The sequence below is a fragment of the Leptothoe sp. LEGE 181152 genome, from assembly GCF_032906605.1.
Taxonomy (GTDB): domain Bacteria; phylum Cyanobacteriota; class Cyanobacteriia; order Phormidesmidales; family Phormidesmidaceae; genus Leptothoe; species Leptothoe turfae.
Genome location: NZ_JASATU010000028.1, coordinates 57672 through 115342, shown reverse-complemented (window position 1 = coordinate 115342; position 57671 = coordinate 57672). Strand labels below are relative to the sequence as shown.

At 47.6% G+C, this 57671-nt stretch carries 49 protein-coding genes and 2 pseudogenes (2 of these 51 cut by a window edge); 24 read left to right on the top strand and 27 right to left on the bottom strand.

Annotated features, from left to right (window positions below; all coding sequences use genetic code 11):
- Together QGP82_RS16305 and ilvC are read left to right on the top strand one after the other, a co-directional pair.
- Positions 1–1632: pseudogene (locus tag QGP82_RS16305) on the top strand (hypothetical protein) (its annotated part extends 258 nt beyond the left edge of the window); the annotation flags it as partial.
- A gap of 252 nt (positions 1633–1884) precedes the next feature.
- Positions 1885–2880 (top strand): ketol-acid reductoisomerase, encoded by a 996-nt coding sequence (ilvC, locus tag QGP82_RS16300; RefSeq protein WP_006514726.1) that lies wholly within the window; start codon positions 1885–1887, stop codon positions 2878–2880.
- 169 nt (positions 2881–3049) lie between these two features.
- On the opposite strand, the gene QGP82_RS16295 is transcribed toward ilvC, so the two are convergent.
- Positions 3050–3220: a hypothetical protein gene (locus tag QGP82_RS16295; RefSeq protein WP_163668758.1), complete on the bottom strand. Its 171-nt coding sequence runs from the start codon at positions 3218–3220 to the stop codon at positions 3050–3052.
- Between the two features lie 181 nt (positions 3221–3401).
- Positions 3402–4244 (bottom strand): Npun_F0296 family exosortase-dependent surface protein, encoded by an 843-nt coding sequence (locus QGP82_RS16290; RefSeq protein WP_499060275.1) that lies wholly within the window; start codon positions 4242–4244, stop codon positions 3402–3404.
- A gap of 661 nt (positions 4245–4905) precedes the next feature.
- On the opposite strand from QGP82_RS16290, the gene QGP82_RS16285 reads away from it, so the two are divergent.
- From QGP82_RS16285 to QGP82_RS16275, 3 genes are all read left to right on the top strand, one after another.
- On the top strand, positions 4906–6276 hold the full coding sequence (locus QGP82_RS16285; protein WP_499060273.1) for a hypothetical protein: 1371 nt from the start codon (positions 4906–4908) through the stop codon (positions 6274–6276).
- 31 nt (positions 6277–6307) lie between these two features.
- A complete protein-coding gene (locus QGP82_RS16280; protein ID WP_163668752.1) occupies positions 6308–6838 on the top strand; it encodes a hypothetical protein in 531 nt (176 codons plus the stop codon).
- Positions 6839–6906: 68 nt separating this feature from the next.
- Positions 6907–7554, top strand: a complete 648-nt coding sequence (locus tag QGP82_RS16275; RefSeq protein ID WP_499060271.1) for a hypothetical protein — start codon at positions 6907–6909, stop codon at positions 7552–7554.
- Between the two features lie 189 nt (positions 7555–7743).
- Here QGP82_RS16275 and QGP82_RS16270 read toward each other — a convergent pair whose 3' ends face one another.
- The 3 genes from QGP82_RS16270 to hisH form a co-directional block, all read right to left on the bottom strand.
- Positions 7744–7947 carry a hypothetical protein gene (locus QGP82_RS16270; RefSeq protein ID WP_163668748.1) on the bottom strand — a complete coding sequence of 68 codons (204 nt, stop codon included), beginning with the start codon at positions 7945–7947 and terminating at the stop codon, positions 7744–7746.
- 98 nt (positions 7948–8045) lie between these two features.
- Positions 8046–8765: a M15 family metallopeptidase gene (locus tag QGP82_RS16265; RefSeq protein WP_499060269.1), complete on the bottom strand. Its 720-nt coding sequence runs from the start codon at positions 8763–8765 to the stop codon at positions 8046–8048.
- Positions 8766–8770: 5 nt separating this feature from the next.
- On the bottom strand, positions 8771–9409 hold the full coding sequence (gene hisH / locus QGP82_RS16260) for an imidazole glycerol phosphate synthase subunit HisH (RefSeq protein WP_499060267.1): 639 nt from the start codon (positions 9407–9409) through the stop codon (positions 8771–8773).
- A gap of 130 nt (positions 9410–9539) precedes the next feature.
- Here hisH and QGP82_RS16255 point away from each other — a divergent pair, with 130 nt between their 5' ends.
- The 4 genes from QGP82_RS16255 (at position 9540) to QGP82_RS16240 (ending at position 14600) form a co-directional block, all read left to right on the top strand.
- Positions 9540–10043 carry a pyroglutamyl-peptidase I family protein gene (locus QGP82_RS16255; RefSeq protein WP_163668742.1) on the top strand — a complete coding sequence of 168 codons (504 nt, stop codon included), beginning with the start codon at positions 9540–9542 and terminating at the stop codon, positions 10041–10043.
- Positions 10044–10132: 89 nt separating this feature from the next.
- The gene (locus tag QGP82_RS16250; RefSeq protein WP_499060266.1) at positions 10133–11464 is read left to right on the top strand and encodes a DUF3370 domain-containing protein; all 1332 of its coding nucleotides are present in this window, start codon (positions 10133–10135) and stop codon (positions 11462–11464) included.
- 319 nt (positions 11465–11783) lie between these two features.
- The gene (locus QGP82_RS16245) at positions 11784–13100 is read left to right on the top strand and encodes a response regulator (protein ID WP_499060264.1); all 1317 of its coding nucleotides are present in this window, start codon (positions 11784–11786) and stop codon (positions 13098–13100) included.
- 120 nt (positions 13101–13220) lie between these two features.
- Positions 13221–14600 carry an Hpt domain-containing protein gene (locus tag QGP82_RS16240; protein ID WP_163668736.1) on the top strand — a complete coding sequence of 460 codons (1380 nt, stop codon included), beginning with the start codon at positions 13221–13223 and terminating at the stop codon, positions 14598–14600.
- A 184-nt stretch (positions 14601–14784) separates the two neighbouring features.
- Here the strand turns inward: QGP82_RS16240 and QGP82_RS16235 are convergent, their stop codons facing one another.
- The 4 genes from QGP82_RS16235 to QGP82_RS16220 all read right to left on the bottom strand — a co-directional run bounded on the left by QGP82_RS16235 (position 14785) and on the right by QGP82_RS16220 (position 19400).
- On the bottom strand, positions 14785–15420 hold the full coding sequence (locus QGP82_RS16235; protein WP_163668734.1) for a DUF938 domain-containing protein: 636 nt from the start codon (positions 15418–15420) through the stop codon (positions 14785–14787).
- Between the two features lie 129 nt (positions 15421–15549).
- Entirely contained in the window at positions 15550–17550 is a 2001-nt protein-coding gene (locus tag QGP82_RS16230) for a dynamin family protein (protein ID WP_163668732.1), read from the bottom strand.
- Between the two features lie 175 nt (positions 17551–17725).
- Positions 17726–19234: a GMC oxidoreductase gene (locus QGP82_RS16225; RefSeq protein ID WP_163668730.1), complete on the bottom strand. Its 1509-nt coding sequence runs from the start codon at positions 19232–19234 to the stop codon at positions 17726–17728.
- A 28-nt stretch (positions 19235–19262) separates the two neighbouring features.
- Positions 19263–19400, bottom strand: coding sequence for a hypothetical protein (locus QGP82_RS16220; protein ID WP_006514708.1), 138 nt, complete (start codon positions 19398–19400; stop codon positions 19263–19265).
- Between the two features lie 478 nt (positions 19401–19878).
- On the opposite strand from QGP82_RS16220, the gene QGP82_RS16215 reads away from it, so the two are divergent.
- Positions 19879–20664: a superoxide dismutase gene (locus QGP82_RS16215; RefSeq protein WP_163668728.1), complete on the top strand. Its 786-nt coding sequence runs from the start codon at positions 19879–19881 to the stop codon at positions 20662–20664.
- Between the two features lie 101 nt (positions 20665–20765).
- Here QGP82_RS16215 and QGP82_RS16210 read toward each other — a convergent pair whose 3' ends face one another.
- Complete coding sequence (locus QGP82_RS16210) at positions 20766–22289, bottom strand: phosphomannomutase/phosphoglucomutase (RefSeq protein WP_499060261.1); 1524 nt, start codon at positions 22287–22289, stop codon at positions 20766–20768.
- 268 nt (positions 22290–22557) lie between these two features.
- On the opposite strand from QGP82_RS16210, the gene QGP82_RS16205 reads away from it, so the two are divergent.
- From QGP82_RS16205 to QGP82_RS16195, 3 genes are all read left to right on the top strand, one after another.
- Positions 22558–23133 carry a TetR/AcrR family transcriptional regulator gene (locus tag QGP82_RS16205; RefSeq protein WP_163668724.1) on the top strand — a complete coding sequence of 192 codons (576 nt, stop codon included), beginning with the start codon at positions 22558–22560 and terminating at the stop codon, positions 23131–23133.
- Between the two features lie 67 nt (positions 23134–23200).
- A complete protein-coding gene (locus QGP82_RS16200) occupies positions 23201–23983 on the top strand; it encodes an SDR family NAD(P)-dependent oxidoreductase (RefSeq protein WP_499060259.1) in 783 nt (260 codons plus the stop codon).
- 118 nt (positions 23984–24101) lie between these two features.
- On the top strand, positions 24102–24755 hold the full coding sequence (locus QGP82_RS16195) for a cupin domain-containing protein (RefSeq protein ID WP_499060257.1): 654 nt from the start codon (positions 24102–24104) through the stop codon (positions 24753–24755).
- A 57-nt stretch (positions 24756–24812) separates the two neighbouring features.
- On the opposite strand, the gene QGP82_RS16190 is transcribed toward QGP82_RS16195, so the two are convergent.
- The 4 genes and pseudogenes from QGP82_RS16190 to QGP82_RS16175 form a co-directional block, all read right to left on the bottom strand.
- A complete protein-coding gene (locus tag QGP82_RS16190) occupies positions 24813–25394 on the bottom strand; it encodes an antibiotic biosynthesis monooxygenase (protein WP_499060255.1) in 582 nt (193 codons plus the stop codon).
- Positions 25395–25538: 144 nt separating this feature from the next.
- Positions 25539–25826 (bottom strand): CDGSH iron-sulfur domain-containing protein, encoded by a 288-nt coding sequence (locus tag QGP82_RS16185; protein WP_499060253.1) that lies wholly within the window; start codon positions 25824–25826, stop codon positions 25539–25541.
- A gap of 146 nt (positions 25827–25972) precedes the next feature.
- Positions 25973–26119: pseudogene (locus QGP82_RS16180) on the bottom strand (ArsR family transcriptional regulator); the annotation flags it as partial.
- Between the two features lie 144 nt (positions 26120–26263).
- Positions 26264–26818, bottom strand: a complete 555-nt coding sequence (locus QGP82_RS16175) for an NUDIX hydrolase (protein ID WP_499060252.1) — start codon at positions 26816–26818, stop codon at positions 26264–26266.
- Between the two features lie 96 nt (positions 26819–26914).
- Here QGP82_RS16175 and QGP82_RS16170 point away from each other — a divergent pair, with 96 nt between their 5' ends.
- The 4 genes from QGP82_RS16170 (at position 26915) to QGP82_RS16155 (ending at position 28721) form a co-directional block, all read left to right on the top strand.
- Positions 26915–27331 (top strand): YeeE/YedE family protein, encoded by a 417-nt coding sequence (locus QGP82_RS16170; protein ID WP_163697622.1) that lies wholly within the window; start codon positions 26915–26917, stop codon positions 27329–27331.
- A 5-nt stretch (positions 27332–27336) separates the two neighbouring features.
- Positions 27337–27783 (top strand): DUF6691 family protein, encoded by a 447-nt coding sequence (locus QGP82_RS16165; protein ID WP_250565118.1) that lies wholly within the window; start codon positions 27337–27339, stop codon positions 27781–27783.
- Positions 27784–28042: 259 nt separating this feature from the next.
- Positions 28043–28459, top strand: a complete 417-nt coding sequence (locus tag QGP82_RS16160; RefSeq protein ID WP_163668712.1) for a DUF302 domain-containing protein — start codon at positions 28043–28045, stop codon at positions 28457–28459.
- A gap of 43 nt (positions 28460–28502) precedes the next feature.
- Positions 28503–28721, top strand: coding sequence for a YgaP family membrane protein (locus QGP82_RS16155; protein ID WP_163668710.1), 219 nt, complete (start codon positions 28503–28505; stop codon positions 28719–28721).
- A 347-nt stretch (positions 28722–29068) separates the two neighbouring features.
- Here QGP82_RS16155 and QGP82_RS16150 read toward each other — a convergent pair whose 3' ends face one another.
- The 5 genes from QGP82_RS16150 to QGP82_RS16130 all read right to left on the bottom strand — a co-directional run bounded on the left by QGP82_RS16150 (position 29069) and on the right by QGP82_RS16130 (position 32215).
- Positions 29069–29353, bottom strand: a complete 285-nt coding sequence (locus QGP82_RS16150; RefSeq protein WP_499060250.1) for a hypothetical protein — start codon at positions 29351–29353, stop codon at positions 29069–29071.
- Positions 29354–29355: 2 nt separating this feature from the next.
- Positions 29356–30048 carry a hypothetical protein gene (locus QGP82_RS16145; protein WP_163697627.1) on the bottom strand — a complete coding sequence of 231 codons (693 nt, stop codon included), beginning with the start codon at positions 30046–30048 and terminating at the stop codon, positions 29356–29358.
- Between the two features lie 52 nt (positions 30049–30100).
- On the bottom strand, positions 30101–30601 hold the full coding sequence (locus QGP82_RS16140) for a hypothetical protein (RefSeq protein WP_499060248.1): 501 nt from the start codon (positions 30599–30601) through the stop codon (positions 30101–30103).
- The gene (locus tag QGP82_RS16135) at positions 30564–30905 is read right to left on the bottom strand and encodes an IS66 family transposase (RefSeq protein ID WP_163697632.1); all 342 of its coding nucleotides are present in this window, start codon (positions 30903–30905) and stop codon (positions 30564–30566) included. The genes QGP82_RS16140 and QGP82_RS16135 overlap by 38 nt, the downstream gene beginning before the upstream one ends.
- A 101-nt stretch (positions 30906–31006) precedes the next feature.
- Positions 31007–32215 carry a pentapeptide repeat-containing protein gene (locus QGP82_RS16130; RefSeq protein ID WP_163697633.1) on the bottom strand — a complete coding sequence of 403 codons (1209 nt, stop codon included), beginning with the start codon at positions 32213–32215 and terminating at the stop codon, positions 31007–31009.
- Between the two features lie 177 nt (positions 32216–32392).
- Between QGP82_RS16130 and QGP82_RS16125 the strand changes: the two genes are divergently transcribed.
- The 4 genes from QGP82_RS16125 (at position 32393) to QGP82_RS16110 (ending at position 37762) form a co-directional block, all read left to right on the top strand.
- Positions 32393–34066, top strand: coding sequence for a tetratricopeptide repeat protein (locus QGP82_RS16125; protein ID WP_499060246.1), 1674 nt, complete (start codon positions 32393–32395; stop codon positions 34064–34066).
- Positions 34067–34376: 310 nt separating this feature from the next.
- Positions 34377–36644, top strand: coding sequence for an eCIS core domain-containing protein (locus tag QGP82_RS16120; RefSeq protein ID WP_499060244.1), 2268 nt, complete (start codon positions 34377–34379; stop codon positions 36642–36644).
- A 106-nt stretch (positions 36645–36750) separates the two neighbouring features.
- Positions 36751–37242 carry a hypothetical protein gene (locus QGP82_RS16115; protein WP_163668699.1) on the top strand — a complete coding sequence of 164 codons (492 nt, stop codon included), beginning with the start codon at positions 36751–36753 and terminating at the stop codon, positions 37240–37242.
- 19 nt (positions 37243–37261) lie between these two features.
- The gene (locus tag QGP82_RS16110; RefSeq protein WP_499060241.1) at positions 37262–37762 is read left to right on the top strand and encodes a hypothetical protein; all 501 of its coding nucleotides are present in this window, start codon (positions 37262–37264) and stop codon (positions 37760–37762) included.
- Between the two features lie 151 nt (positions 37763–37913).
- Here QGP82_RS16110 and QGP82_RS16105 read toward each other — a convergent pair whose 3' ends face one another.
- Positions 37914–39698, bottom strand: a complete 1785-nt coding sequence (locus tag QGP82_RS16105) for an eCIS core domain-containing protein (RefSeq protein WP_163668695.1) — start codon at positions 39696–39698, stop codon at positions 37914–37916.
- A gap of 301 nt (positions 39699–39999) precedes the next feature.
- Here QGP82_RS16105 and QGP82_RS16100 point away from each other — a divergent pair, with 301 nt between their 5' ends.
- Positions 40000–42288 carry a substrate-binding domain-containing protein gene (locus QGP82_RS16100; RefSeq protein WP_499060239.1) on the top strand — a complete coding sequence of 763 codons (2289 nt, stop codon included), beginning with the start codon at positions 40000–40002 and terminating at the stop codon, positions 42286–42288.
- Between the two features lie 91 nt (positions 42289–42379).
- Here the strand turns inward: QGP82_RS16100 and QGP82_RS16095 are convergent, their stop codons facing one another.
- Positions 42380–44167 carry a hydantoinase B/oxoprolinase family protein gene (locus QGP82_RS16095; RefSeq protein WP_499060237.1) on the bottom strand — a complete coding sequence of 596 codons (1788 nt, stop codon included), beginning with the start codon at positions 44165–44167 and terminating at the stop codon, positions 42380–42382.
- Between the two features lie 77 nt (positions 44168–44244).
- Positions 44245–46365, bottom strand: a complete 2121-nt coding sequence (locus QGP82_RS16090) for a hydantoinase/oxoprolinase family protein (protein ID WP_499060235.1) — start codon at positions 46363–46365, stop codon at positions 44245–44247.
- Positions 46366–46544: 179 nt separating this feature from the next.
- Between QGP82_RS16090 and QGP82_RS16085 the strand changes: the two genes are divergently transcribed.
- Positions 46545–47804 carry a Zn-dependent hydrolase gene (locus QGP82_RS16085; protein WP_499060232.1) on the top strand — a complete coding sequence of 420 codons (1260 nt, stop codon included), beginning with the start codon at positions 46545–46547 and terminating at the stop codon, positions 47802–47804.
- A 190-nt stretch (positions 47805–47994) separates the two neighbouring features.
- On the top strand, positions 47995–50163 hold the full coding sequence (locus tag QGP82_RS16080; RefSeq protein WP_499060230.1) for a response regulator: 2169 nt from the start codon (positions 47995–47997) through the stop codon (positions 50161–50163).
- 51 nt (positions 50164–50214) lie between these two features.
- Here the strand turns inward: QGP82_RS16080 and QGP82_RS16075 are convergent, their stop codons facing one another.
- The 5 genes from QGP82_RS16075 to QGP82_RS16055 all read right to left on the bottom strand — a co-directional run.
- The gene (locus tag QGP82_RS16075; RefSeq protein WP_499060228.1) at positions 50215–51000 is read right to left on the bottom strand and encodes a PEP-CTERM sorting domain-containing protein; all 786 of its coding nucleotides are present in this window, start codon (positions 50998–51000) and stop codon (positions 50215–50217) included.
- A gap of 317 nt (positions 51001–51317) precedes the next feature.
- The gene (locus tag QGP82_RS16070; RefSeq protein WP_499060226.1) at positions 51318–52286 is read right to left on the bottom strand and encodes a lysylphosphatidylglycerol synthase transmembrane domain-containing protein; all 969 of its coding nucleotides are present in this window, start codon (positions 52284–52286) and stop codon (positions 51318–51320) included.
- 152 nt (positions 52287–52438) lie between these two features.
- On the bottom strand, positions 52439–55765 hold the full coding sequence (locus QGP82_RS16065) for an ArnT family glycosyltransferase (protein WP_499060224.1): 3327 nt from the start codon (positions 55763–55765) through the stop codon (positions 52439–52441).
- Positions 55758–57377, bottom strand: a complete 1620-nt coding sequence (locus tag QGP82_RS16060) for a tetratricopeptide repeat protein (protein WP_163668669.1) — start codon at positions 57375–57377, stop codon at positions 55758–55760. The genes QGP82_RS16065 and QGP82_RS16060 overlap by 8 nt, the downstream gene beginning before the upstream one ends.
- Positions 57374–57671: the 3' end of a permuted SH3 domain-containing protein gene (locus QGP82_RS16055; protein WP_163668667.1), read on the bottom strand. Its footprint extends 1046 nt past the window's final position; 298 of the gene's 1344 nt are visible here — the last part of the coding sequence; its start codon lies off the right edge, out of view; it ends in the stop codon at positions 57374–57376. The genes QGP82_RS16060 and QGP82_RS16055 overlap by 4 nt, the downstream gene beginning before the upstream one ends.

Below are 57671 nucleotides of genomic sequence, written 5' to 3'. Positions count from 1 at the left end.
GCGCTCAGAGAACTGGTGAAACAACTGCCACCGGAGCTACTGCCCGAAGTGCTGGAGGTGACCCGTTCGATACAAGATGAGTTCAACCGTGCTTCTGCGCTCAACGAATTGGCCGAGCACCTACCGGAGCTACTGGCCGAAGCGCTAGAGGTGACCCGCTCGATACAAGATGAATTCAACCGTGCCGATGCGCTCAACGAACTGGCCAAGCATCTGCCACTGGAGTTACTACCCGAAGCATTAGAGGTGGCTCGTTCGATACAAGATGAGTCTTGGCGTACCTATGCGCTTAGTGAACTGGCTAAGTACCTGCCACCGGAGCTACTACCCGAAGCACTAGAGGTGACCCGTTCAATACAATCAGAGTCCTCCCGTGCTTCTGCGCTTAGCGAACTGGTCGAGCACCTGCCGGAGCTATTGCCCGAAGCATTAGAGGTGACCCGCTCGATACAATCAGAGTCCTCCCGTGCTTTTGCGCTTAGAAAACTAGCTAAGTACATGCCGGAGCTACTGCCCGAAGTACTGGAGGTGACCCGTTCAATACAATCAGAGTTCAACCGCGCTTCTGCGCTCAGCGAACTGACCGAGCACCTACCGGAGCTACTGCCCGAAGCGCTAGAGGTGACCCGCTCGATACAAAATGAGTTCAACCGTGCTTCCGCACTCAGATCATTGGCCAAACAATTGCCACCGGAGCTACTGCCCGAAGCATTGGAGGTGACCTGTTCGATACAAGATGAGTCTTGGCGTACCTATGCGCTCAGAGAACTGGCCAAGCACCTGCCACCGGAGTTGCTGCTCGAAGCGCTGGAGGTGACCCGTTCAATACAATCAGAGTCCTCCCGTGTCAATGTGCTCAGAGAATTGGTTAAGCACCTGCCGGAGCTACTGCCCGAAGCGCTGCAAGTGACGCGTTCGATACAATCAGAGCCTGACCGTGCTTCAGCGCTCAGCGCACTGGTGAAACAATTGCCACCGGAGCTACTGTCCGAAGCACTGGAGGTGACGCGTTCGATACAAGATGAGTCTTGGCGTACCTATGCGCTTAGCGAACTAGCCAAGCACCTGCCGGAACTACTGCCTGAAGCGCTGGAAGTGACCCGTTCGATACAAAATGACCTCAACCGTGCCAATGCGCTCAGAGAACTGGCCAAGCACCTGCCAGAGCTACTGCCCGAAGCATTGGAAGTGACCCGTTCGATACGATCAGAGTTTCACCGTGCCGATACGCTCAGAAAACTGGTTAAACAATTGCCACCGAAGTTACTGTCTAAGGCACTGGAGATGACGCGTTCGATACAATCAGAGCCCTTCCGTGCTTATGCCCTCGGCGAACTAGCCAAGCAAACGTCGAATATTGGACATGATCATTTGCGTGCTGCCATCACTGAGATCAGTAACGAATACTATCGTTCAAGCGCCCTTAGTGCATTGATCAAAGAAATGGAGCCATCAAACTTTACCCTTGAACTCTGGCAAAGTACTCTGCAAACCTTTGCATCCCAGGCTCGGAGTCAATTTTTATCATTTTACCTGCTTCACATCGCAAATATGACCTTAGCAATAGGTGGCAAAGATGCTATTGCTGCTGTGGCTAAAGCTATTCGAGACATATCCAACCAATGGCCATAAGGGGGCGTTATACGAAATCCGGGTGTCTGCCAACGATATCGTAGGGCAGGCACGAGGCACCGCCTCACCTTCTTTCCTATTGCCCATTAACTGGTGGGCCGTGCCCACCCTACATTTTTGTGCAGATCTCTAGATGCTTACATCGGCATATGGTTTGGTAGGATGAAAGGCTGCACTACTGATTCAGAATGCCGGCGCTGAATTGGGATCTTAAGTTTGGTTACCCGCCGCAAATCAAGGAGAGCTTTCACAATGGCCCAGATGTACTACGACAGCGACGCAAATTTAGATTTACTCAACGGAAAAACCGTTGCCATTATTGGTTACGGCTCCCAGGGTCATGCCCATGCCCTGAACCTTAAAGACAGCGGCGTCAACGTCGTTGTGGGTCTTTACGAAGGCAGTCGCTCTAAGGCCAAAGCAGAATCCGCAGGTCTGACGGTTAAGTCCGTAGCGGATGCCGCTGCCGCTGCCGACATGATCATGATTCTGCTCCCCGACGAAGTTCAAAAGACTGTCTACAAAGAGAGCATTGCGCCTAATCTTTCAGCAGGTAACGTGCTGGCCTTTGCCCACGGGTTTAACATCAACTTCGCTCAGATCGTTCCCCCCGAAGATGTGGACGTCGTCATGATTGCGCCCAAGGGACCTGGCCACCTCGTACGCCGCACCTATGAGCAAGGCCAAGGTGTACCTGCCCTGTTCGCTGTTTTTCAAGATGCTTCTGGTAAAGGTCGCGACATGGCCATGGCCTATGCCAAGGGCATCGGCGGTACTCGCGCTGGCATTCTAGAGACCACATTCCGTGAAGAAACTGAAACTGACCTCTTTGGTGAGCAGGTTGTTCTATGTGGTGGCCTTAGCGAATTGATTAAAGCTGGTTTTGAAACCTTGATCGAAGCCGGTTACCAACCAGAGTTGGCTTACTTTGAGTGTCTCCACGAAGTAAAACTCATCGTTGACCTGGTGGTTGAAGGTGGTTTGGCCAACATGCGCTACAGCATTTCCAACACGGCTGAATATGGTGACTACACTCGCGGACCCCGCATCATCACCGAAGAAACTAAGAAGGAAATGAAGCAGATCCTCAAAGAGATCCAAACCGGTCAGTTTGCCCGTGAGTTTGTCCTTGAGAGTCAGGCAGGTAACCCTGGGTTTAATGCTATTCGTCGCCGCGAAGCTGAGCACCCCATCGAAGAAGTGGGCAAAGATCTGCGAGCTATGTTTAGCTGGCTGAAAAAAGTCTAAAAACGACTGATCACAGCGGGACGTTTTCCCGAGGGTAGAAGTCAGGAGTCGGGGGGCAAAATATAGGGTCTCACGGACTTCTGACTTCCGATTCACCACCCAGCTGCGCTTTCCCGGTTTAAGTGGATGCCCCATTATTTTTTAATATCGGACGGCATCTTCTGTCCGATTAATATCGAGCGGCATCTTCTGTCCGATTCTGAAACTCTGATGATGTTTGAGTATCTTCCCAAACATCGATTAGCTTTGTGATTAACAAGACCAAACAGGCTAAAGACACACCTAACTTTAGCCAGGTGAACAAACTTGAAAGAATCTCACCATGGTTAAACACTGGCATGGGGTTACTCCTGTGAATAAGAGGCAAAACACTTAATGGCAACGCTGTTGCCTATCGCAGCCATTGAGTGCCAATGAATGAGATGAACCTGTTGGTTAGAAGATAAATAATCTCCTAACAGCTCTTCGAAACGGTTTATCTTTTGTTGATAATGATTTTATTTTTCGGCTGGTCAGGCTAATTAAGCACGGGAAAATCTACACCGTACTATAAACGCCCCAACCACTGCTAAACCTACTACAGTACTAGATTCAGGAACAGTTTCAGGCGTTTGAGGATTGTCGATGTCAGTAACATTGTTGCTCATTCGGAAGGAATGATTATCCGTTTCAAAGCCACTTAGTTGGGTTTGAGAAATAACAATTTGGTTAAAGGTGCTTCCTGTTGTATCGGTATAGAAGTGGACATAGCCATTGCCCTGATTCAATTGGTGGCCAGCTTTTATGGGCAGGATAGGCTCAATGTCACTGGCAGTGAAGGTGCTAATTTTTGTGCCATTATTGAAGAATGATAGCTGGTTGCCATCACTTAAAGATCCCCAATTCATGCCAAAGTAATTGAGTTCTTTGGCAAGGTCGATCGTCACTGAGTTACCTTGGAAAACCGCTAGATAATCCGATACGTTTTTTTCGCCATTGGCACCGGTGGGAGCCCAGCGGTCATTGTAAGTGCCACTATTGTAAATTCCTGTACGGTCACCTGACGTGGTGCTAAGGCTGCTTTCAAATGTGTAGGTAATCAAGTCGCTACCAAAGCTGTAGCTATTGTCTCCTACTTGTGTGGCAGCTGAATTGAAATCGATCGTTGTTGTATTGTCGTCATAAAAATCTGAGAATGCGCCTAATTTACCAGCGCTATCACCAGGGTTTATCCCTTGGGTAGTTTTGGCAGTAATGTCGCCAATGGTGGTCTCACCAAAGATTAAGAGAGCGTCATCGTCAAAATCATTGGCAAGTGCAATATTGCCAGGAGCAACGGATGCTAAAGTCGCAAATGTGCCCAGCGCGAAAGCCTTATAAATCATTTAGATTCTTTATGTGAAAAGCCAAATGCTGAAGATCTGCACCCGTCTCGGCCAGGCTAATCAATATTGAGTTGCTTAATTATGCAAACCTGAGTACTGAAAAGCCAAATGCTGAAGATCTGCACCCGTTTAGCTTATCGATACCCTGTTCAACCTAATCAGGGACAGCACAACGTTGGTTGAATCATAGCCATTAACGTTTTGATTTAGTTAAGGGAATGTAGCCAGTTTTTGATTTCAGTCTTGGCGCTACCACAATCATGATTTTGGTTGCTATAATCTTGAACTTTTCGACAAAAATCATAAAACCATCGAACAATGTGAACTTCTGTAGAGATACATGGCTCTAGAGCACATTAGTCAGCTGAGCTATACCTGGCATAGAAAATGACCCTGGCCGACTTAAATAATTAGCTTCATCTCTAACAATAGGCACCATCGTTCTAGCCATCGCTTTATGGGCGTAGGAAAGAACATTTCTCTCTTCCGCTGGTGTTTTTTAGTAAAGCATCCGGTTTTATTCACAAAGGATTATTGAGAACTATCCCGACCTTCCAGGCCTTTGTCTGAAAATTTCAAAGAAAATACGTCTGATTCAACGATTGGGTGTCTACTGCCATGCTTTGAACATTACACATATATTTGCTCGAGAACTAAAATTGTGTCCAAGCCCCAAAGTAAAGCCCTGCTCAGCTGTTTAACGCTACTTACAACCTATTCTTCAGCGAATTTAGGTTATGGTAAGGCCGCAGAAATCAATGTTGATGCCGATAATAGGTCCGGTGACGATGTACCGGATTTAACCGTTACTCAGCAATCAGATTCTGAGGATGTTTCTGGTGCAACCCTCCATGCCCAAAGCATTCAGCCTGATCATGAAGTACAGCCAGCATTTGCCTCTCAATCAGTTGCCATCACAGGCAATGAAGATATTTCAGCACATGCAACAATAGAAGATAGCAGAGCCGCTAGATTACAGCACCTGGTGGATACAACCACCCGTGATTTACCTTCTGACAACTCTCTGTTGTCAGAAGACATATTAGAGGACATTTCAGAAGATACAGCATCAGCGTTAGCACATAGTGAGGGTGCTATAGAAATCGCTGTTGCAACGGTTCCTGCGGAACAAACGCCTGTAGAGGTACCCACGATTGATGTATTCAATACTGACGCCGTTGATCGTAGTGGAGTCGAAGATACGGTTGTTTCGGCTGAAAATGTAGAGTCTGACTTAGATAGCTCCCTTGAAATTGCCCAATTGCCGCTTGAACCTCCCATTGTGACGCCAAGGTCCCAGGAGCAGAAAGTCATTGAGCAATTACTTGAAGGGGCTCCATCCAGTGCAGATATCCCTACTCCGTATCGTAGTTCTCCAGCGATTACAATTTCTAACCCCTCCGGTTTTGGTGCGGATAACTTTACAGGGTTTATTGGCGTTGGCTATCAAGAAAGAACTCGTTTTGCTAACCAAGACGACGGGGGATTAGTCGTCGGCGTTGGTTTGGGTGATGCCCGTGAAAACATCGGTGTGCAGCTATCCTATACCGTGGCTAGTTTTGGTGGCAGTCGAGATTTTGGCACGGGTGGTTTTAATGCCAAGCTCCATAAGCGATTAGCCGATGATTGGTCAGTGGCGCTAGGCTGGGAAGGTTTTGCCACCACTGGATTCGTTGACTTTGAAGACTCAATTTATGGCTCTGTTTCCCACCTGATTCGTACCCGTGAAAGCATTACCCAGCCGTTTAGTCGCATCGCCTTAACGGCTGGTGTCGGCAACGGTCGTTTTCGCACAGAAGACGACGTTTTTGACGATCGCGATAGTGTTGGTGTCTTTGGTAGCGCAGCTGTGCGCGTGGCAGAACCCGTCAGTGCCATTGTGGAATGGACCGGACAAGATTTAGCTGTGGGACTGTCCATTACACCCTTTAAAGATATTCCAATTGTCCTTCTACCGGCTGTTCGAGACATTGCCGGAGCGGGGGATGGTGGCCGATTTGTCATGGGTGCTGGCTTGTCATTTCAACTTTAAATAAAGAGAACTATAGAGGCACGAAATCAACATGCTATTTCTAAAACAGTCAACATCAACGAGTTCCCTTTGGCAGCTTTTGTCAGCTGGTGTGGCAGCAAGCGCAATTATCTGTAGTCCCTCAGTTGGATTAGCCCAGAATCAATCAGATGTGACTGGCCCCAATTTGTCGGATATGACGGGTCCTAATTTATCGGATACCACCGGCACTAACCAGTCGGATACTACAGCTGTTGGTGGAGAACAAATTTTTAGAAATGCCAATGGAGAGTTTGTTAGCCTGGCTGAATTATTTGAAGATTTTTTTGACACCTATGGTGAAGAGCTGGGCATTGATAAAGATGCTAGTTTGTCTGACAAATTAAGGCAGGCCGTTCAAAGCTGTTCTGCTCAAGTGAACAGCGGCACTCGGCGGTTTGCCCGTGATCCAGGCTCTAGTATCCAGCCAGTTTCCCTAGCCTGTGAGGAGTTTAGTCGCTTAGTTCAATCCGCTCAACAGTCTTTAAACCAATACAAACAAGCTCGCCCACAATCCAACACAGTGGATCAACGATTGTGGTGAGTGGTAGTGAGGCTACAACGATTACCCAAATAAGATGCATATAAACTTCTCAGAAGGATACTCCAAAGATGGGCAATTTTTTTGATTTTCTGGCTCAATATGGACGTCATGTAGCTGTGGGTTTGCTAACAACAGTGGCTACATTGGGGGTGTCGTCGACCGCTACGCAAGCTCAGGAAAGCTTTGGCAATCAAGGCATCCGGCTAGACGTAGACACTATTGTTGAATTTGAGTTTTTAGAATCCAACGGTAGTTATCAATCTACGTTTGGCATTATCAATTTACAAACGGGTGAAAAGTTTCCCATCTACAGTGAAGTTAAAGGGTCCGATGTGCCACAACCTGTAAATAAACCCTCGGATTACCAAGATGATGCCGGTGTGAACAACCGAGATGATTTCCAGGGAACTCCTGGTGTGACCGTGCCTCAACCTTTAGAAGAGTTTCGATTAACAGCAAATACTGAGTATAGCTTTTACTTAGAGTCTTCATTTAATGGGCAACCTGCCGGCATTTTATATTCAACCACCCGTCAAAATGCTGGCAATCGTCAGTATGCTCGATTTGATGGCCCCATAGGAGATGTGATCGATGGGGGGCTGTTGCTGCGCTGGGAGGATTCGGGTTCACTCCTGGTTGGGGCGGAAAATGCCGATTATGACTACGATGATTTTATTGTTCGTATTGGTGGGTATTTGCAATGGGATCAGCCCTAAGGTGATGCAGAACCCCTCCCTGACGGTTCCCCTTACCAAGGGGAACCCTAAGCAGACTATTTGAAACTACTGAACCTTCAGGTTTTTGGCCATTCTCTCTGACTTATGTATACACCGTAGCCAGCATTGGGGGGTGCTCTAATCAAAAGATATTTCTATGATTAAGCAACTGTACTCAGGACTTAGGACTTAAGGCTTTTCTTCAATGATTGGAAAGGCATTGTAAACTTTATGAATGCCTTCCCAGCCGTCTTTTTTTCCGGCGTTTTGTCTAGCAATGTTTTCAGCTGCTTTAACACTGGTGGCGTGAACTGAAACGAGGGTTTTGGTGCCCCATTCGGAAACTACGACATAGTAACAAGAGGTGGGATTGGAAATAGATTGAGACAGCATCAGTGGTAGCCCATGCAACTATATATTCCTCTGTCTCTTGCCAGGGAGGTTATGCATATTCGTTGGCATCCGTAACGAAAGTTTAGCAATACTAAAGCCTATTCAGCGCGGCCATAGTAGGCAAACGCCTTAGAATTATTAGGGGTTTCGTCAACCGTCATCCCTAACCAGGCCCATAGCTGGTCGCCCAGGGAAAAGTGCCACCACTCGTTGGGGTGTTGACGAAACCCAGCCGCCTGCATTGCCTGGGCTAATACGGTGCGATGGTGATGAAATGTTTGGCCATCGAGTTTATCCGCAAAATAGTTGGGATAGGACCGTGCAGAGATTTCGTCGATGTCAGACCCCATATCCACCACCTGCCGCTGGGCATCTACCAGGGTGATGTCGATGGCTGCTCCGGTACTATGGGGCGGTGGCGTTGCCATGTCATGGCTAGGAGCCGCCCAAAACTGATATACCTGGGCCATCAGTTCTTCCCTAGGTGCGTCGTCAGTTCCCCCCAGTTGCTTACTTTGCCACACCTGCAACAACTGTTCGTAGGTGTAGTTCACCATAAACTGCTGCACAGGAATGGGACGGTAGGCATCAAAGATTTGAATCCGCCAGCCAGGATACCGCTGCTGTAGGTGCACTTGAGCCTGCACTAAAGCCCGTAATACCCCTTCCCGCACATAGTAAGGAGATCGTTCTCCATAGGGAGCCCCCAACATCGCATAGGGATGAGGGTCAACAACTGCAAACTGTTCTAACGGAATTGGTACTAAAGATTCGCCGCATTCTTGAATGGGAATACGTTGATAGGGCTTAGGGGCCATAAAACCTACCCAACCGCCACCGGCTGTTTCACCCTCTCAACAAAGTTCGCCAACAACTGTAGACCTGTCTTAGCAGACTTCTCAGGGTGAAACTGTACAGCCATCAGATTGTCCTTAGCAACAGCGGCTGTCACCGTTTGACTACCGTGGGTAACAGTGGCTGCAACAATGGAGGGATCGGTTGTCTCGGCATAGTAAGAGTGGACAAAGTAAACCCACTCGTTGGATGAAATTGTGGACCAGAGGGGGTGATCTGGCTGGGTTAGCTGTAGCTGGTTCCAACCCATGTGGGGAATGGTGATGCCGGGCTCGGGCTTAAATTTACGCAGGGTGCCCTTGAGTACACCAATGCCAGGCTCAACACCTTCTTCAGAAGCTTCAAATAAGAGCTGTAGCCCCACACAAATACCCAGGAAGGGTTTACCGCTGGCGATGACATCGCGGATTGGTTGGGCTAAGTTGCGATCGCATAAATGCCGCATGGCCGGGTCAAAGGCACCCACACCGGGTAGCACCACACCATCAGCCCGATGAATCACCTCTGGCTGATCAGTCACTATCGGCGTAGCCCCAGCAAACTCTAGCCCTTTACAGGCCGAGTGCAGATTACCCATGTCGTAATCAATCACAGCGATGGTTGGCATAGTCCCTCTGGTAGGCGATTACTGCTCTATAGTATCGGCTTGACTGAAGGATGGGTAGTTGGGGGGAGGGCAAAAGGGCAGGTATGTTTAAGAACAGCCCCCATTCCCCATTCCCTACTCCCCTAGACCAATGTCCGCGCCTATTTTGATCACCAGCTTCCGACCCTGGAAAGCGCATCAAGGCCTCAATACCAGCGATGTCTTACTAGAACGTGTGGCGGCAAAATTACCGCAGAATGCTATTTTTTTGCGCTGGCTGCCGGTTAATTTTGACCTGGCACCGATGCAGGTGATTAATCACATTGTTCAGTATCGGCCCAAGGCCGTTATCTGCTGCGGCATGGCGGAAATGCGTCAGACATTAACCGTAGAACAGTGGGGCACCCATGGGGACAATCGCCTGGCAACGCCCATTGATCTCAAGACCTTGATCAAGAATACAATTCACACCCACATCAGCAACGATGCTGGCAATTTTGTGTGCAATCGCCTTTACTACCGGGTGCTCAGACATCTTAAGCAACAGTCCGCTGCCGCCCTATTTGTCCATGTGCCGTTGATTACTCCAGCTAACCATACCGTCATTGAGTTTGATTTCCTAAAAATCGTTGACCATTTAAATTCAGCCTGTTGATAATCTTGTATAGTCCCCACCATCAATAGCTCCCAGACAGGTTAGGGGACGGAAAATGTACCTTCTATTTTGCCCCCACTGTTTGTCCAATGTTCTTCCCCCTCATTGCCCAAGCTCCTTCACCGCCGCAAATCGTCCGCCCCCAAGAAGTCAGACCCCTACCGGCTCAGCTAGATACGCTCCCTGTCTTTAATAGCAACAGTCCTGAGCTGATTGGCGAGCCAGGGATTTTACTCTCCACATTTCCACCCGAGGGCATGGAGCACCCAGAAGCCCATCTGGACTTTGCTTTTGAGGGACGATTTGATGTGTTTGCTCACCATGTCTATCGGGCAGATGATCCTGAGGATCTCAGACCAATGTATGTGGCCATTTTGGTGCACAATCCTGGTGTGGAAACAGTGACGGTGAATGTGCTGGCTGGCGCTAGCTACTTAAGTCAACCAGATGCACCGTTTATCACATTGCCGAGTGCAATCCGCTTTTCGCCTCGTAATCCGGTGTTTGCTGGCCCCGGTAGTCGAGTGATGGGAGATTTGATCCAGGGGCGTCGTCAAGATCTAATCCCGTCTCAATTAGTTGTTCCCCCTGGGGCCAATGCTCTGCTTTTAAACGCGCCCATTCCGGTGGCCGAGTTTGACCCACCCATTAATGGTCGCTCCACTTTAATTGAATTGGATAGCAGTGGCCCTGTTTATCTGGCGAGCCTGTCAGAAACCGCTAATGTGGACGGCAATGACCATGAGACTGCCCCCACATTGGCCCAGTGGGCATCCATAGTAAAGAATTCAGGGTTGGCTGGACCTCGCGATCGCACCCCCACCCCCATCACCGACAATTCAGGTCAGGTGATTTATGGCCGTGTGGCAGGGGTCGCCCAAGGATCTAGCTGGACCGCCACCGTTACTGATGATGGCGCTGACGTGCTGACTATTCCAGCATCAAATACAGCCATTTCCTATGGCCTCAGTACCCTGCATGCAGGGCAAATGGGTACCAACCAAAACCAAAGTGCTCCCATGTTGGTGCGTTATGGAGACACCGCCTACCAAGCCCATGGTAATTATGGTGTGGAATACACCCTGGCATTTCCCTTACAAAACAGCACCGATAGTCATCAAACCGTCACCATTGCCCTGGAAACCCCCATTAAAGAAGACACCCTGTCAACAGCAGGGTTACAGTTTTTCGAAACCCCACCAAACCGCACCTTTTTCCGAGGCCCCGTCCAAGTCAGATATCGCGACGACGACAACCTCCCTCGTATACGCAATTTCCATCTAGTACAACTGCGCGGGCAACAGGCTGAACCCCTAACAACATTAACCCTAGCCCCTCAGGAAAAACGTCGAGTAGACATCATCTTGCGCTATCCCCCCGATGCCACCCCACCCCAAGTTATTACTATCCAAACAGAATAAATAGACCCAACACTTAATCTATGGTGATGATGCGCCATTTGTATTAAACCATGCTTTTATTGCATGGTTTAATGAGAAAATCACATAAACGTCCTTGAGATGTAACGGAACTTACAATCTGTGTCTTCTGAAATAAGGAAGATAACTTGAACTAGCATAACTTGCGGGTTATGCTCGTAATAGAAGACACAGGTGTATGCAATTCCAATACCCTATTGGTGAGTACATTGCTGAACTAGTAGAGGTTTGGGCCGATTTTAAAGAGGCTTTTATCGCAGTCTGTATTCAGCCCTTCTTCATGTAGGGGTAGAGCACAAGCATGTCAAATGTATTCATTATTGGTGAGTTAAATCACAAAATCCAGAGAGCTAAAGAGAGTCTGTTTACCGGAGTACTTGCAATAGGGACCCATAACGAGGTCGAATGGTTCCTATATTTTCTCGTTGGTCAAATTGTTTGGGCGAATACCCGCACCCATTCAAAACGCCGTTGGCATCGCCAATGCCTCAAATACTCTCCGGATTTAAGCAAGAAAGCAATTCATGACATTGCCCATCAACCTGAAAACTATAAAGTGATGGCGCAATTAGTTATGCAACAAAAGTTTAGTCGGGAGCAATTTTCTCAAGTCGTCATAGGCTGCATTTCTGAAATTCTGTTCGATATCATCTACCAGGCGACACTAGAGCTCAAAACCTCGCAAAAACTAATTTATAAAGTTAGCTCCCGCAACGGGGCTAACTTTCCTTGTATCGGCCTTCATCGAGAACCTATCTGGCAGCAGGTTCAACAAGATTGGCATGCCTGGCAACAGGCAAATCTAACTGATTACAATCCTAATCTAGCACCGAAGATTATCAGAGCTGATATTCTTCGGGAGCGCACATCAGAGGCAACATTTCGCGAGTTGGAAAAATTAGCTGATGGTCGGTTAACCCTGCGAGATTTAGCCGTGAAAACAGGCCAACCCCTGATTTTACTAACACAGTCATTGATTCCCCACATCCGTCGGGATCTGATGAAGTTGGTCAACGTGAAAGATTTATCATCTGCCCCCTATATCAAGCCAAGGACCCCAACATCTTTTGTACCGTCTTCTGGTAGTCATCATTCCGTAGCTAAAAAGAGAGCAGCCGTTACCTCTAGCATGAAGGCTAACCCGGTCAAGCGCCAAAGACCTTGTACCTGCAGTCAAGCAAACAATGATAAGGGTAAAGCTGTCGTCGCCTATGTTGACGACAACCTGGCAGATAGCCAGGCAATGGCCGATATTTTCAAAGAATCAGACTATCGCTATGTCAATATTTCTGATTCTTTACAGGCTCTCACCAAGCTGTTGGAGCTTAAACCTCAGCTAATTTTTCTCGATCTGGTTATGCCTGTGGTCAATGGTTATGAACTCTGTGCTCAGATTCGAAGAATCTCGGTACTTAAAGACGTTCCAGTCATCATCATGACTAATAACAACAGTATTCCTGATCGAGTACGGGCCAAAGTGGTGGGTTCCAATGGTTTTTTGGGTAAACCCATTAAACCCAAGCGAGTTTTGAAAGTGGTGCTCAAGCATTTACAAACTGAGCCAGTGACATCAACCAGTCCAGCGCAGTTTAGCAGGCTATCACCATCGTCTGTCTAACCGAGACACGGGGCAACACCGGAGACGGAAACAACTACAAAACAATAAATTTAGCTTAACAGAATAGATATCATCTATCCTTCTGTTAGGACACCATAGCGTTATATTCCTTAAGTCATCATGAGTTCTAATCAGGTCATCTTACAACCACCGCCAACCTATTTTCAACAGGAGGCTTCTCAATTACTTCAGCAAATAGGGGATGAGCTTCAATCTCTAAGTCAAAACTTTAGTATCCAGAAAGCGCATACATTGATGCGTTTAGCTCATACCCTGAAAGGGGCCGCAGCAACCGTGGGGTTAGATGTTATCAAAACCATCACCCAGGCATTAGAAAATGCATTTAAGGCATTGTGTACTCCAGATGCCAACCTAACTCCCACAGTAGAAGACTTAATTTTTGAAGGGTACAACTGCTTGGAACTGATGGTCTCAGTACGGTTAGCCAAAGAACCCATTGATGAGTCCAATATTTTGGCCCGGATAGCGACCATCGTCTCACAGCTACAGGAAAACCTAGGCGATCGGTTTGGTCAAGATAGCTATTTACCCACGTCCATTGAGCTTGGGGTTGATGTCACTCAGGCGATCTTTGAAAGTGGCGTCACCGACTACTTAAATGAATTAAGCTACGCTCTCAAAACGCCTGACCCTGAATCTTTAAAAGCCCTACTCCATATTCACGCTGATGTCTTCATTGGGTTAGCCGAATCACTTCAATTGCCAGGGTTTGGGGCAATTGCCAAAGCGACGTTAGCGGCCCTCAAACAGCATCCTGCCCAAACTGTTCACATTGCTCAAATTGCATTGGCCGACTATCGTGCTGGCCAGACAAAAGTACTACAGGGCGATCGCAACCAGGGGGGTGCCCCGAGTTCAGCTCTCCTACAGCTGGGCACCCAGGTACCCCAACGAACAAATCGATTGAAGGGCCTATGGCAATGGTTAAACCAACCGATAACAATGCCTCACAAAGCACTCCAAATTCAAGTCACTCAGCCATCAAGCCCTCCGCCAACACTCCCCACAAAACCCATCCCTGTTGTCAAGAAACAGCCCCTCAGTCAGGTATTCCTAAACTGTCAGGAGGACTTGAGTGATTTAACCAGACAGCATGATAAACCTGTTCTGGTGGAAATTCGAGAGAATGAAGTTCTCATTGACCAAGCCATCGCTCAGCGGCTATATGATCCGCTACTACAGCTGGTACACTATGCCTTCAAACAAGATCTTGAGATGCCTACCGTTCGACAGCAGCAAGGGAAATCAGCTCTGGGTAGAATTCAACTGGCGGCCAAGCAAGCAGAGCAGCATCTAGTGATGTGTGTTTGGGACGATGGATACGGCCTCAATCCAGAAACGCCCTGTCAGCAAGTGCGTCCTCAGATCGCCTCCTTACAGGGCACAGTGACTGCGGCCTATTCCCCTGGCAAGGGCACCTGTTTCACCCTGCGCATTCCCCTTAGCACCTGCCGTGTACACACAAGTGTTGGAAACTAGCGCGTTCGCGGTTGCCTCACCCCCTCTAGCTCCCCTGCCTCACCCCCTCTAGCTCCCCCTTACCAAGGGGGAGAACCGGAGTTTCCCCCCTTACCAAGGGGGGATTAAGGGGGGTAATGCAAGATTGTGAACGCCCTTTCGAGATGTGTGTACACGGTAGCCCTTCTAAGGCTTTGAGTAACGACTAAGGTTGTTTATGAAACACTAACGAAAGATTATTAGCAGGCATTTCCACCACCTCCTGCAGAGCTAGCTGATGTGCCTTAGCCGTCTCTTCAACAGTTTCTAAATCCCGCACGCCCCAATCAGGATTCTGTTCTTTCAGCCAGCCATCAAATATGGCATTACTAGGCGCTGTATGCTCACCATTACGCTTAAAGGGACCATATAAGTAAAGAACACCCTTTTCAGGCAGTACACGCCCAGCCCCAGCCATCAAAAAATCACACGCTTTCCACGGAGCAATGTGGATCATATTAATGGTGACAACTGCATCAATCGACCGCTTTTCATCTGCCTCCACAGGCCATGGGGCATGGCAAACATCGAGTTCTATGGGGGGGAGTAGATAGCGAGCATTGGTGGCCTGCTGCCAGGCGGCAATACTCTTCAGCATGGGCTCACTGATATCGCTGGGCCACCAACGTCGGGGTGCAAGTTTAGGGGCGAAAAAACTAGCATGCTCACCCGTACCGCTAGCAATTTCCAACACGGTGCCTGGATTGGGTAGAACGCGCTCTAGCACTGCGAGAATGAACTCACGATTACGCTCAGTGGCAGGGGCATAGAGACGACCGTCATTGGGTTTGAAATCAGGCATGGGAGGGGGGACTTATTGGTGATTAGTTTTGAGTGTAGCAGGGCTGGCACAAGGCGCAGCCTCTACAAGACATCCATCAGGCCCCAAGAACCAAGAACTAAAAACTAGAAACTAAGAACTAAAAACCCCCTAAACCTGACCATAAAGCTGTTGAATCACCTGATCTGCCTGCTGTAGTTGATTTAAAGCCGTCTGCAATTGGTCCAATTCATGTTGTCCCTGGTGTTCTTGGTTTTGCTTTTGGGTTAGTAAGGTTTCTAAATCAGCCTTGCGAGCTTTGATGTCGGCATCCAGGCGACTGATGACGGATTGCTCATAGTCGCGAAAGTACTGAATAATGGCTGAATGGATAGGTTGCTGCTGTTCAGCGGCAATGCGGGGTAGGTGGGTTCTGAGTTCCTGGCGCGCCGCTGCGACTAAGGCACGACGGGTTTGGTCAATTTGGAAGGCCCCGATGCCCAGGCTGGCAATCCCTAGGGTAATGGGTCCGGCGATGGTGCTGATCAGACTGGAAGCTAAAAGGCTGGCACCGATGGCAGCGACTACATTAATCAGAATGCTCTGCAGATCGATGCTGGCCAGAACTGCTTTAATTTCAGGGGTATCTGCCGGTTGGTTGAGGGCATCAATGGCCCATGCTGCCCAGCTGGGTTGGCTGTTGTCGAGGGGAAGCTCCACGAACTGACCGCTGAGGGTATTTAGAATTTGCTGGGTGATTTGGTTGTAGGAGGTACCGTAGTGGGCGGCCCGCTTAGACAGAGCTTGAAAAGCACTGCGTAAGGTGGGTTCCAGGGTGCGACTCCAGTGTAAAAGTCGATCGTTGAGATAGCGTTGAAAGGCCGTCTCTAGGGATTGGTTAAACTGTTGCCGACCGGCAGGGCTGACAAGATCTAACAGGGAGAGATCGGGTTGGTAAGGGGCAAAGTCTTTTTCAAAGGTGGTTTCCAGGCTAAGGATAAAGTCCTTAAAGGAGGAGGTGGTGGCTGTGGCATTGCGATCGCAACTCGTCCGAATCTCCTGCTGAAACTGATCGCGAATCACCACCAGCTGTTCAAACACCGGAGCCAGCTGCAAAATAGTTTGCTTCAGCTCAGCCACACTTTGCGCCAATAGAGTCTGACGCAGCTGCACCTTTTCCGTAAGTTCTGTCAGCGTACGCCGAGATAAGGCCACTACTGGTTGAAACTCAGCCTGGGTCCGCTCATGGGTAAGAAACTGATCCAGGGTGAGCAAAAACCGCGAAAATCCTGGATCGCGAATGGGCTCATCTGGAGTCTTAATCCGCTGACGTAGCACCTCCAGGGCAGAAATGGGAAATACCCGCTGGTCGTAGCGATCGCAATAGTCTTTAAGGGTACTGTGAAACACCTGATGCAGGCGGGATTCTGCCTGGGCCAATTCATCTGGATCATCGGGATCTAGCAAACTATCCTTAATGTGGTCCCAGGCATTCAGCAAGAAAAACAGCGACAGCCCTTTATGTTGCAAGTAGTTATTGAGATAGCGACGCTCAGCCAGGGTGCAAGGCTGTGTAGCCCGCAGCATAAACAAAATTGCATGACAGCTTTGGATATAGCCAAGGGAAAGTTTATTTAGAGCTTCAGTATCGTTGAGACCCGGACTATCAACAATTTCAACACCGTTTTCTAACAGCGATAGCGGATAGTGAATCACCGCATGGCTCACATGGGCAAAAGGTGGGGTACTGCCATTTTGACGCATATCAGCTGGATCGATGGTGTACCGCTGGGTAAATGTCTCCATGTCTAACTGCTCAGGCGGTCGGTCATCGTTGAAGTAAATCGTTGCTTCAGGGGTAGGACCATAGCGAAGCACCGTCAGTAGGGCCGTGCAAGGATTCACATTGCTGGGCAATAAGGGTTCTCCCAGTAGCGCATTGAGAAACGTACTCTTCCCCCGTTTCATATCCCCTAGCACCATGAGGCGAAAGACTCCCTGGCGCAGACCTTGACTAGCAGCCGAGAGATCGATGAGGGGCTGGGTGAGATCAAACGTTTCTTGCAACGGCTGAAGCGTACTGATCATCGTCTCAAGCTGAACAGCAAGGGCTTGACGCAGATTAGAAACTTGGGAGAGATGGGGTAACAGGGACATAGGGAGACGATTCATAATATTCTCAAACGGCTTGACTCATGGTCAGTTGGCCACTTGAGAGTATTTCTATTGTAGGCAATGGTAGAGCAGACAGCTCCGATGCTTCTACAAACGCTGAGGAATGAGGGTTTATGATTTCTCGGTGTGGGAGCGTTCCATGGTTGATGTAGGGGCGTTCCATGGAACGCCCCTACATCAACCGCTCAATTAAATGGTCTCCTACCCGTAAGGCGTTGGCAATCACCGTCAGCGCCGGACTTACGCTGGCATTAGACGGAAAGAAACTGCTGTCCACCACATAAAGATTATCCACGTCATGGGTGCGGCAGTTAGGATTCAAAACCGACGTAGTCCGGTCATTCCCAAATCGGCAGGTACCGCATTGGTTAGCCATCACCTGAATAGGCACCTCACCACGGGGATGGGTACCGCGCTGAAACCCACCTAAGTCTTTTTCAAGGGTCTTTAGCACCTCTATCCAACGATAAACCAGGCGATCATGGGCCTCTAAATTATTGGGAGTATAGTCAATGTAGAGTTTGTTATGGTCGATGCGCACACGGTTGTTGAGGTCAGGTAAGTCTTCAGTTTGAATCCACCAGCCAATGGAGCGCGTGGCCAACTGTTTGAGGCCAAAATCAGGCATATATTTGGCCAGAATTGAGAGCAGTGGGGGAGCCTCAGCAAAAATAATGTCGCTGAGCAGGCCACCTGTATTGTAGATATGGCCCATCGGGTAGGGAAAATCGGTATCTCCCCAGTAAAAATCGTTAATGTAGACAGTTTTAGGAAAATCTCCTGAGTTAGTTTTATTCGTGAGCTGTACCACGGCTGTCAGTAAGCTTTTCATCAGATTGCGACCCACCAGGTCAGAACTGTTGGCTAGACCACAGGGGTGTTGCTCATTGGCCGACTGAAGTAATAGAGCAGCTGAATTAACAGCACCACAGGATAGGACAACAATATAGGCAAAGAATAAGTAGGTTTGGTTGCCAATTTGGGTTTCCACCGCTTTGACCATCTGACCGGAGGGGTCAGTGTGGAGAGCGACCACCCTAGCTTCGGTTTTGAGGGTGACGTTGGAGTGGGTGAGGGCCGGGGCAATGCCGCTGACTTCAGAGTCGTTGGTGGGGTCATCGTCCTGGCGAGTAAGGCCCAAGGGTAGACAAGCGGGGTGGAGGTTCTGGGTTGCGATCGCAACCATTATTTCTTCAATCTCTTGCTCTTGGTTAATCGCTTCATAGGGATACTCTCGACTATGCCCAGGCTCCGTTGGATCGCCACCGAGGGTGCCATGCACCTTATACAGCCGCTCAGCTTCAGTGTAGTAAGGCTCAAAATCAGCGTACTTTAAACACCATTCCAGGGAAACACCTGTTTGATGTTCTACCCGCTCAAAGTCTCGTTCTCGCATTCTTAGCAAGGCAGCCCCGTAGATTTTAGTATTGCCACCTACGGCATAGTTCATCTGAGGGGAGAAGGGCTCGCCAGCAGTGTCGTACCATTGCTCGGGAGCATGGTAACGTTCTCGTTTAAAGACATCGACGTCACTGCGATTTTGTTCTTCGAGGGGCATAAAGTCTCCCCGCTCTAGGATCAGAATCTTTTTACCGGTGGGTGCCAGTTTACAGGCTAGGGTACCGCCCCCTGCACCAGTACCGACAATAATTACGTCATACTGCTGGTCATCAATAATCACAAAGTACCCCTTGCCACCAGATCATTTACTAAAACAGGGCACACAGGCCCGACACAGCCAATTCAGCCTGAACTTTAGTTATCAAAGCTGCAAAGATAATTATATTTAAGACAATTAACATTAAGAGCGCATGTACTTGCTCTTCACCGATTCCATCTAAATTCATAGTTGTCCTCCCATCTCAAGGCACGGTTAGCTATTGCATGGTCAAAACCATGGTACAAACATCGACTGATTCTGCAACTGCTATGGGGCTATGTCAAACGACGATTAGTCAAAGATTATGGAACAAATAAAACATTAATTAAAGAGATAATATCAATCCGAGTATTGCCCTGAAGCAATCCTTTTGCAGTGTAGCTACAAATACTTTTGAGGCAGATATTTGTCAGTAATTCTTAAAGCTTATACGGATATCTGCAAGTATCTTTTTTCATAGAGTTCCTTATTGTCTAGGAAAATCAGCGGCAATCTAAGTAAACGATCTTCAATCTGATAGATTTCCTGTCCAGAAGTTCCTGATAAGGTTTCAGTAAAGATTAAAAATTATTTTTTCATCAAGGTTCATTGTTCGTAACTCCAGTAATCATGGTGGGACCCTTGGCAGCGTGAATGAGCAGATGTGATTTCGCAGGGTATTCCCCATGAAACTTAAACGCTTATTTGTGTGGCTTTTTCCCGTTGCATTGGTAATGACTTTGCTATGGGGTAGCGCGCAGCCAGTGGCAGTTGTTGCGGCTACTAATGAAACAACAGGACAGATCCTGCCTCCTCTCAACAGGATTGCTGATCAAACCGCAACGAAGGAATTTACCCTTCCTCCGCTGCCCTATGCCTATGATGCACTGAATGACTATATTGATACCGAGACCATGACGGTGCACCATGACCGGCACCATGCTGGGTATGTCAGAAAATTGAACGGTGCGATCGCAAACTATCCCGAGCTACAGTCAAAATCTATAGAAGAGTTACTTAGTAACATAAATGACCTTCCCTTAAATATCCGTGCAACTGTGCGCAAGAACGGTGGCGGCCATGCCAACCACACCATGTTTTGGGAAATCATGACCCCCGACGGTCAGGGACGACCCACTGGAGCCATTGCCGCAGCTATCAATCAAGCATTTGGAGACTTTGAAACCTTCAAACAAACCTTTAATAGTGCCGGTAAAACTCGGTTTGGCAGCGGTTGGGTATGGCTAGTTTTAGACAGAAATGGTCGACTTACCGTGATGAACACTCCCAACCAGGACAGTCCTTTAATGGATGGCTACTACCCCATCATGGGCAACGATGTCTGGGAACATGCCTATTATCTAAAGTATCAAAATCGTCGAGGAGATTACCTCAACGCCTGGTGGAACGTCGTCAACTGGGATGAAGTCAATAATCGTCTGGAACGAGGCAAAGCCTATCTAGCAGGTTAAAAGGATTTATTCCCCCGATCTGTAGGCGATCTCCCCATAGCCCCAACGGGATGTACAGCAGTGCATCCCTACAGGTCTTTAAAATTGTTTAACCTACATTTTTAAGAAAAGGCCGATAGATCCAAAGACTCAATACCATTGAAGAATATCAGCAGTTGTTCAGTAATTTGGGCAACCCCGTCTTCTACATTAGACTCAATATTTAAGGGCAATACAGGGTCATGCAGAGAAAGGCGTAGTAAAAACCACCCGTCTTCTTCTGGAGAGGAACAGGCCACGCGGACACCTTCATAGTTATTCGGGACTAATGACCAATCATCCTGTTGTTCAACAAAGGTTTTAAGCTGACCAATGACACTCTCACCATAGGACTTAAACTCATTTACACCAATCTTGATACGAATCTCTCGACTTTCTCTTGGTTCTTTAAGAGTCGCGATCAAATCTGTCAGTGAGCGCCCAGCCTGTTTCACTTTAGCCAGCTCAATCAACAACTTACTCACCAGATACGCTCCATCATCAAGAAAGTAGTTCTCCCGCATGGCACCGTGGCCGGAGGTTTCAATCGCCAGCCAAGATTCTTCTCCAGTTTGGTTTAAGCGCACAGCTTCGGTAATGACATTTTTATAGCCACGCTTAAAGCGATGGTGTTTACCCCGTAAATCTTGTTCAATGAACTGAGCAAGCCCATCGGAGGTAATGGAGTCAGTCACGATGGTAGACTCTGGGTGTTCCTGCAGCACAATGGCAGATATCAGGGCAATCAGGCGGTTACGGTTCAGTTCCTGGCCTTGATGATCCACAGCAGCAGAACGGTCCACATCCGTATCAAAGATAATACCGAAGTCTGCTTCATTGGCTAATACTGCCTGGCAAATGGAAGCCATGGCATCGTGATTTTCAGGGTTAGGAATGTGGTTAGGAAACATGCCATCAGGCTCTAGGAACTGACTCCCGCTTGTGTCAGCACCCAGGGGTTCGAGCACTTTGCTGGCATAGAAACCACCGGCACCATTACCAGCATCGACAATAATTTTTAAGCCCTGTAAGGGTTGCTCAAAATGTTGAGGATGGTTAACGGCATTGCGAATTTTCTGAACCAGCTGATCGGCATAGACAGCAATAAAGTCACGGGTTTCAATAGTTCCAGCTCTGTCTACTAGTGAGAAGTCGTTTTGTTCAGCTAATGTCAGGATTTCAGTAATATCTGCCTTCGCAAGACCACCCTGGGCAGTAAAAAATTTCAGGCCATTGCGGTTAAAGGGCAGGTGACTGGCGGTCATCATAATGGCCCCATCACAGTCAAAGCCGGGGGTGACGGTGCTCATAAACATGGCGGGCGTAGAGGCCATGCTGACGTCATACACATTTGCACCAAGGCTAGCCATGCCATCCATCACACTTTGCATGAGAGTAGGCCCAGAGACACGGCTATCACGACCGACAGCAAGCTGCAGATCTGTCGCTGGCTTACTAAGTTTTGTGGCGAGCCAGGTGGTAAAGGCTTGCCCTAGCCGCTGAGCGATTTCTGGGGTGAGGTTAACGGGTTCGTTAGGAACACCGTCGATTGCAACACCACGGATGTCCGAGCCATTTTGAAGCTTTTTCCAGTTGAAATCTTGCATGGGAATGGGGGATCACTCAGGTTTGCATTGGGTCACCTTGAGTATGGCGGTTGGGATCGAAAATATGGAAAATTCACTGATTTTGTTAACTCGCGTAAGCTAAGTTGAAGAGACTCCCAAAAATCTCTTCCTACCATCTACAGCCCCAACCTGGGTTCTTATTTTTGTGCAGTCCCCGAATGATTAGGACTTGGCTCAACCTGGGTTGACCGCTTCATCCATAGCTTTATGGTTGACATCTATCTACTAGATGGTAGATACTTAAGCCATGGAAAAAAACACGGCTAAACGCATATTGGATGTTGCTCAAGATATGGTGCGTAATCGAGGCTATAGTGCCTTTAGTTATGCTGATATCGCACAGCAGGTTGGTATTCGCAAAGCTAGTATTCACTACCACTTTCCCTCTAAGGATGAGTTGGTGAAAGAGTTAGTCAAACGATATCGAGAGGAAATGGGAAAGGCGTGCGATCGCATTACCCAGTCCACGGCCAGCCTTGATCAGCAAATTGTCCAATTTGCCAATCTCTACCGCAATGGTCTAGAGGAGCACCAGATCTGTCTATGCGCCATGTTAGCAGCAGATTTCGAAGTTTTACCCCAACCTATTCGGGAGGAGATTCAAACCTTCTTTAGCCACACTGAGAACTGGGTCATAAACTTGCTCCAGCAGGGATGTGACAACGGACATTGGGACTGTCATCCCTCAGTTGAACAGGAGGCAAAGGGTTTGATTGCGATGCTCCAAGGGGCACAGCTACTGGCTCGTTCATCAGCGGACAGTGTGGTTACCTTTGAGCAGGTTGTTTATCCACTGCTTACAGCAAAATTTGCCAAAGCCTAAATTTTTTGTCCTGTCATCTACCTTCTGATAGGTAGATTATTCACTATTTCCCCACAAGGAGCTCAACATGTTGCAGTCATTTGCAGATCAAAAACTCATTGTTATCGGTGGCACCAGTGGTATGGGTAAAGCCGTTGCCCGCATTGTTCTTGAAAATGGTGGTTCAGTTGTTTTAGTTGGTCGTCGTGCAGAAAAGTTGCAGGTCGCCGTTGACGAGCTGAAGGCCTATGGTCCTGTTATGGGAGAGCGTGCTGACATTTCGCAACCTGAGAAACTTCAGGCTTTAATTGCAAAAATTAATCAGGCCCATGTAGACGCTACATTGTTAGTTAATGCAGCTGGAGCCTTTCTCCCCAAACCATTCCTGGACTATGAAGCCGCTGACTATGATCTCTATCTAGATCTGAATAAGGCCACCTTCTTTATTACCCAGGCAGTGGCTCGAAACATGATTAAGCAAAACAACAAAGGTGCCATTGTGAACATTGGCTCTATGTGGGCTAAGCAGGCCATCCAGGCAACGCCATCTTCGGCGTATTCTATGGCTAAAGCGGGTTTGCATTCCTTGACTCAACATCTCGCGATGGAGTTAGCTGAGCACAATATTCGGGTGAATGCAGTCTCTCCTGCTGTGGTGGCAACACCTATTTATGAGGGCTTTATTCCCAAAGAGGATGTGCATGATGCCCTGCAAGGCTTTAACGGATTCCATCCCATTGGCCGCATTGGCACCCCTGAAGATGTAGCTGAAGCCATTGCTTTTTTATTATCTGATAAGGCTGCTTGGGTAACCGGTGCTGTGTGGGATGTGGATGGCGGTGTGCTGGCTGGGCGTAATCAATACAACTAAGGGTGCTGTAAGGGAGCACTAACCCGACGTGGGTTTGAGCCTCACCTGCCATCTTGGGACAAGCATATGTTCAAGGAACATGCGTTAAATAGCTTCTAGAAATCCACAGAGACCTATCATGAAAATCCATGCCGATTTAACAGAACGAGCCGTGGTCAATACCGAAAACCTACCCTGGATTGACTCTCCCATGGCAGGTGTCCAACGACGTATGATCGAACGCGATGGGGCAGAAGTTGCCCGGGCAACTTCTCTTGTTCGCTATGCTCCCGGCAGCTACTTCTCAGCCCACACCCACGGTGGTGGTGAAGAGTTTTTTGTTTTAGAGGGGGTGTTCTCAGACGAACACGGAGACTTTGGCCCAGGCACCTATGTGCGCAACCCCGTAGGTTCTAGCCATACTCCCCACAGTAAGGACGGTGCAACAATCCTGGTTAAACTGCGACAAATGGATCCAAACGATCAACAGCAAGTGACCATCGACACGAACAAGGCAGGATGGTCTCCTGGTTTAGTGACTGGTTTACACGTGCTGCCTCTACACAGCTACGGCACTGAACAGGTAGCGCTAGTAAAATGGGCACCCGGCACAACGTTTCAACAACATCGCCATTGGGGGGGTGAAGAAATCTTTGTCTTAGAAGGCACATTTACCGATGAGCAGGGAGTGTATCCTCAGGGTACCTGGCTGCGAAATCCACCCGACAGTGTGCATATGCCCTTTAGCGAAGAAGGCTGTCTCATTTATGTCAAAACCGGCCACCTTCAATGATTCTCTAAATACGCAATATTTTCTGTCATGACCTGATATAAAATATTTGACGCCACACTAGTTAACAACCAACCAACCCTTAAACCATCGAGTCAGTCGGGGCATGATCACATAGGACAGAAGAGCCACTGTAATTGCTACATTGACAGATACCTTAAGCAACCAGGGTAAGAAACTTAGCAATGGTGCCACCAGCGGACTCACCCCCAGGGACACAATCATCACCCCAACCCAGATTAAAATAGCCTGTTTGTAACGCCTTGGAGCTTTAGGTCCCGGCTGTTTGGGCAATTGAAACCAGGATTCTAACCCTGACAAAACCTGGATGGTTTCCTGGGCTTGAATCAGGGGGTTTACCCATTCAATCCAAGTATGGCGAGTATCTGAGTTGAGCCAGGCTGTTAGATGACTACAGGCATCAAACTGAAGCACAATGACATAGTCTGGTGGTGTATCAGGCTGAGGTCGGAGAATACTCACCCCCAGATGCCCTTCAAATTCACGGGCTGCTGCTGAGATTCCTCTAATCCATTCTTCGTACCCCTCTTGCCGCCCAACTTTGACCCGATGGGTAATAACGGCTGTAACATGTTGATCGATGGCGTTGTCAGGGTCAATATCACTAACAGATGTATTCATTAATATTGTTCTTGGGAGTTTCTTGACACACTAGCTGACAAACTCTCTAAAAATCTGGACAAGATATTGCATCCGCCCCCATCGTTTTCTTTTTCTTGTAGGGGCGTTACAGACAATGCCCCTATAAGAAGAATTTAATTTTTATTAGTCCCCAGGTGCTCGGTCTGTTGCCTCAAATCCAGCTTTGCCATGGGCCCCATCGCAAAAGGGTTTGTTACTCGATGCACCACAACGACAAAGGGCAACTTGTTCCTGCTTAGGATAGGGCTGTTTATCCCCGTCGGTCACAGAAAATTCCCCTTTGACGATCAGTGGGCCATTATCTAAAACAAAAATCTCGGTATCCGCCATGGTTTTATCCTTTACACAATCTAACAGGTCAATCCCAAACCTATGGTTTAGAAATAGAAGCTTGGCATTGATGACTTTCATTGTGAATTGACTTCCCAAAAAAGACAATATACTTTTCAGGAAACCGATTGTCCTTCAAAAAGAGACAATTTTTAAACAATTAACCGGCAGCACAAAAGTATCGCCCTTATCGAAGTCACACCATGACATCCCTAAAAACGATATCCTTAGCGAGCTTGTCCCATAGCACCTAATGCTTCAAACTGTTGTGACTGCTGCTCAATATAACGGCTAACCACTCCTGCTTGGGTAAGCATCTTGAGATGCTTAGAAACATTCGCCTGACCCAACCTGGTAATCTCAATAATCTCCGTGTAACCGGCATAAAATGCAATCGGGTTTCTAGGAACCGTCATTTAGCTGCAATTAATGTAATTAATATAGTGCGACCTATAGACAATTCACTATATTGTCATAGAGTATTATAGTGAATTGCCTTCGCTTTTTCATATCACTGCCTAAACTGCACATTCCCTGGCTCTAGCTGCCCACCACTCTATCAATAGACATCTACATTGCAGACAATTTAGCCTTGCCAATAGCGCTTGGATGCCTGGTTCGGTAGTCGGATAAGTTGCTCCCAGTTTTTCAGACAATAGGGGAGCATCGTCACTGAGCTCAGCTACAAAACCATAGAGACGTTGATTTGAAAAGGAGCTGTTGATGGACCAGCCAGTTTGATTTAACGGTTTCAAGTGATGCAGGGCCGAGTCAGCAATACCCAGCTCCCGCTGAAGAATTGTTTTTGCCGCATTATGGGGTCTTTGCCCATCAGGGCATCGCCCACCCGGAAAATCCCAAGTGGATTCGCCCACACCCGGACGATACATTGGCGGTGGTAACAGCAAATGCTGTTGGTACAGAGGTAAAACAATGACCGAGTCTGCTTTTTCAACACGCCAATAGTTCAGGGATTGGCCCTCGGGTGTCTCAAGTGTTTCGCCAATCAGCGTTAGCCAACGGTTTTTCAGGGCCAGAATCCGTTCTTTGCATTGCCAGATTTGCTCGCTCATTTGTTTATCAAAGGCAGATACAGTTTATCAAAGTCATGATATAGTATTACCATTTGGTTATATGATGTTTCAATCTCGTTTTGATGGACCCTTGCCATGGTGGAATTAAGTTGGGGAACAGCATTATTAGGTGGGGTATTGATTGGTTTGAGTGCAACAATTTTGCTGGCATTTAATGGTCGGATTGCTGGCATTAGTGGCATTGTTAACGGTGGCATTCAGGGGAATGAACCCTGGCGCTGGCTCTTTTTGGCGGGAATGCTCCTGGGTGGAATACTTTATGAATATGGCCTGGCACCTGAGCCTACTCCCACGCCATCCCTGACAGCAGGGACCATGATCTTAGGCGGTTTTCTGGTGGGGTTTGGCACTCGTCTGGGCAATGGCTGTACCAGCGGTCATGGAGTGTGCGGCTTGGGGCGGTTGTCGTTGCGATCGCTAGTTGCGGTGCTCACCTTTCTCACTACAGCCATGCTAACTGTCTGGCTTACTCGACATGGCATAACTGGATAAGCACTATGGAAAAAGTATCAATACAGCAAACACTAACGCTGAAGCAGAATTTGGTTGCCCTCTCATCTGGCCTCTTATTTGGCCTAGGGTTAGGTCTATCCCAAATGATTGACCGAGAACGGATACTGGGCTTTTTAGATATCACTGGCAATTGGGATCCCGCATTGTTATTTGTCCTGGGTGGGGCTGTGGGCGTCACTGTCATCGCATTCCGATTTGTTTTACGGTTACCCTATCCAATTTTTGCTACTGCCTTTAGATTGCCAACCTATAAAGAGGTTGACCTCCCTCTGGTGTTGGGGGCCGCTATTTTTGGTATTGGGTGGGGCATTGCAGGCTATTGTCCAGGACCTGCAATTGTTGCGTTGATCTTAAAATCATGGAGCCCCATGATTTTTCTGGCTGCTTTTGTTGCTGGTTCTCTCACCAGTCAGCTGATCAACCGTAAATAGGACCCGTTTTTAAGAAAGTTGAGCCAGTCTAGCCAAGCTGCCAGGGCATGGTCATTGGTCAACTTTACTGTAGAGGCCATACTTGCTTCATTGGTTAGCTCTACATAAAGCTCTGGCAAAAGCTTTAGGAAAAGAGACTTTAATATAAATTCAGAAAAATGGTTGATTAAATCACTATTTAGTTATATAGTAAATAAAGAGTCTAGACTTCACATTAGTCCGATACATTTCTCACAAATCAAGCCAACACACATCAGCCATGTATCATTTTAGTAAGACAATTAAAGCTTCCTTTGATGAAGCTATAGCCCAGGTCACTGAAGCACTTAAGGCTGAAGGAATGGGGATTTTAACCGAAATTGATGTGCAAGCGGCTTTTAAGAAAAAGCTAGGCGCTGATTTCCGTAACTATAAGATTCTCGGAGCCTGTCATCCGCAGGTGGCCTATAGCATGCTACAAACCGATGACAAAGCTGGGGTGCTCTATCCCTGTAATGTTGTTGTTCAAGAGCATGAGAATGGGCAGGTAGAAGTCTCAGCTGTGGATCCACTGATTATGTTTTTGATGATCCATAGTCCTCAGGCTAAAGAGATTGCCTTAGATGCCAGTCAAAAGATGCAAGCGGTCATGGATCGCTTGCCCGCAACGATGCCAGTTGCTGCCGGAGTTGTATAGAACAGATCACGTATTACATAGAAAATCAGGAGGGTTAATTCCCATGTTTAACAATGTTGGTACTATAGATCGTCTGTTGCGGACGCTCGCAGCAATCGTATTGCTATATTTCGGCTTGCTCATCTATGCCGACTCAACCTTAGGCATTGTATTGGATGTTGCCGGTGGTATTGCTTTATTCACAGGGGTCTTTGGTTCCTGTGCCCTCTATGGCTTGTTGGGCATTAATACCCGTAAATCTAACCAGGATTCTCCCACATAGATAGTTCCGATTCAATACTTTCCTCTCTTTCTTAAAGCAAACGCCCGTCTGGAGTTTCTATCAATACTCCAGCACGGGCTTTTTTAGTTGTTCTTATCGTCCACCGATTGGCGTAATTTACTCAGCATCCATGTGGTCTACTTAGCTGATTGGAAAGCTAGTTTGGTGTTGGTTTTGAAGAGTGCGATCTCATTCCCAAACCCAAATTCAGCTGTAACCCTACTTAAAAAAGGACACCCTGGTAGAGATTTTCTTACCAGGGTGTCCTTCGATATCGGACGCAGCTAGCCAGATTCTCTTATCAAACAGCAGGATAAGCTCGATGAATCACGCATCCTACCTGGCTATTATTCAATTGTTTCAAGACAATCACGAATTTTCATAATGACTTTACAAGTTTCACTATAATGCTCATCCAGTAACCGAGCATACTGAATAATTTCTAGCTCATTGCTATAATTGTGAAGTCTTTGAAATATTACTCTTTCAACATCTTCTAATAAAGAACCATAGGTTTCCAAGGACTGCTGTAGTTCTGCGACGGAAATTTCCTTATTTTCAAACCTTTTACAGTCTCTAAGAATGTTGGATTGAAGAGTATAGTTTCGGCCACTATTGTTATGCAATTTCATCGCTATGTTTGAGTGATACCATATACAAGGTATTCTTCCTTTCGTTCATAGCCAAACAAATAAATCACATTACCAAGAAATAGCTGATAATACTCTTCCAAAGTTTCCTTAGGATCACCAGAGAGGTCAAGTCTAATTTGCTTAGAAGCTTTTTCCTGAATAAAAAACTTTCTACCCTCAGCTATTTGCATTAAAAAAATTGGTTCTGATGTTGTTTCACACAGGCCAGGAGTTTCGTCTTCCAGTAGCCAATAAGGTTGCCCTCCCACAATGTCATCTTGAATTGATTTTTTTTCAGAATCAATCAATTCCAGCGGTCTATAGATTACTCTCTCTTTGTATGAACTTAAAGGCGTAGATTCCGCACTGTTAAATACTAAAAAACGAAAATTTCTCTGATATCTCTTCAGAAATGAGCTTGGAACATTAATCTGATGAAGTCTCCCTGGTAGCATTTCAGGTATCAAGTAATTTTCATTTGCACATGACATACACGCAAAAATTGAGAGAATTAGTTCAGACCAAGGGTGCTCTTTTGGAAATTGAACTTGTAAAATGAAAGCCTGCGTCTGATTGCATAATTCACAATGTGGAGTGGTAAGTCCTCTAGGCATATGGGGCTTGCCACCTGAAAACGACTTATTGGAACCAATTTGAGATGTTTTAGTGTTCCCGTAGTAAATTTTCCAAGACATTACTCATGCTCGCAGTTATAGGTTAGGGAAGTTGCGTATAGTTGTTTCTCCGTCAGCAGTAACTATCTATCTTTTTTGACTCAAGATATATTCCTTTAAGACTATCGATAAATTTGCGACAGTTTCCAACTGTAACAACAGATTCTCCACCAAAATATTCAGTCAATGGGGTATTTGTCATATTGCCGACATTCACTAAACATCTAACAGTAAAAGCATCTTCTTCATTAACTGAAGTTGAATTACCTGAAGTATTTGAATTACAAACCCCAGTTCCTAGCAAGGCCTGAATTTTATACGCACAATCGTATCCCATAAAAACAGGTAATTCATGCTTTAATTCATTGTTAAGATGCTTTTCTAGATACAGAAAAAGCTTTTTAATGTCTTCCAAAAAAATAGTCTTTGCTTTTGATCGAAAAGAATCGGTTGTAATCTTTTGGTTCGGAACAAGATGGGTGATAATTCCCAAGCGCTCTTTGCTCTTATCTAGAGAAGATAAGTACATTCTGAATTCATAGCCAGACGTGACTAATACAGCAATACTTTTCATAAGTCTTACTAATTCTTCGGCATACCGTACTCATCCGAATGGCTGGCTCACTAGAATTATTGGTAGGCGGGACAGTACCATCGTCTAAGAAGACAAACAAATGATCCTGAATCTCGTCATACCGGTTCCGTAATCGAATCCCATCCGCTTGGTCAGGCTGGAGTTTCAAATGCTGTCGTAATCGTCGTTTAATCTCTAATTCATTTAAACGCTGACGTAACCATTGCATTTCTTCCCATAGCATTCGTATCAGAGTATCTTTCGCCTCTGGACTTAACTGGCTTAGGTCAGGAAGGTCTTGCATACCCATACATTACGCATAAGCATCCAGGAAGACAATCCCCCGGAGGGGGAGTTGAGCAATTACCTGCCCACCACGATGATTGGCAGTCCTTGGTAAGCTGGCTAATTACAACTACGTTCGCTACCGTCTGGCATAATGGCACCGCAGAGATTGGTGCGAATATCAAACTTAATCCCTTCTAATGTAGCTTGCTGAAAATTCGCCTCAGCAAGATTCGCCCCAGAAAAATCCGTAAAGCTTAGATCGGCTCCTTGGAAATTAACCCCCCGCAGGTTGCTATTAATAAAATTCACCTGCCGCAGATTACTACCACTGAGATCAGTACCCCGCAAATCCAGATTGCTCAGATCTGAACCTGCTAAATCAGCATTAATCAGTCGAATGCCAGCAGGAATCACATCTCTCAGTTGGGATGCCGCAAATTGTGTATCAGTAAAGTCGGCTCCTTGAAGATTGGCTCTGGTGAGATCAATGCCGTCTAATGTGGCTTCGCGAAAGTCAGCAACGAGAAGATTAGCCCTACTCAGTTGCGCATTGGTTAGATCGGCTTGGGTCAACAACGCTCCAGTTAAATCGGCTCTGGTGAGATCAGCTTCAATGAGCGTGGCACTATCCAGGTAGGTCAATGCCAGATCAGCTCGGTTTAAATGAGCTCTAGAGAGATTCACTAGACGAGCATCTGCAGCCCGCAAACTACCATTTTGAAGCTGGCTCTCTGATAGATCTGCTGCTTGTAAATTGGCAATAAAAAAGCTAGTCTCGTCTAGCTGAGCCTGGTTGAAGAGACTGCCACTTAAAAATGTGCCTTCAAAGGTGGTGCCGGTGAGAATGGCCCCGGTCAAATCAGCACCCCGTAAATCAGCACCATCTAAGTTGGCCCCCTGCAAATCTATGCCACGCAGGTCATGCTCACCTAAACCATGGGTGACCAAATCCCAAACCAATCGCCAGCGGTCATCCATGATTGTACGTTCATCCACATGGGCATTGGCTAACTGTGCGCCTTCTAACCGAGCACCGAACAGGTTTACATTGCTGAGGTTGGCGTTACGCAGATCTGTGTCACGGAGATTAGCCTGAAAGAGAAAGGCTCCCTTTAAATCAACACCATTAAGATCAGCTCCTGCGAGGTTAGCTCGTCGCAAATTGGCTTGCTGTAGAAACATGCCTCGCAAATCGGCACCGCGCAGATCGCAGCGAGGGCACTGGCGGGTTTCTTGAAGCTGTGTGAGATCTTTTTTGCTAAAGGTGTAACCGGGTAGGCCCATCAGCGATAGAAGCATCGCTAAACCAATAAATAAGGGTTTCATAACAAGAAATCTCTATCTAACCTAAGGTGCCCGGTCATAATCCCGGATTCTCAACTTTGTCCTGCTTAAATCGCTGAATTCTAAATCTTGGCCAACTTTTCGTACATGGGCTTCCCTTGAGAATCCGGGGATTTAGCAGGGCACTCTAGCTGCACAGACAAAGATTGATATATTGTCATGCTGCTTCCATGGTTCAATCGCCTGATCCCCGGTCTTGTCGTCAGCACATTGCTCGTGACCATCACACCTGTGTTGGCTCAACCGGCATCCTTTGATGCCTTAGAAGATATTACGTATTGGACCGATCTGTGCCGTCTGCAAGCTACAGCAGAAGAGTATGAAAAAGCATTGGCAGCCTGTGAACAAGCGATTGCTCTAGAACCAGAGAATCCTGACATTTGGGCGCAGCATAGCGGTATTTTGATCAAGCTAAAAGCATTTGCGGATGCGATCGCATCCGCAAATCGTGCCTTCACCTTTGATCCCGAAAATTCCCTGGCCATTGCCTACCAATGTGTGGCCTACACAGCCCTAGGAGAAAATGAAACTGCCCTGGATAAATGTAACAACGCCTTAAGAGTTAACGGCAATTGGGGGAGCGAAAACCCCACACTAGCTTGGTTCTATCGCGGTGAGATTTTATCCCAGGCTAAACAGTATGAGTTAGCGCTGGTGGCCTATGAACGTACCCTGTTGCAAGATCCCGAAAACTCCCTGGTTTTAACTCGCCAGTGCGAAGCCTATGTGGCCCTCGAACGTCCTCAAAGTGCTTTAGAGGTCTGTGGGTCAGCCCTGTCTATCGATAAAAATTGGGGAGATATTGGACCTGCCCTGGCCTGGACCTATCAAGGGCAGGCCCATAGCCAGCTGAATCAATACAACCAGGCCATTTTTGCCTACGACCAGGCCATTGGCCTTGACCCCAAAAACGCCCTGACCTGGGCGGCCCAGGGACAGTTACTAGAGACACTGCGCCGCGATCAAGAAGCGCTGGTTTCTTACAATCAGGCGGTTGCCCTCAAGGCAGATTACACCCTGGCGCTGTTGGGGCAGTGTACCTTACTCAATCGGCTGGGCAGCTATGAACCCGCTTTGGCTGCCTGTGATGCTGCCATTGGGGGGGATGGGGATTGGGGTCACCAAACCCTGGCTAAAGGATGGAATCAACGTAGTATTGCCCTGACCGGTGCACAACACTATGAAGAAGCCCTGGCCTCGATCAATCGAGCAGTGGGAATTCAGCCGGACTATGTGGCCGCCCACAATCACCGCAGTACAATTCTTTGGTATTTGGGACGTTATGCAGAAGCCCTTGCGGCTAATCAACAGGCGATCAACCTTGACAAAACCTATGCTCCAGCCTGGTTTGCCCGAGGAGTAATTTTTCGGGCAACAGAACAATATTCCCATGCGCTGGCGGCCTACAATCAGGCCCTGGCATTAAATCCCTTTAACGATTGGGGTTGGACAAATCGCAGTCTTGTTCTCTGGGAATTAGAACAATACACAGAAGCTCTGCACTCTGCGGAACGGGCAATTGCACTGAATTCAGAATCGGTTCAGGCTTGGTACAACAAGGGTGTGACCCTGGCAGCCATGGGAGAATATAGGGGAGCGATCGCCACCTATGACCAGGTGCTTGCCCTCGATGCCACCCACGCCAATGCCCTGACGGGACGTGGCATTGCCTGGTTTAATCTTAATGATTATGTTGCCGCTACCGCTGACTTAAAGGCGGCTCTCGCCCTCAATCCCGACAATGTGCTTGCCCAGAATACCTTAAAGGCATTGACAGCAACCCAATCTACTGAAACTTTATCAACACCAATACCACCGCCACCACCATCTTAATAGTTTGTAGACTTTACCCTCACCCAGGAATAATAGCTATGTGATACAGGCTGTGAGTTCAAGCTATTTTCAGTGAACACTATCTTAGCGATACGACAGTTGCCATGGCCGATCTCCAGGTAACTCTAGCGCTTAATGCCGATCTCCAGGCAACTCTAGCGCTTAATCCTGAAAACACCCTGACCCAATATACCTTAACTGCATTGACACCCAGCACCGACTAACGGTCATCTCTTTTTTTGTTTCTTTTTGTTTCTTTTTGTTTCGTATTTGTCTTCATAGAAAAGTCTATTTTTTATTGGAAATCATTATGGGCCGCCAGCGTAATCGCCAATCTTATCAGCCTTCTAAACAGGAAAAAAAAGAGACGATAACAGGACTTCAACCTCGACCCTTTCGGTCGGCGATCGCCCAACGTACGACTGAGACAACAGACCATGAATCAGCAATGGTCGAACCGAAATCCTCGGCGCAAGCAGGCTTTAATTTTGGTCAACTGCAACTCTTTTCGGAGGGGGATGCATCAGTCGATAGGCAGGCGTTCCCAATTCAGACCAAACTGACCTTAGGGAGCCCCAACGACAAGTATGAACAAGAAGCGGATCAAGTGGCAGCAGATGTGGTGCAGCGCATTAATGCACCTCAGGAACAACAACCAGATCCGATTCAGCAAGCATCAGCTGTCTCATCGCTCCAGCAGATGAAGGAGCCAGAAGAAGAAGGGGTCAGGAGGACGTCTTTAATACAGTGTCGCAGCGATCAGACAGACGCTGTATCAAATAATTTGGAAACAGCCATTAATTCGGCACGGGGTCGTGGTCAAAGCTTATCTCCAGATATACAGACACGGATGGGGCAAGCCATGGGGGCAGATTTTAGCGGCGTGCGTGTGCACACAGATGCCCAGGCCGATAGCCTGAACCGCTCCATTCAAGCAAAAGCATTTACAACAGGACGTGATGTGTTCTTCCGACAGGGAGAATATCAACCTGGGAATCGAGCTGGACAGGAGTTAATTGCCCACGAGCTAACCCACACCATTCAGCAGGGGCAGTCCCCCACTGTTCAAGCAAAACTGCATAATGGCTCAACGGTGGTGCAACGAGATGTCACCACTGGCTTTCAGGAGGATACTCCCGATGACATTGTCGGTGATGTAGATCTGTCCGGTTTCACCGATCAGTCTACGAAAACACATCTGGGTGGCAAACAAGAGCTATTAGACGATCCAGAAACAACAACAACGACAAAGGTGGGCGACGGCACCGTCACAACCACAGAAACAAGTAAAAAGGGCTTTTCTGGTGTTGCGGCAGCAGCTCAAAAGATTTCTGAATCCGATGATACCAGTGTTAAGGAAGCCTTTCAGGCTCTAGCCCGAGCTGGGGCATTTGGCGAAGCCGCTGCCAAAAAAGTCAAAGAAACCTCTTCTGGTACCAAGATGGAGGTAGAAGGTAAGTCCAGCGGTTTTGTGGGCGGTGAAAGTGAAGTGGTCAGCACTAAAGTTGTTGATGTCATTGATGGGTTGACCATTATGGCACGGGCCACCACCAAAGCTGGTTTAGGCTTTGACTTAGAAGGGTTAGCTCAAATCTCTAAAGAAGTCGGTGGCATGGAACTATCGGCTCAATTAAAGAGTAAATTAAGCGGCTTTGCCGGAGTTATGGCTGAAGCCAAAGGCAAACTCAATATTACAGCTTTTGGTATTGCAGCATCAGGTTCGGCTAAAGTCATGGCCGGTGTCAAGAGCGAAGGAGAGGTCACCGTTAATATTAAAGCGGGTGAACTAGGGGGTGAAGCACAGGGCAAATTTGAGGCCCTTGCAGGGGTCGAAGCTGGAGTTGAAGGACAAATTTCTGTAAGTCTGCTGGGTATTTCAGCCTCTGGTAAAGCGGAAGCATTTGCTGGTTCAAAAGTAAAAACCAGTGGCTCTGCAGCCGTGAAATATCAAGGACGCATTCTATTCAAGATTTCGGGAGAGGTAGAAGCCTCGGCAGGTGTAGGAGCGTCTATTGAGGGCACCTTCTCGTTCGAAAATGGAAAATTGGTCATTGGTGGTAAGCTCGCAGGGGCACTGGGCCTTGGCGGTGGCGGTGGTGTAACCTTGACGGTGGACTTCAAGGAAATTGGCCTAGTCATCAAGGAAAAACTCAAGAATGCTCTGACTCGGAAGGCTTTGGATAACACCAGCATTTCGGACCAAGATCGGAAGTCTACAGATGACTTAACACCTGAGCAAGAGGAAAATATGAAGTCTGAGTTGTTCGAGGCGGCCCATCCTCACTTGCTAGCTTATGCGAAGAAGAAGGAAACCCGTAAATCAAAAGGTAAAGCCAAAAATCTTGTCAAACGGGAGAATATCCAAGAAATCCTCGACAAAAAAGTGCGTAAGAACAGCAAGGTATCCAAGTATTTAGAGTATAAGTTCTCCGATGGAATTCTGGAGCAGGCCTGTCGTGCCGCATTTGGTGATCAGTTAGTTGACCCTGACGGCATTATTATCCAGGCTGGTGTCATTCGATCGTTCCCGCTGACCGTGGGTAGCACACCCAAGGATGGCTTTAAGAAGCTGTTCTAAATCGTCACAATCCCTCTATAAAATTGCTAATAATGCTAATTATAGAAAGAGGTTGGATCAACGATTTTACCGGCAACACCAAGAACTCGTTTAGAACATTGGCAATATGGCAGACGTACTACATTTTTTTAGTCATCAAACCCATGTCTCACTAGAGCTTCCTGTGGGCTGGGAAGAATTCTCAGAAGATGCACATAATGTCGTTTATTACTATGAAATTTATGATGAAGACGAGGATGAAGACGATTTTTCTAAAAATCCTCGATTGATAATTCAGTTATTTCCATCTCCCAGCACAAACATTGATAATCTCCGTCAAGCCTCTGAGTCAGTGGTGACTGTGCCGCGTAAAAACTTTGAACTAATTTCTCATCAAGAAGAAATTATCGATCAATATCCCGGACTGACGGATGTCTTTAGATATTTCGACGAGGATTTTGGTGCTCTGGCTGTTCGATACCAATCTTTTATCCTGGTGGATAATGTTCTCTTTAGCTTTGCTGGTGCTTGCCTGGCTCAACATGAGGATGAATTACTACCCATGTTTCGAAATGCTTTAGAGTCCATTCGGTTTATCTTTATGACTCAGGCCGTATAGTTTTTTGAGGTGTTAACAGATGGCGACCCTTCCTGATATGGTTAGTTATTTTAATCAAGAGACTATGGTTTCTATTTTAGTGCCAAAGTCTTGGTCTGGAGCGATTGTGGATAGCTCAAAATTCCGTATCTTTGGCTTGCCAGAACCAGGTTTTGAGGAATACTTTGACGAATATAAAGTTTCCATGAGCTATGAATTACAAAAGCCGGATAGTTCTAATGATAGTTGGTTTGAATCCCTCATAGCTCAGAATAATGCCCTTATGCAGCAAGACTATAATGAGTACAAGCTATTACAAGAACAAACCTATGAATTAGGTGGCCACAAGACCTATTGTAAGCATTACTCCTGGCGAGAAGAAAATACTGGGTTGCGTTTATTTCAGATGCAGGCCTTGATTGTAGGCAGCCCCTATAAGTTTTATCTAATCAACGCAGCTGTTTTAGAATCGTTGGAGCGTAAGTATATCCCTATTTTTGAAAATATTCTAAACTCAACAAGAATTATTCCACGTAATTAATAGAGCGCGATCGCGTTTGGATGCCCCCATCTAACTGGGCATTTAGCTAAGGATGAACCGGTCTAGGGCCATTGCTGTTATTGGACGGTATCTCACATCAAGTCATCTCGAAAATCAGCAATACTGAATACTTATTCTGCCTAACTAGTATTTATGTATTGTCTTCAGTCGTATCACTGTCTGATACTTCCTCAGTTGACCAATCGAGCCAGATAACTTCTCCAAACTTCCACTTAAAGTCGAATTTGTCGTTGCGTGTGCCTTCTTTTGTATGGCAGTAGTCGTTTGACACTAACTCCTGAATAGTTACTTCGAACGTATAGCCTAATCCCTGATCATAAATTTTCATTTTATCGCCAGCAAACCCAAGTACTGCCATGGCATGGGCTTCTGCGTTACTCCACTGATAGTCTCTGGTTGGATTATGATTGACCCGCCTGCGGATCGAGTGCATTTTTCTTTCTTTAGCTTCTTCAGTGGGTTGTTGATCGATCTGATCTTTATAAATAGGATCTTTCTTCCATGTGGGATTGAGTCTTTTCGGGCGCTCTGAATTGATGACCACCGTTGTGTTGTTGATATTTGTTTGTAAATCTTTGAGTTTGCTAGTAGCTTCTCTCGGATCTCTTACTAAATCTAGAGATTCTGTCGATTTTCCTGTTAGCATACCCAATGCACGTCTCGCAGAATCTGATCCCAAATTTGCATAGCTTCCCAACCCCTTCTCAACCGCTAATGCTTTTTCGATAATACCTATAAGCCTGGCAGAGGAAGCTTTTGATCCTTTGCCTGCATAGAGTAACTGTTCTTGAGCCGTCACAGGTAGTTGGGTATCGACTTCAATCTCTTTAGGTTCTTCGCCACTGGGTGCAAGATTAGCTCCACTCTGATCGTTCATCGGATAGAGCTTAACTTTAAAGGTTTGTTTGATGTCATCGTCGATGGTATCGCTTGTGCCTTCCTCAATAGAAGCCAATAATTTCTCTGGTTTTGTATATCCCAACGCTATGATTGACGAAATTACCCAACAATCACCTAATGCGCCCTGTTTGCCTAGTTTTCTTAATTGCTTCCCTTCTATTTGTTCAGTGGCTTTGTCTAGGTTGATCTGGTAGCGTTTCCAGTTGTTTTCTTCATGTCCAGGTCGGACACCGATTTGTCCTTCTGGATCACGCTGAATACCGGAAGCGTTTGCTTGTTTAATTTGAGCAGATTTATCTACCCTTGTGGTCAATGGTTGACTCTTTTGACCAAACTCTTTTTGAGGTTGTCTTTGTACAGTGTTGCTATTTTGTTGTACCACATGGGTTAGCTCGTGGGCGATAAGTTCCTGACCACCTTTAGAGCCCGGGTTATAGGCTCCTTGTTTAAAGAAAATATCTTGTCCAGTGGTGAAGGCTTTGGCCTGAATTGATTGGCTAAGATGATCCGCTTGTTGATCAGTATGGATTTTTACTCGGCTAAAATTAGCTCCCATGGCAGATTCAAGTTTACCTTGAAGTTTGGGCTCCAGGGAGCTGCCACCGCTGCGTGCCTGGTTTAGTTGGGCTTCAAAGTCACCGTTGGCGACCCCAGTAATAACACCCCCATCACGCTGTATGGTCAGAAAACTAAAGTTATGGGAAAGGCTACGCTGTACGGTATCGTCTTGATCATCTGCTGCTTGCCCACTATGAATTTTTTTTACAACTTCACTGGCTACGCGATCCGCTTCTTGTTCATAAGGATCGTTGGGTTCACCAATGGTGAGTTTGGGCTGTAACACACTTACATCGGAAAAATTAAAATTTGTCGATGCAGTCGATGTATTAGATATTGGATTACTTTGGGGAATATTTGCAGCTTTGGCTGGTGAGGAGGGTGTTAGCTGACTATGGGTCATCTGTGTTTGAGATGCCTGATCGTCTTTTTCCTGAGCGCGATCGCAATCACCCATTGCCAGCCTCCTAACAGAGTTGTTGAACTAACTGCAGCTATAGTGCCCAGCAAATCTTATTGATATCAGCGAGTACTTCTCCAAGGCATTGTCTTCATTCAGCCACTTCTTTATCTTATTCAGATTTAGCGGCTTCAGTATGCCCATGGAGAACCGTATTCAAATTCATCAATAAAATCAGTATCGAGATCGCGATATCCTATTGGGGTATGCTAACAAACAAATAAATTTGTTCTGTTGGCTGAGGATCATTGTGATTATAGGACAGATCTCTAAACGCTTTCTCCGAAGCTATTTACTAATGCTATCTTACCAGGATCGGATCGAGCGATACCAAGACCTTATCGATGTAAAGTGGCTAAAGTCTGTCTTGGAAGACATTAAACCCGATGTTTTTCCTGAACCTCCATCAGAACAGTTGATTAAGGAGACTATTCCTGATCGTATTCAAGCACCTACGCCCTATTATCACCAATATCGGTGTTTGCAGGGAAATCCCTTAAGCTGTCAGGAATCAACTGTCAAAGAAAACGCTAGATGTGAGCAGTGTTATTTCCCGGCCTTACTGCCTACTGGTGGCCAGATCATTGGTAAACAAGGTGAATATAAAATTGGTCACAGTATGGGACGACGCGGCATTGGCAGACTTTATCAGGGGGTACGTCTTAGTTCCGAAGAATCCGTTGTTATCCAAGAATATTTGCTACCTGAGCGATACTTTAGCCCAGATGAACAGCGGCAATGCCAGGAATCATTCACTACACTAGCAGGATTGGCCTTAGCGGATGGTCGAGTGCAGGATGTGAGAATCGTGCTGCCATTAGAAGCGATTGCAGATTTGTCAGGTGAGCGGTGTTATTTGGTGACATCCGCTGTAGATGGTCAGCCAACGTTGAACCAATACTGTGCGAACCATGGCGCTTTTGGCAGTAAAGCAGTGTTAGCCATGCTCAATCAGGTGCTACAAACTCTGATGTTCTTGCACCAGCAAAAATTTACACTGCCAGCTGGACAGATGCAAACAGGAATTGTCCATGGAAATCTTAGTTTAGACAGTCTGCTATGGGTGAGTGACTCAAAAGAACAAGATTCTCAAGGGTTTGTATATCTGACTGATTTTGCCCTGTGGGAGAGATTTTTTGATCCAGCCCGTGTTGATCGAGAACAGCCCGACTTTCAAGACGATTTAGCCGCTCTGGGGCGAGTGGCATTTTTCCTCTTAAATGGTGCCACCTTAGATAACCAAGGACAGCTTTTAAAACCGCATCTGGATAGCAACTGGCCCGATGTTTATGCCCCACTTAAGCAATTTATCCTCAGGTTGATTGGTATTGAACCATCGTTTGCCAGTGCAGAAGCGGCTCGAACGGCATTGTTAGCGATACCACCTGAAGAGGAGGCAAGTCACTGGGAATCTCGGAATGCAGAACTAATACCCATTAAACCAGCCTGGTATAAACGCTTCATTCCTATTTTGGTCATAGCGGCGATTCTAGCGACGCTAGGCATTTTCGGCTGGTTATTGTTAAGGTCTCAGCGCCCCAGCTATGCAAATATCCCCTTAAATCTTTGCTGTTTGAAGGACATTGATGCTGTGCCTGTAGGAGAGTATCGCTACGGGATACCGGCTGCTGCCTATTGGTATCCGTTATTTCGTGTGGCGGCAGAACCGTCTCTGGAGGTATCTCCTACACTGTTTGAGCAATTACAGGCAACATTTCCACAGATGTCCTTAATTCCCCATGTGACCGGAACGTCAAAAGATGCGATCGCATCCGTTCAATCTGGCCACACCGACTTTGCTATTGTTCCATTAACAGCCCCGTTGCCTGCTGATATCACTAGTACTATCATCGCCTACGACAGTTTAGTGCCAGTGGTTGCTTTTAATTATCCTAAGCGTACTAAGGGATTGCCCGATGCCCTAAAGGGTGAGATTAGTTTGTCTCAGCTGAAGCAGCTTTACACGGGTGCCGTCGATAACTGGCAACGGATCAGCTCCCTTGATTTAGATGTTCAACGCTATTGGGTCAGTGACCCTACGGCCCAGGAAATTTTCACCCAGCGGCTTTTCCAGCCAGGTGAAATGTTGACTACTACTGATGCGGAGTCCTCTACTTCAACGTCCTCCACTTCAACGTCCTCTACTTCAACGTTTATTACAACAGATGGGGTAGATGCTCTGCCAACACTCATGATGCTGCGCTGGATTTTGCAAGATTTTGAGAATACAACGATTGGTAGTATTGGTATTGCCCCCCTTAGTCAGGTTTTTGGTCAGTGTTCGGTATACCCTTTGGCATTAGCAGAGAAGCGTCAGACGGTGAGCCCCTTTGTGTTTAACAATGGTAAGGCGGTGGGGCCAGGGGGGGATTTGTGCGATCGCAAAGGCAGCTATCAGCCTAATGCCGAGGCTCTCCGCAGTGGGATATATCCCTTAGCCTATCCCCTAGCTGTTATCTACCCGTTTGACAACAGCCGTTCTCCCATCGGTAAGAAGGTGGCTGAGCTGCTATTGACTCAAGAAAGTCAGACGTATTTGCGATCGCGAGGCATGGTATCCGCCTATGCCCTATCAGATGCCCAGTAAGCATTATGCGATGGTTGATTTAGGGGATGAATCGGTAGAACTATTGTTATTTGGCGGTGTCTTACAACTAACGTCATGTAGAATCATGTCTCTATTGTCGTAATGACTCTGTTGTTATTTTATCGATTTCGAATGTGGCTGGATCAATCACCACTTTATAGTCCCGCTGAGCTGATTCAACGGTAAGGAATCCGTCTAGCACATCTTCTAAAACTAAAGCTGGATCACGCTCTAAGGGGTTACCATAGCCACCACCGCAGGGACTGATCGTGCGTAGGGTATCACCAGGTTTTGTTTTGCGACAGGGAAACTTAGACGGTAAAACCTGCACCTCGTCATCCTCTGGATTGAGAATTTGTACACCCCCTGGAGTACCATCCTTTCCACCAAAGATGCCCCAAGGAGCATACTTATTGCCTTCCCCTTCTAAAGACATTTGACCCGGTGTGAGAAACTGAATATCTCGAATCGACCCCAGTCCCCCTCGCCATTTACCCGCACCACTGGCATCTTCAATCAGCTCATAACGAGTGACCCTCAGGGGTAAATGGGCTTCAATATCTTCGATGGGGTTATTACGGGTGTTGGCATAGAGGGTATCTACCCCATCCATGCCATCCTTGCCATAGCGACCACCGTAGCTACCTTCGGTGATATCCATGTACACCCAATAATCTTCATCCATGGCACCACTGTAGGACACCACTTTGATATTGCCGATGCCACCACTGACATTTTTAGGAGCCACCTGAGCTAAAGCTTTCATCAGAGTATCAGCGACAATATTGCCTGGACAACAGCGGGCAATCACTGGTGCTGGATAGATGGGGTTTGCTAAACACCCCTTAGGAGCAACAATATGAATAGGACGGGTTAGACCAGAATTCTGGGGCACGTATTCCATCAATGCAGTATCTAGTAAGACAGACCGCAGGGTAACAAAAATAGCAATGTCCACGGTGCCCACAAAGGGCATGTTGATGGGGCGATCATCCACTTGCGGTGCGGTGCCGGTCAGATCGATGGTCATATCACTGCCGTCGATGGTAACCGCAACAGCAATTTTTAAGTCTTTTTTACTGGGATCTGGATCATCCAAAAAACCATCGATAAAGCCTTCCGCAACGTAGGTCCCATCAGGCAACTTCTCAACAGCCTGACGAATCATCCGTTCGGAATAGTTCATCAAGACCTCACTGGCGGCTAATACCGTATCTAGGCCATACTGATCCACCAATTCTAGAAACCGTTGTTCACCCACACGGCAGGCGGCAACCTGGGCTTCGATATCTCCCACCACTACCTGGGCACTGCGAATATTTTGTCGCAGCATTCGCCAAACCTGACGGTTTTTGACACCCTTTTCATAAATTTTTACAGCCTTGAACTGTAGACCTTCAGCAAAGGCATCCACAGCATCAACAATGCCGCAGCTGCCAGGAGACGAGGAGCCAATATCCAGATGGTGGGCAGTGGTAAAGGAATAGCCGATCAGCTCTTCTCCACGAAAAATGGGAATGCCAATGCCAATGTCTGGCCCGTGGGATGCACCGTAATAGGCATGATTATGCAGAATCACATCACCGGGATAAAACTCTTCATCGTCTTCTTCCATGGCCTTGAGTACCCCCCGCATGTAGCCAGGGATAGGGCCTAACTGTAGAGGTGTGCTGTAGGCGCATTCGGCTAGTTGCTGACAGTCGGCATCAAGAATGGCGGCCCCAAAGTCTTCGGACTCGCGAATAATGCTGGAGTAGGACATGCGGGCCAGCTTATGGCCCATTTCCAGGGCAATTCCGTTGAGGGCTCCAGCGATCACCTGAGCAGTAACTGGGTCGATTTTTGGGAGCTGGCGGTGTTGGGGAGGGGAGACGGTCATGGCAGGGAAAGGGGAAGGGGGAAAAACGTTCTCTCGTAGAGACGTTCCATGGAACGTCTCTACGAGGGGGAAGGCGATTATACAGATCCTTGGGCGATGGCGATGGCCATGGTTTTATCCACCAAGGAATCATCGGTTACGTGAATAACCAAATTACCGTTGGGTTCTACGGTGGTGCGGCTATGGGGGGGTAACAGAATTGTGGAGTCCTTTTGGAAGATGATAGCAGGGCCTTCGAGTTGGGCACCCACGGGTAATCGGTCTCGATCAAAGAATTGGGTGGAGTATTTTTCCAGCTGGCCATTGACGCGGAAATAGGTGACGGCTGTTTTAAGCCAGGCGTCTTGTAAGTTTCCTCCAGTGGGGGCAGAGAAGTTGGAGAGTTTGGGCATGGGTCCGGTGCCGGTGACCCTGAGGGTGACTAGCTCCACCGGGTTTTCTGGAAAGGCATGGCCATATTCGGCGGTATGGAGATCGTGGAACTGTTGCCAGACAGACTGCAGAGCGGTTTCGTCCAGAATGCCGCCGGGGACCTGAGCCCGCAGTTCATAGCCCTGACCCACATAGCGACAGTCGGCAAACCGTTGTAGGGTCATGTCCGTTGCACTAAAGCCGTCGGCCCTTAATTGTTCTTTAACCTGGTCTTCTAGAGATTGTAGGTCAGCGTTTAGTTTAGCCAGATTGGGTTCAGTGCTGAGGGTAAATTCGTTTTGAATTAGATCGTGCTTGAGATCGGTGGTGAGCAGTCCCATGGCGGAGGTAATGCCGGGATAGCGGGGCACAATCACTTCAGGAATGCCAAGGGATAGGGCCACTTCAGCGGCATGGAGGGGGCCTGCACCTCCCTGGGCCACCAGGGCAAATTTGCGGGGATCTTGCCCTTTCTGGATAGTGCGGGAGCGGATGGCATTGGCCATGTTGTTATTGACAATGGTGAGAATTCCGGCAGCGGTTTCATAGAGGTCTAACCCCATGCGATCTGCTAACGCTTGTACCGCTGCAAAGGCTTTCTCGGGGTAGATGGTCATTTCACCACCGAGAAAATACTCTGGATCTAGCCGATTGAGAACCACATTGGCATCGGTCACGGTGACTTCGGTGCCGCCTTTGTCATAGCAGACAGGACCGGGCGCAGCTCCAGCACTGCGGGGACCCACCCGAAATGCACCACCGGCATCGACGTAGGCAATGCTGCCGCCACCGGCACCGATGGTATGCACATCAATCATAGGCACCATGGCGGGGTATCCAGCAATCCAGGTATCTCGCGCTGTGGCCTCGGCAAAGCCACGCTCGGTGACAATGCCAATGTCGGTACTGGTGCCGCCCATATCAAAGGTGATCAGTCGATCGCGATGAGATTGTGCACCAGCCGCTGCACCGCCTAAAACACCAGCTGCTAACCCTGATAACAACAAAGTAACGGGTTGTTCTCCGGCAACATCTGCAGTGGCCACACCACCGTTGGAGCGCATAATGTGCAGTTCGCCCCGCACGGCTTGTTCTTTCAAACTTTGACTCAGGTTGTTGATGTAGCGTTTCACCTTAGGTCCAACAAAGGCGTTAATACAGGCGGTGGTAAACCGTTCAAATTCTCGGAACTGGGGAAAGATGCTGGCGCTGGTGGTGATAAAGGCTTCGGGATAAAGTTCTTGGGCTATGGCGGCCACTCGTTCTTCGTGGCGAGCATCGAAGTAGGAGTTGAGAAAACAGATGGCGATGGATTCGACGCCAGCGGCTTTGAGTTCAAGGATGGCGGTTTTGGCTTCGGCCTCGTCTAGGGGAATGAGGGTGTGACCCTTGGGGTCAAGACGTTCGGAGACGACTTTGCGATCGCGCCTCTTCACCAACGGTCTTGCCTGCCAAGGAATATCCTGCATGATGGAATAATGCTGGGGTCTCTGGTGGCGACCAATATGGACAATGTCCCGATACCCCTTCGTGGTGACCATCCCTGTGCGGGCACCATCATAGGTAAGTAGCGTATTGGTGGCAATGGTGGTGCCATGGAGCACATGCTCAATATCACCGTAGTCAGCCTGGGCCATCTGACACAGGGTTTCAATGCCCTGCATCATGGCCCTGGAAGGATCATCCACCGTTGTTGGCACCTTGTGAATCCAGGTCTGCCGCTGATCCACATCCGCCAGGATCAAATCTGTAAACGTGCCGCCAATGTCTACGCCAATGAGTTTCATACTCGGTCCCCATGGTAGAAGCCATTCGTGAGATTTTACGCATTTACCCTTAGGTAAAGTGTTCAGTATGCACCATTTAACGGTTTCATAATACAAGGGTGAACAATCAGTCACAACCTGTAATGCTTGCAGTAATTTTAATAACAATTCCCTAACTTCTTTCCAGGGAGGATAGACCCATGCGTTTGGGTCCTCCTATGGTTACTGTTGCGTTACAAACCAATCACGCTCGACTCCAGAAACGATTGAGCGATCTGGCTACCATTGGTCAACTCTCCTCTGGTGGTGTACGGCGTACAGCCTATAGCCTCGAAGACTTGGCCGCTCGCCAGCAAGTGATTGCCGCCATGAAAGCGATAGACATGGACATTACCATTGATGCTGCTGGCAACATTATTGGTCGCTACAGCGGTATTCAAGATCTGCCTGCCCTGGCTACAGGTTCCCACATTGATACAGTACCTGCCGGTGGTCGCTATGACGGAGCGTTGGGAGTGCTGGCTGGCATCGAAGTTGTTGCCACTCTCCACGAAGCCGGACAGCGGCTTCACCATCCCATTGAGGTGATTGTGTTCACCGATGAAGAAGGTGAGATGATTGGCAGTAAGGCCATGGCAGGAGCAGCCCATGACACCGATCCTGAATGCTATCGTCGGCTGGATGGCACTTCGGTTCAAACCTGTTTACATCAGATTGGTGGCGACTGGCATAATCTGACCACCGCGCAAAGAACATCCCAAGATATCGCTGCTTATCTAGAATTGCACGTGGAACAGGGTGGTGTGCTAGAAGCGAGAGAACGTCAGATTGGTGTAGTCCAGGGCATTGTGGGTCTACAGCGTTACCTTGTGACCATTATGGGGCGTCCTAACCATGCGGGCACCACACCTATGGATATGCGCCAGGATGCCCTCTATGCAGCTTCGTTGTTAGTAGCAGCAGTACATGATGTCGCCGTTGATATTCCTGGGAATCAGGTAGCCACGGTGGGATATTTAAACGTCATTCCCAACGCCGCCAACATTGTACCGGGGCAAGTAGATCTCACCATTGACCTGCGAGATTTATCGCTGGAGACCCTTGGGACTATGGTGAATGTGTTGCAGCAACGGGTTCAAGAAATCGAAGCGATTACGTCTACCCAGATCCAGTTAGAACGACAACATGCGGTAGATCCCACCCTAGCCAGTCCCAAGATTCAAGAGACCATTACAACTGTTTGTAACTCTCTACAGCTGAACCATTATTCCATGCCCAGCCGAGCTATCCACGATGCCCAGGAGATCGGTCGATTTACCCAGATGGGTATGATTTTTGTACCCAGTCAGTCAGGGGTGAGCCATGCAGAAGATGAATATACCTCACCGGAACAATGTGGCCAGGGAGCAGATGTCTTGTTACATACGTTGTTGCAGCTTGATGAACAGGGTGTAACGTAAGCAGAAGCTTTACCATCCAGAGATATTTGACGATTCTGATATTAACTATACCCACATGGCCCGAGCAGTTATGGGTGCAAAAAATATGGGTGTGAAAGATTTTGTATAGGCACTGATGCTACATGATTCAAGTAATATCGCTTGCTTGATCTTATGGGCATGCTAAAGCTTGCACAGGATAAAGCAAGGAATGAATACTCATTTTTGGGAAATGGTATATTCCAGCCACTATATACCTCACGGACATTGTTATTTATGGCAGCCATCGTTAGTTGGGCTCCATGTTGTTAGCAATGGGATCATTGCCCTGGCCTATGCCTCGATTCCGTTAACACTCTTCTGTTTTGCTTATAAACATCGCTGGGAAAATATATATCCATCTAATCAAGTCTTTTTGTTATTTAGCGCGTTTATTAGTCTGTGTGGAATGGGTCATTTATTAGACATTGTGACCCTGTGGTATCCGATTTATTGGGTTACTGGCTTTGTGCGTGCGTGCACAGCTTTAGTTTCTGTATACACAGCTTTTGAGTTACTAACGCTACTGCCCAAATTTTTAACTCTCACCAGCCCACTAGAACTCGCAGAAGTCAATCAAAAGCTCCAATCTGAGATTCATCACCGTCGCAATGCTCAAGTAGCTTTTCAAAGCTTAGTTACCTGTACATCCTTAGCCACAGGAACAGAATATTTTTCCACTCTGGTGATTAGTCTGGCCATGATTCTCAATGTGGACAGTGTGATTGTGGCTGAAAGGTGTGAATCTGATGCTTTAGCATTGAACATTCTAGGTATGTGGCATTATGATCAACACCCCATTGATAGCCTGATCTCAGCTGCTCAAACACCCTGTGTTCAGGTGCTTGAAACAGCAAAGTTGCACTACTGTTCTGATCTTGAATTACCGCCAGATCATCCCATGGGTAAGCTAACGGCGACTACCTACCTGGGAGCCCCCCTATTGGATGGAGACGGTAACGCGATTGGTATTTTATTTATTCTCCATAACGGTTTGTTAGAGGAGCTGGAACTGGCCAAGTCCTTTCTGCGGGTATTTGCGGCTCGTTCTGCGGCTGAACTCAGGCGTCATCAGGCAGAACAGGCATTGCAAAGAGCCTATGACAATCTTGAAGAGCGTATCCAGCAACGTACGATTGAACTCAAAGAAGCCAAGGAAACGGCTGAAATTGCGAACCGTGCTAAGAGTCTTTTCTTAGCAAAAGTTAGCCATGAACTGCGGACTCCTTTGAATGCAATTTTGGGCTTTACTCAGCTGATCAGCCAAGATCAGACGCTTTCGAAGGACCACAGCGAATCATTAGAGATTATTGACACCAGTAGCGCTCATTTACTGGATTTAATTAATAATATTCTAGAATTCACCCAGCTAGAAATTGGTCATGCCCAACTGCACACTGATGATGTGGATATCATTAGTGTGCTTTACGGGCTTGGCAATATGGTACGACTTAAGGCCAAAAAGCGTGGACTCTTGCTCAGGGTAGATTGCGATCGCAACATCCCTCGCCATATGCATATTGATGCTGGCAAACTACGTCAAATCATTCTCAATCTGCTCGATAACGCCATCAAGTACACGGATACTGGCCAAGTAGTCTTAAAAGCCTATGCCATCCCTTCAGCCGGTATTTTTCATTTAGGTCTAGAGATCTCCGATACTGGCGCTGGCATTAGTCTCGACGAACAACAACGAATCTTTAGTCCCTTTTATCAAACAGATGCCTCATCCACGGTACATGATGCTAGTGATCAGGGCGTGGGTTTGGGTTTAGCCATTTGTCAAGGGTTGGTCAAACTCATGGATGGCAGTATCCAATGTCTTAGTCACCCTGGCCAAGGGACCACATTCCATATTCAGCTGCCGGTAGAGGTGATGCAGGCACCACAAAAAGCACCCTCGATCACAAAAATTTGCTCAACGCCGCCCCAACAACAGTATAAAATTTTAGTTGTCGAAGACGCTCCCACCAATCGACGACTACTCAAACATATTCTTGGCAATGCTGGTTTTATCGTACATGAAGCTGAAAACGGTCAGCAAGCCATTGAACAGTGGCAGTCCCAGCGTCCAGAGCTGATCCTGATGGATATTCAAATGCCTGTTATGAATGGCTACGACGCTACAGCTTATATCAAACAACGGGATCCTAACTTGCCCATCATTGCAATCACAGCTAGTGTTTTAGATAACCAGCTGGATAAGATTCTTTCCGTAGGTTGTAATGCCTGTATTCGCAAGCCCGTTAACCGTGAACATTTGTTACACACCATTAACAAGTGCTTAAACACGAACCATGGCTTCACGCAACAGTCAAACCCTTCTCAGGTATTAGCATAAGTAAAATGTAATCCAGTATTGCTTCACACAGGAAAGAGCAGCGAACTGTCTCTAACTTGGCTGTTGTTGGGAACGCCGTAGTAAACCTAACCCAACCATTGCTAAGCCGACTAAAGCTGTAGGTTCAGGGACAGCTGTTGCAGTGGAAGAGAGGGAAGAGTTCTCTTTATGTAGAACAAGCTTGGCCTCACGAATAATCGCGTCATCCATGTAAATAAACGGAATGGCATGCTTCTCATTGACAATGGTGTAATCTGACATCTCCCCAGCCCAGGAGTTGGGATCGTACCAGGTATTAGTGTGGTCAGTATCATCAAAGAAGGCTGTCATAACGTCGTCGGCAGTAAACCCATGGTCCAACAGACTGACTGAGAAACTACCGGCTTCACCCACCTTGGGAATGCTAGCAACAGAAGGCACCTTAATCAGAGCGGCATCGGTAGGCGCTACTTCTGAACCTAAACCAAATCGCATGCCGCCAATGCCAGGAATACCCACCCAATCAGTGGTAACTCGAACGTTCGTTACTTCAATATCTAAAAAGATAAGTTCAGCGGAGACAAGGTCACTGCCATCTGCCAAAAATGCATCTAATAATTCTTGATTTTTATTAAAGTCAAACGTCCAACTAACACTCTCGTCAATACCGTTACCTACGGTTGAGTTACGACCGCTACGGCGAATTTGAAAATCTCGGGACTTAAATCCCTCACCGCGCCCAGCGTTTTCTAACGTTTGACCATATCCACTCTTCACCTGGGCATCAGCTTGAGCTGCACTAGCGGTGGAAAATGCAACCCCAATGGCTAACCCAGTGGCTAATATTTGCTTCAACATGACGATTCTTCTCAAGCCAACAACTGATAGGAGAGGCACCTGTTTGTATTCTTAGAGTACTGATGTAACAATAGATACGAAATCGGCTAATGTGCTCACTTTTACAGAGATGGAGATCTTCTATGGATAAGACATCTAGGTATTTTTGTGGAAACCCTGTAGATTGCCTATATGAAACGCGTATAAATCTCCTTAAAGTTCGGTACTTTCATAGAATCAGACTGTCTGTTGTTATCTTTTTACTTGAGTAAAATGGTCAATTTTGCGGACTTTTGATAACGACAATAGGTTGGTTAATCTGTCCTTAAACCCTTGCTTTACTTGCCTAAATTTAGGCCTTTGCTAATTCGTTGCCAATCAGAAGTATTTAACAACAAAATGATCCCGCCAGGGATACTGAGGAGCCATCCCAATACGGTCACGGTTAAAGATAGTAACAGGGCCTCTTCTGCCCCCAAACCTACTCGACTAAACAGATATACCCACAAACCTTCTTTGAGGCCTAACCCTCCTAGGGAAATGGGCAATAGAGTAATGACGACGATGATGGGGATAAATACGAGTAGGGCTAAAAATGAGATGCTAATGCCCAGTTGGTGAGCAATGATCGTGTGATAAACCACTATGCCTAACTGCAATATAAGGGATAGGCCAATGGATGATGCTAACGCTGGGCGGTCCTTGGAAAATTGCCACAATAGGTGTTGGATTTTAGCAAACCGGACTGCGATCGCAGCCAATCTAAACCGTCTTAACCAAGGGGTTACCCACCGTAATAATTGGGGGCTCATAATCAGCAGTACCGCGCCTACCAAGGCTCCCACTGCCCCTAAAAATAGAGCAATAATGTCCCAGCGCCCCACTAGCTGAAACGCAGGAGCCAACCCCATCACAGCAATGGCTGACAGGGCCGCTAACCCCGTAAACCGTTCTAAAAATACCGACACCAGGGCCGCTTCAGAATCTTGAGTTGCCTGGTTCACCTGATACACCCGATAGACATCTCCTCCCAGGGAGCCGGGTAAAAAGATATTTAGCCACATGCCCACAAAGTAACTGGATATGAGCTGCCCCATCGGCACGTTATAGCCCTGGGAACGCAATACAATTTGCCAACGCCAGCAGCTGAGCCACTGGAGAACGGTATAAAACAACAAAGCAAACAGCACAAATGGTAATGATAAGGTGTGGAGCTGTTGCCAGGCTTGAGTAAAATCAATCTGCGTAAAAACAAATATGAGGAGAATTACACTAACAGTAATTTTAAGAAGGATAAGTGGTTTCATAGGTAAGGAGCAAGCCATCAATAAATTCCAAACGTAAATGTTAAAGAGACGTTCCATGGAATGTCGGTACATTCAAAATTTGGAAGTTAATTGATCTGATTTCTTAAGTAGATCAGGTCAATTCTTTGACAAAAAGAATCAGTCTTACCCCCCTAATATGCCCCTAAATCCCTGCCCTGCTCTGGCGTATGGGGTATCCATCCATCGGCGGGATCCCATAGCCGTAAGCTAGTACCAAAGCTGTCGTATACGGGTTTGCCCGTGGTTTGGATATATTCCAACATTTGGGCACTGAGACGGCTCTGGCGAGCATCATCGACATGGATCCAGACTCGCGGCGATGTTTCTAGTATGCGCTCCAGTTGATCTAAATTACTAATCACCACGCCACCGCCCCAGCGGTCTAGCAGGCGACCATCACGCCAGTACGTGGCATCAAAAAACCAGGTACCCATAAGAAAGTAATCGACCGGCCCAATGGTGATTGGTCCAAAGGAAGGGGTGGGGGAAATAATGACGTCTCCTGGCTGACGATGGTCACGGATATATTCAAAAATTTCGGTGTTGTGGCGACCAATGGCCTGGGAATAGCTCTGAGCTATGCGCCCGAGTTCTAAGTTGCTGATAAGTAGCAGTACTAAACAAAGACTCACCAGGCCATGGACCGGAAAGTGTTGGAATCGTCCCTGTTTAATGGTGTGGATCAGACCTTGGCTAATTGCGATCGCGCCATACACCGACAGCATGATAAATAGGGGATACACTGAGTAGGCATAGCGTTCAGCAATTTGATAGGTGAGCAGGGTTAATACCAACAGATTGAGCAGCACAAAGCTAAACAAATATAAAACCAGACCCGCTTGCCGACGAAGAAAATAAATTGCCCCAACCAGGAAAAATGCTGTGTAGAGAATCTCCAATCGGTTTGGCCCCACAAAAAAGCAAGCCAAAAACCCTGTCACGTTAAGTAAATGGGGTTTGAGATAAGACGAAGTACTGGCAGACAATGCTGTCCAGGGGGTGAGGCACTTAATTTTAAAAAAGATAATGTCATAGGCAAAGATGATCATCACCATGATGGCGTTTAACCATAGCCGCCAGTCCGCTTGCCAACGAAATCGAGGGGCAAAACAAAGGTAACCCAATAAAAAACCTGGGGTAATGGTCAGACTGACTTCTTGAATCAGCAAGGTGGCTGTTAGGGCAATAAAAAAGACATATTGATAAAATCGCCCACCCCTGTCGATAAACCCCCGAATAAAGGCCCACAGGGCCAGCAGGGTTGTAAACTGCACCATTTGGTAAAACCGAATAAACCGAGAATACCAAATCTCCCAGGGGTTCAACGCCAGTATAAGTGTCACCACCAAGGCTATCCATACGCGACCCGTGACGCGCCGCGTAATCAAAAACACCAGCACCAGCACCCCGCTACCAAACATGACGGAGAAAAACCGGGCGTTAAAGATAGAGTCCCCCACCAGACGTAGCCAGAGGGCTAGTAAGTAGTGAAATATAGGCCCCCGCGTATACCAAATACCTGATGTGGCTAGGGGAGAGCCCGTGCGCAAAATACCACGGGTGGCATCGTAGGAGGTGTTTTCGTCGGAGTCGAGGTCTTCCTTGGTGAGGCGATACAGACGTAAACAGAAACCGATAAAAACAATGCTGCCTAAAACTGTGGAACGCTGCCAGGCGGGTCCTGTTTCTAAGGTTGCCAATAGCTTAGAGCTCAGGTCCTCTAGCTGGGTTAATAACTGCCATCGTATGGTGATGACCAGTCCCCCCAGGATGATAAAGATTAGCCATGGGGGCATGGATTGGCTAAATAACAATCCTAGTCCAAGGGCACTGGTTCCAACAGTTATTCCATAGCGCTGCCAGCGGGGACAGTCCCCGCTTATGAGGCTGAGCAACAGTACCAGCAGGCTGCCCAGTAACAAGGTGCGATCGCTCCCCGGTTGCGCAAACCAAATGCCCCAGGCTCCCTCACCATGGCGATGCTTGAGTAAGGTCATCCCCATCAACAATACTAACGATGGCAGCAGTACCTCAGCCCCGGCTACCAGAGAACCAGATGAGCCGCGTAACCACAGATGCCCCACTCCCCAAGCCAGGGCAAAACTGACCCCACAGCCCAGCCACCACCACATCAGTTGATGCCCCACATACCAGCCGATGCACTGCAAAAATGGATGGCCCAAAAAGTGATGAATAAACTCCTGGCCCATCACCTGGCGCACGATGACAACGGGTGTGTATGTTAGCAGTGAGGATTGGTTTTTCTCGGGGAGAGAAACGCCCCCATGCCAATCACCATCGGTATGTACGGCAGATAAAATCTCTCCCTGGTCAGACTCCGCCCAGGCATCGAGAAAAACGCTCAGGGACTCATTGCTAATATCCCTGGTCCAGGCCGATCCTCCAGATTGAGTTAAGGGCACTTCCCCCTGATTAGATTCCGCCCAGGCATCGGTAAAAATGCTTGGGGGTTCCTCATTGGTGTCTTGGGTCCAGGCATCATCCACCGGTTGGTTTAAATGGACGGCCACAATGTTTTTGCCAGGTTTGACGTAGGCTGTCACATCAAACATGCGTAGCTGCTTACCCTGGGTAGATGACTGAATATCCACCAAACGGTCATTAATAAACACCGCTGGCTCGCCTATGGCGGCGTAGCGTAACACACTGCGAGTTGCATGGTGGGGCACTTGCCAGGTTTGATAGAGCCATGGTGCTGATGTGGTAATCCATGAACCATGCACCGGTTGGTCAAATAAACGCTGGCTCAGGCGAGTGTAGGTGGTCTCATGCACAGGTCCCAGGGCCAAGGCCTGAGGCCACTCGGTATCGTCAAATTCCAGATGAAACCAGCGCACCGCTGATCGATTTTCAGCTAACGTAGCCATTTTCCACGGTGTGGCACCAGTGGAGAGATTGATGGGGGAGAATTCCTTCTCAGGTAAAACCTGTCCTTCTACGGCAATCCGAGGAGATTTAGTGCCTTTTTGCACTTCGATCGCAATGACATTTTTGCCCGCTCTCACATAGTTGGTCAGGTCTAAATACACTGAAATCTTCCAATCAGGAGAACTGGCCATCACGTAGTTTAGCCCGGTTTTCGCAGCGTAGGGGAGGGTGTCGTTAAACTCCTGCAACGGCACCTTACGACGATAGGCTAATCCTTTGGGACTATTCAGTGCCCCATTTTCACGAATGACCGATTGGCGACCGTTAATGTTAAAGACAAAGTCATCGTCGGCACTGATGCGTACCCAGGCGGCCTGAACACTCTCAGGACCATAGAAGGTGTGTCTGGTGTAAAATCGGTGGCTGGGCGCAGGGGACGTAATCCATTGCACATCGGGGGACCAGTGTACGGGGGTGAGTGGCCCCGTGGATGGCTGCCAGATTGAAAATCCCAGGCTTCCCCAGAGACAGCCTAACAGTAGCAAAACGGCTAACCAGCGCTTACTCATGGGTCTTGGTCTCCTCGCCCCAGGCGTCAGAATCTACTGAGCGACGGTAGGACTCCCAAGCTGCATCCAGATCACCACGATGGTAGGCTGCCCAGGTTTTGTGGACATGGGCCTGTCCCATCAGGCCAATATTGGGGGACTGAAAATAGGTTTGTTCGTTAAGAATGGTGGTTGCGATCGCAGCCGATGCCTCAAACTGTTGATCAATAGCCTTGACGATCATCAAATCGTATAGGGCTTGAATATGGCCAGGAAATATAATCAAGGCTTGCTCTAAAAACTCACTCGTACCGCCAGATTTACGATTATTGAGCTGACGTTGACTGTTGGGAGCAATGGGATTTAGAGGACTATTGGAGAAATTGGGGTAGTTGTTACCGTGGGGGGAAAACGGCAGCGTTGGCGCATTGAAGTACACGATGGCCTGATTAATCAGGGCTGCTGCCAAATGCTCTCGAATCACCCATAGGTGTGGATGCAGATGTAATGCCTGCCTTAAGTAGGGTATGGCCTGGGCAAAGTCGTGCCCCTGATAGTAGGCCATACCCTGATAAAAGGCTGTCAGCCCCGCATCTCCTTGACCACCATAATGTTGAGCTTTGCCATACCGCATCCAAGCATGGGGGTCCCCCTGAACGGTGGGATAAACGCGCATCAACCAGGGACTTTGTTGGATAACTGTTGCATAATTACCACGGGCATAGGCCACCTCCAAAGACCGATCCCAAAGGTTGGCTCCGATCATGTGGGAGAGCAGTAAGCATAGAATGAGCGCTACAATCGGTAGGCCTGTGCGCAGATCCTGGTAGAGAATCCCAAGACGTCCTTTTTCATCCTTAACCGTCCCATGTATGCCGTTGGCGTCAACTTCGCTCAGCCATTTTTCACAGCTGACATCTCCTGGTACTTCTGGGGCGATAATGCCAACAACTTTGCTTAGAAGGCGCTTATCCTTATCCTTATTCTTAACCTCTAGTTTCCTGGAGAGAGGTTTTAGATAGACTGCCAACAACAGAATGGTTAATCCCACAATTGTTAAGCTCCAGCCTTTACCAATAAAGGCAAAGAACCCATTGCCATAGCCCAACCCATCCAGTAAAACGTGATCCCATTGGGAAAGCTGAAAAAACCGACTATCCGGCATGTTAAACGTGGCTAACGTGGGGAGTGGCTGGAATTGAGCCAGTGAAATAAACTGTTTCCAGTGGTTGTGAACATCAGCAAAACTTGTTTCTACCTGGATATTGACCTGTTCCAATTGATGCCAATAGGACAGAGCTAAAAATGCTTGCTGTGGACACCAAGTCATCAGGCCATAGGGAAACAACAATGTTAGCCCCAGGGAACTCCACAATATCCATCGTAGGGGGGGGGTTCCGTGCCAGGGCATTAACCCAAAGCCTAGCCCCACAGCCAACAACACACCAGCCGAAACCAGTTGGCCCTCAGGCCAACTATTGATGTGTAACATTTCTAAATTCTCAGCAGGCAGGTGGTACCAGCTATAGCGGAGACTGATTAACAGGATGAGAAGTCCGACCAGTCCCGTTTGACGTCCACGGTTTAACCCCTGTATCAGGCGATATAGTGTCTGAACGCTATGCATAATCATGGTAAATCTTGAAACCTGGCAGCATCCGGTTTAACTGTAGTGGAAGTCACCCGATCGCCAGGCTGTAACACCCGTGGATCAAGAATCACCTGTTCTCCGATTTCTAGACCAGAGATAATCTCACGACTATTGTCAAACCGCTGCCCTACCCCTACCTGACGCACAACTGCCTGCCCACTTTCAATCACCATCACCATGGCTTCGCCCTCAGAAATATGGGTGATGGCTCGCTCTGGCACTTGAACCGCTCTCTGTGATGAATTAAAGGCGGCGAAACCCTGCAGACCAGGGGAC

Excerpts from the sequence above, each read along its gene's own strand:
- QGP82_RS16175 (WP_499060252.1), bottom strand. The coding sequence starts at position 26,818 with ATGAGCGAGCAAATCTGGCAATGCAAAGAACGGATTCTGGCCCTGAAA.
- QGP82_RS16240 (WP_163668736.1), top strand. The coding sequence starts at position 13,221 with ATGAGTTCTAATCAGGTCATCTTACAACCACCGCCAACCTATTTTCAA.
- QGP82_RS16090 (WP_499060235.1), bottom strand. The coding sequence starts at position 46,365 with ATGAAACTCATTGGCGTAGACATTGGCGGCACGTTTACAGATTTGATC.
- QGP82_RS16235 (WP_163668734.1), bottom strand. The coding sequence starts at position 15,420 with ATGCCTGATTTCAAACCCAATGACGGTCGTCTCTATGCCCCTGCCACT.
- QGP82_RS16220 (WP_006514708.1), bottom strand. The coding sequence starts at position 19,400 with ATGAATTTAGATGGAATCGGTGAAGAGCAAGTACATGCGCTCTTAATG.
- ilvC (WP_006514726.1), top strand. The coding sequence starts at position 1,885 with ATGGCCCAGATGTACTACGACAGCGACGCAAATTTAGATTTACTCAAC.
- hisH (WP_499060267.1), bottom strand. The coding sequence starts at position 9,409 with ATGCCAACCATCGCTGTGATTGATTACGACATGGGTAATCTGCACTCG.
- QGP82_RS16100 (WP_499060239.1), top strand. The coding sequence starts at position 40,000 with ATGCTATCTTACCAGGATCGGATCGAGCGATACCAAGACCTTATCGAT.
- QGP82_RS16280 (WP_163668752.1), top strand. The coding sequence starts at position 6,308 with ATGCTATTTCTAAAACAGTCAACATCAACGAGTTCCCTTTGGCAGCTT.
- QGP82_RS16295 (WP_163668758.1), bottom strand. The coding sequence starts at position 3,220 with ATGCCAGTGTTTAACCATGGTGAGATTCTTTCAAGTTTGTTCACCTGG.
- QGP82_RS16115 (WP_163668699.1), top strand. The coding sequence starts at position 36,751 with ATGGCAGACGTACTACATTTTTTTAGTCATCAAACCCATGTCTCACTA.
- QGP82_RS16080 (WP_499060230.1), top strand. The coding sequence starts at position 47,995 with ATGAATACTCATTTTTGGGAAATGGTATATTCCAGCCACTATATACCT.
- QGP82_RS16125 (WP_499060246.1), top strand. The coding sequence starts at position 32,393 with ATGCTGCTTCCATGGTTCAATCGCCTGATCCCCGGTCTTGTCGTCAGC.
- QGP82_RS16230 (WP_163668732.1), bottom strand. The coding sequence starts at position 17,550 with ATGAATCGTCTCCCTATGTCCCTGTTACCCCATCTCTCCCAAGTTTCT.
- QGP82_RS16130 (WP_163697633.1), bottom strand. The coding sequence starts at position 32,215 with ATGAAACCCTTATTTATTGGTTTAGCGATGCTTCTATCGCTGATGGGC.
- QGP82_RS16135 (WP_163697632.1), bottom strand. The coding sequence starts at position 30,905 with ATGCAAGACCTTCCTGACCTAAGCCAGTTAAGTCCAGAGGCGAAAGAT.
- QGP82_RS16170 (WP_163697622.1), top strand. The coding sequence starts at position 26,915 with ATGGTGGAATTAAGTTGGGGAACAGCATTATTAGGTGGGGTATTGATT.
- QGP82_RS16250 (WP_499060266.1), top strand. The coding sequence starts at position 10,133 with ATGTTCTTCCCCCTCATTGCCCAAGCTCCTTCACCGCCGCAAATCGTC.
- QGP82_RS16275 (WP_499060271.1), top strand. The coding sequence starts at position 6,907 with ATGGGCAATTTTTTTGATTTTCTGGCTCAATATGGACGTCATGTAGCT.
- QGP82_RS16255 (WP_163668742.1), top strand. The coding sequence starts at position 9,540 with ATGTCCGCGCCTATTTTGATCACCAGCTTCCGACCCTGGAAAGCGCAT.
- QGP82_RS16195 (WP_499060257.1), top strand. The coding sequence starts at position 24,102 with ATGAAAATCCATGCCGATTTAACAGAACGAGCCGTGGTCAATACCGAA.
- QGP82_RS16120 (WP_499060244.1), top strand. The coding sequence starts at position 34,377 with ATGGGCCGCCAGCGTAATCGCCAATCTTATCAGCCTTCTAAACAGGAA.
- QGP82_RS16155 (WP_163668710.1), top strand. The coding sequence starts at position 28,503 with ATGTTTAACAATGTTGGTACTATAGATCGTCTGTTGCGGACGCTCGCA.
- QGP82_RS16210 (WP_499060261.1), bottom strand. The coding sequence starts at position 22,289 with ATGCAAGATTTCAACTGGAAAAAGCTTCAAAATGGCTCGGACATCCGT.
- QGP82_RS16140 (WP_499060248.1), bottom strand. The coding sequence starts at position 30,601 with ATGAAAAGTATTGCTGTATTAGTCACGTCTGGCTATGAATTCAGAATG.
- QGP82_RS16075 (WP_499060228.1), bottom strand. The coding sequence starts at position 51,000 with ATGTTGAAGCAAATATTAGCCACTGGGTTAGCCATTGGGGTTGCATTT.
- QGP82_RS16265 (WP_499060269.1), bottom strand. The coding sequence starts at position 8,765 with ATGGCCCCTAAGCCCTATCAACGTATTCCCATTCAAGAATGCGGCGAA.
- QGP82_RS16270 (WP_163668748.1), bottom strand. The coding sequence starts at position 7,947 with ATGCTGTCTCAATCTATTTCCAATCCCACCTCTTGTTACTATGTCGTA.
- QGP82_RS16085 (WP_499060232.1), top strand. The coding sequence starts at position 46,545 with ATGCGTTTGGGTCCTCCTATGGTTACTGTTGCGTTACAAACCAATCAC.
- QGP82_RS16245 (WP_499060264.1), top strand. The coding sequence starts at position 11,784 with ATGTCAAATGTATTCATTATTGGTGAGTTAAATCACAAAATCCAGAGA.
- QGP82_RS16145 (WP_163697627.1), bottom strand. The coding sequence starts at position 30,048 with ATGTCTTGGAAAATTTACTACGGGAACACTAAAACATCTCAAATTGGT.
- QGP82_RS16205 (WP_163668724.1), top strand. The coding sequence starts at position 22,558 with ATGGAAAAAAACACGGCTAAACGCATATTGGATGTTGCTCAAGATATG.
- QGP82_RS16110 (WP_499060241.1), top strand. The coding sequence starts at position 37,262 with ATGGCGACCCTTCCTGATATGGTTAGTTATTTTAATCAAGAGACTATG.
- QGP82_RS16290 (WP_499060275.1), bottom strand. The coding sequence starts at position 4,244 with ATGATTTATAAGGCTTTCGCGCTGGGCACATTTGCGACTTTAGCATCC.
- QGP82_RS16070 (WP_499060226.1), bottom strand. The coding sequence starts at position 52,286 with ATGAAACCACTTATCCTTCTTAAAATTACTGTTAGTGTAATTCTCCTC.
- QGP82_RS16200 (WP_499060259.1), top strand. The coding sequence starts at position 23,201 with ATGTTGCAGTCATTTGCAGATCAAAAACTCATTGTTATCGGTGGCACC.
- QGP82_RS16165 (WP_250565118.1), top strand. The coding sequence starts at position 27,337 with ATGGAAAAAGTATCAATACAGCAAACACTAACGCTGAAGCAGAATTTG.
- QGP82_RS16065 (WP_499060224.1), bottom strand. The coding sequence starts at position 55,765 with ATGAGTAAGCGCTGGTTAGCCGTTTTGCTACTGTTAGGCTGTCTCTGG.
- QGP82_RS16185 (WP_499060253.1), bottom strand. The coding sequence starts at position 25,826 with ATGAAAGTCATCAATGCCAAGCTTCTATTTCTAAACCATAGGTTTGGG.
- QGP82_RS16160 (WP_163668712.1), top strand. The coding sequence starts at position 28,043 with ATGTATCATTTTAGTAAGACAATTAAAGCTTCCTTTGATGAAGCTATA.
- QGP82_RS16150 (WP_499060250.1), bottom strand. The coding sequence starts at position 29,353 with ATGAAATTGCATAACAATAGTGGCCGAAACTATACTCTTCAATCCAAC.
- QGP82_RS16095 (WP_499060237.1), bottom strand. The coding sequence starts at position 44,167 with ATGACCGTCTCCCCTCCCCAACACCGCCAGCTCCCAAAAATCGACCCA.
- QGP82_RS16190 (WP_499060255.1), bottom strand. The coding sequence starts at position 25,394 with ATGAATACATCTGTTAGTGATATTGACCCTGACAACGCCATCGATCAA.
- QGP82_RS16215 (WP_163668728.1), top strand. The coding sequence starts at position 19,879 with ATGAAACTTAAACGCTTATTTGTGTGGCTTTTTCCCGTTGCATTGGTA.
- QGP82_RS16105 (WP_163668695.1), bottom strand. The coding sequence starts at position 39,698 with ATGGGTGATTGCGATCGCGCTCAGGAAAAAGACGATCAGGCATCTCAA.
- QGP82_RS16060 (WP_163668669.1), bottom strand. The coding sequence starts at position 57,377 with ATGATTATGCATAGCGTTCAGACACTATATCGCCTGATACAGGGGTTA.